Here is a 57,671-nt window from a genome sequence, read left to right on the forward strand (position 1 = left end):
ATAAAAATTATTGGGAAATGGTAAATGGTGATGTAAATATATTTTATATGCTTAGACATACATGGACAAAAGCATTTATTGAAAATTCTAATGAGGAATATACTTATAATTTTGTTAAAGGTTTAGAATATAATGGTATAATCGGAGTGAATCAAATTATAAGAAAGTAAATATACTTAGAGACATAATAACTAATGGTTATTACGATGTCCATGGAATAGGAGGAAATTTAATGGAACCTAAATATGCTGTACTTCAAAAAGTAAGAGATGGGAAAAGAACTTATGGTGTAACGCCTCATATTCCAGGGGGATTTATAACCTCAAAACAGCTTTCAAAAATAGCTGAAGTAGCTGAAAAATATAAAGGAATCTTAAAAATGACATCAGGGCAGAGAATTGCAATATTAGGACTAGAATCTGAAGATGTTGTAAAAGTGTGGGAAGAATTAGGTATGCAACCAGGCGTTAAATCCCTAAACTCTGTAAAAAATGTTCACATGTGTCCCGCAGCATTTTGCAAAAGAGGGAAACAAAATTCTTTGAAAATTGGAATGCTTTTAGACAAGCGTTACCATGGAATGGAGATGCCTTGTAGAACAAAGATCGGAGTAGCTGGTTGTAGGAATGCTTGCACTAGTGTTTACGCTAGGGATTTAGGCGTAATAGGTGACAAAGAAGGATACATGATAGTCGCAGGTGGTAGTGGAGGATTTACCCCTAGGGTAGCTGATATTATTGAAGATAAATTAACAGAAGAAAAGGTATTGATTGTGGTTGATACTTTAATGGAATATTACAAGGCTAATGGAAATATGGGAGAAAAACTAGGCGATTTCATTCAGCGAATAGGGCTAGAGAAATTCAAAGATGATATACTTAATAAATCCATTCAATAAAAACGCTTAATTAGCGTTTTTATTTTTCTTGAAAAATAAAAGCATCTCTGTTTATTAAAAATATTGTTCAGCAAATAAAATATTTTTAGAAATTATGAAGTATATAAGCATTTGCATATGGATAGCATAATATTTGAAAGGAGAGATGAAATGTGGGGAGTATGAAGACAAGAGAACTAGGTAATGAAGAATATGAAAAATCTAAAGATGGATTAGAAAGGTATGTTAAAATTGAAGGCACAGACATCAAGTTAGTAAATATACCTACAATAGTTACAGGAATTAATGAGAATGGAAGCATAAGACAAGAAAAAATTGAATCCTACGCATATGAGGTAGTTGAGCAAAATAAAAGATTTATAGATTAGTATTTCAGGGACTCACAGAGCATATAACTAGAGCTAAAATTTATAATGGTTAGTTGTATGCTTTATTTTAGATGCCTAATATATCAGTGGTTTTCATTTAAAAGTTAGTTGCTTTTATTTTGGTGTAAACTTACAACAAGATATGCCAGTCGATTGCTTTACTAGTATGTAAGGCAAATTCAAAGATTTGAAACCATAAAACTTACAACCTTTAGGGAATACGGGATCCCACGTAATATAGTAATACTTACATTTATAACAATTTATTTTTTGATTAACCATAAAAGACTCCTTTAAAAATAATTTTATGGGGATATAAAGCATAGGCTTTTAAAGCTCAGCATGAGATGATTTTATTTAATAATAGCATATTTTAGCATATAAAAAAATAGATATGGTTTATTAAAAAACTTATATCTATTTCAAAATAGGTAACTTAGTTATTTTTTTATACACATCAACCGCCAAGTGTTACATCTTGATCATCATACCAATTTAAAGCATTTGATAAATGATCCGGTTTAAAGTCAGGCCAAAAGTCATCTATAACATAAAAGTCAGAATATATGGATTGTAAAGGCAAAAATCCACTAAGACGCCTTCTTCCACCCCAACGAATAATTAAATCTACTCTAGAGATATCATTAGTTTTTATGCAATTAAATATATTACTTCTTTTGCTACTTTTGTTTTGATCTAGATTACTTAGGTCCCATTCCCAGCCATAGTTTACGAGAAAGTTTAGCTTTATACCACCTTTACCAAAGGTTCTACGCGAGGTGAAAGGAAGTAGTTCTTTAGGAAACATAGGTGAGTCACTATTTCCTACTACTAATAAATCAGCGTCCTGTGTACTTAAAAGTTTTACTGCATCTACACAGGCTTTAACAAAAGCTTCTCTCTGCAAGGGCGGTCTTTTTGTATTATCAGTAGTAAACCCATAATAAGTTATTTCTTTTACACCCACAGCTTTGCAAAGTTTATACAAAGACAAACCAGGATCTAGTCCAAAGGAATACCCTTTGTCTTTTGATAAACCATTATCTACCGACCATCTTCTATTTCCATCGGGAATTACTCCGATGTGATTTGGTATTCTCATATTATCACCCTTTAATTGTGAATTTTTATAACTTATAAATGATAGTATATCCATTATTACTACATTAATCCATTATATTTATAAAATTATTAATTCGGTAGCATTATATAGTATAATTAATCTGATTTATTGGAGTTTTAAATTAATATTTGAATTTAACATAGATATATATTACATAAAGGTATAAAATAGGAATAAACGGTTAACGACAGTTCAGAAGGAAAGTCACCCAACTTCTATAAGTGGGGGTAGCTACTATAGCAAAGAATAAAATTTCAGTGGAACTATAAATCTCCTTCTGAAATCGTCGAAATTGCAGCTTCGTAGAAGATGATTTAAGAATATACTGTATATTTTAATATTCTAGGAAACCTAAAAATTAAAAATATAATTTTAGATAATGTATAAGAATACTTTCAATTTATAGGGATATAGTATAACATTATTGAAATATAGGGTACGGCATTTTAAATAATGTTTTATTTTTATGTGCCTTAAGATTAAAATAGCAGCATAGGATAAATTTATTGATAAGTTGAGGTGAGTTAATGAATAAAACAAAAAGAGCTATATTTCAGTCTGCAATTAAGATTTTTTCCACTAATGGATATGATGGAGCTACTATGGATGAGATTTCAGCAGATGCTGGAGTAGCTAAAGGTACGGTTTACTATTATTTTAAAAGTAAGGATGAGGTTTTTAAATACATAATTACTGAGGGAGTAAGCTTACTTAGGAAACAAATAGAAAAAATTACTACAGGACAGGAAGATTATACCTATAAATTAAGAGAATTAACCAAGGATCAGTTAAGATTGGCATATGAAAATAGGGATTTATTTAAGGTTATAATGAGTCAAGCATGGGGTGGGAAAATAAGACATTCTGAACTTAGAGAAATGCTAAAGGCATACATGCAAGATATTGAAAAATTTATGATCAAAGCTATGGAGAATGGAACTATAAAAAAATGTGAATCTTCTTTTTTAACATATATGTATTTTGGAAACTTAATATCAGTAGCCGTTTATAATGTTATTAAAAATGATAGTATGAAATTAGATGAAATTACAGATAATTTTATGGAGCACCTACTAAATGGAATAAAGTAAAAATACACAGTAAGATAATTCTAGAGAATAGAATATCTTGCTGTTTTTTATTTCATATAAAATTATAAAATTAATGAGCACGTTTACTTTTTTTATTCACAAAAAAATACATTGACTTTATAAAAAAAAAATGTAAAATATATATATGACTGACCAGTCAGTTGGCGAGTTAATGTTGTTAAAACGGTTGTAGAAAATAATTATATATATAAAGGATGAGGTGATAATATGAACTTTTTAAAGGTAGCTTGGAGAGATATTTCAAGCATATTTAAAAATAGATTCATACGAGTATCGGTAGTAGCAATTATTATAGTTCCACTTTTGTATAGTTCACTTTTTCTTGATGCTTTTTGGGACCCATATGCTAGGATTAAGGATATGCCTGTAGCTGTGGTAAACCAAGATATAGGAAGCACAAAGGATGGTAAAAAAGTTAACTACGGTCAAGATTTAGTAGGAAATCTTAAAGAAAAGGAAGCGGTAGGTTGGAGGTTTGTTTCAAAGGAACAAGCTGAAGATGGACTTAAGGGAAAGGATTATTATGCCATGTTCGTAATTCCAGAAAATTTTTCGCAGAATGCTTTAAGCTCGACTAAAGGTAAACCAGAGCAAGCTAAAATTTTATATAGTGCAAATGAAAAGAGAAATTTTTTAGCAGCACAGATTAATGGTAAAGTTTTAGATCAGCTTAAATCAGAATTAACCAAAAGTATGTCAAAAGAATACACAACAGCAGTATTTGATAGTTTATATGAACTTAAAGATGGTATGAAAAAAGCTTCTGATGGAAGCAAAAAACTCGCTGACGGTGTGGTTACCGCAAAAGATGGTACACATCAGTTAAAGGATGGAACGGAGAAACTTAAAGGCAGTGTTCCAGCAATGACGGATGGAGTAGGAAAATTATTAGTAGGTTCTAATACATTAACTAGTAAACTAGGGGAGCTTAAATCTCAAGTACCTACAATGGTAAGTGGGGTAAATAAACTTCATGATGGTGCAGATAAGCTTCATGATGGTGCAGATAAGCTAAATAATGGAGTATCTCAGCTTGATAATGGATTATCAGAGCTTAACAAGCAAGTTCCAGCTATGGGAACAGGGGTAAATCAGCTTCATGGTGGTGCAGGTAAGCTTAATAATGGTTTATTGGAGCTTAATAAGCAAGTATCAACTATGGCAGGGGGGGTACAACAGCTTAATGAGAAATATACAACTGAAATGGTACCTCCAACTAAAGAACTTAGAGACGGAGCAGCAACGCTTGCTTCAGGGCTTGCAAAAACTAAAGATGGATCAGCGCAGTTAAACGGTGCATCAGCTAAGTTAAATGATGGATCAGGAAAACTTAGTGCGGGATATGGTCAAATGGAACCAAGTATGAGTAAGCTTAAAGACGCAAGTGCAGGAGTTGCTGACGGAGTAGATGATTTAGTAGATAATAGTAAAAAATCTCAAGAGGCATTGCAACAAGCAAACGAAAAGCTAGAAGCATTTTTACAAGCTAATCCAGACGTGAAGAAAGATGCAAATATGCAAGTCGTTTCAGCTACATTAACTGCATTAAATAAAAATGCTACAGATGAAAATAACGTAGCAATGATGAATAAACTTCAAGAGGGAGCTCATGGAGTAGCAGAAGGATCTAAGCAATTAAAGGATGGATCCTCAGAGTTTGTAAAGGGTTCGCAAGACTTTGCACAAGGTGCAGATGAGTTTTCAAAAGGAGCTGGAAAGTTCGCAGAAAAAACAGGTGAAGCAGCGGGCGGTGCAGCTAAAATTAGTGGAGGTCTAAATCAGCTATATGCTGGTATGAATGGTAAATTTGGAAATGGACTTTCGGAGCTTAATGGTAAAATGCCAGCTTTAACTGGAGGAGTGCAGGAGTTAGTTGCGGGTTCAGGAGCTTTATCAGGAGGACTTTCAGAGCTTAACGGTAAAATTCCAGCTTTAACTGGAGGAGTGCAGAAGTTAGCTGTAGGTTCAGGAGCTTTATCAGGAGGTTCAGGAGCTTTATCAGGAGGTTTAGGAGATTTATCAGGAGGGCTAGCACAATTTAGTCAAAAGATGCCAGCTTTAGCAGATGGAACATCGAAACTAAATGCAGGTTCAGCAGAGCTTACAAAAGGAATTAGTACTTTGAATGGCAAATTACCTGAGTTAAAAGATGGGGTAAATAAGTTAGCTGATGGTACTAATAAATTAGATGGTGGCATGACAGAATTAGCAGATGGTTCTAAAGAACTTAATAAAAAGCTTGCAGATGGTCATAAGGACCTTAGTAGTAGCTTGAAAAATGACAGTAAAACTATGGGAGATACATTTTCGCAGCCAGTAGTTATGGATCAAAAACCAATAAATCCAATTAAAACTTATGGTGAAGGATTTACTCCATATTTCATTCCATTATCCTTATGGGTAGGAGCTTTAATGATGTTCTTCGTAATTACAGATAAGGTAGATGAAGACATTACGGCAGGCCCAGCGTCTGTAGTAGCAGGTAAGTTCTTATCATATGGAGTTATAGGAGCTATGCAAGCAACACTTGCGAGTGGAGCTGTAATGTTATTAGGTCTTAGGCCAAGTAATATATTACTATATTTCTTGTTTAATATTTTCTTATCAAATGTGTTTATAGCGATTATTCAATGTATGGTATTCTTACTTGGGCAAGCAGGAAGATTAATATCAATTGTATTATTAATTCTTCAACTTACTTCTTGTGCAGGTACATTCCCAATAGAAGTTGTACCTAATTTGTTTAAGGTTTTAAATCCATTTATGCCATTTACGTATGCAGTATCTGGATTAAGAGAAATAATATCAGGGATTGATCATGGGGTATTTGCAAAAGATGTAATAGTCCTTGGGGCAATGTTAGTTGTATTCTTATTCATATCTATATCAATGAAGGGACATGCAGATAAAGTGCAAAAATTGATACAAGATAAAAAAGATGAAGCAACAAATATAACTGCATAGTATAAATTAAGAACGTATTAAAAAATGAGCTATTTGTAAACCACATTCCTATATTTATTAGGAGTGTGGTTTTTTAATATAATCATCAATGATTATTATTAAATTAACATTTAAGATCTATTCTAAACACCAATTCATAAACATTTAAAAGGGCAGATATTATATATGACTGAATTATTATCATTAGACAGGTCTCTGCAATTCTAGGAAGCCACAAAACCATAAAACCTACACTAGAAAGCCCTGGTATAAATAATATTAGAAAATAAGTGTTAATAGATGAAATTACAATTGCAGGCAATCCTATTGCTAAAATCATTTTAATGTAGTTATCATATAGTTTATTTTCACTATTGTTTCTTTTAATCATATTATTAACAAACAAAACTACAAAACCAAGCAGGGCTATAATCTCGAGTCCAATACCAATAAACTGAGTTTTCTTTCCAAGCGAAAATATCAGGTTACCTAAATTTGATTTTGGAAATATAAATATTACAATAGTATTAACAATTCCTATTAATCCTAAAGTTGCAAAACAAGTAATATAGTATTTCACTAATTTATTAGTATCAGTAATTTTTGTGTATTTCCATATTAGCCCTGGAATAAAGCCAGCAAGCATTGTTGTTAAAGTAAATAGTGGAATATAAGGTCCCATAGGTCTTATAATATATGCAAGAATATCCACAATGCCAGCAGCAAGTGCCCCATAAATTGGTCCGAAAATAATCCCGGGAAGAATATAGAAAATCCCATCAATGCTAATTCTCATAGCCCCTGCACCACCAATTGGGATCATTATACTAATTGACCTTAGAATTACTGCAATTGCAATGAAAACGGAAGTTGAAACCAAAATTTTTGTACTCATTTTTTCTTTCATTTAAAACCTCCGATAAATTATTTTAAAAAAATGCTTCATTGAATTTGGTAAACTCAACGCTAATGCGCATATCAACCATCTATATAAATAAATTATTTATTTCACAAAGTGTATTGATAACAGAAAAAATCAATACAGCTGCTAAGTTTGCTGTAACATCGTCTTGGTCAAATCTTGGGGAAACTTCAGCTATATCAAAGCTTACTACTTTATTTGATCTTAAAATGTATTTAAGAAACTTTAACACACGTTCAGGATCGAGCCCAAGTGGCTGTGACGAACTTACTCCTGGAGCAAAAGCTGTAGAAAATACATCGGAACATATAGTTACATATATATGTTCTCTTAGTTTTATGAAATTATCGATTTCCTCCATAAAATGCCAATTATCGCTATCTATAATATCTTTCGCAAGAATGTAGTTAACTCCAAGTCTATCAGCTGTTTTAAAAAGATCTATGGTGTTACTGTGCTTTTGAACACCGATGCAGAGATAAGAATATTGAAGATTTCTATCACTGCAAATATCTGCTATCTGTCTAAACATTGTTCCGGAACTGGTTACTTTTGTATAAGGTCTTAAATCAAAATGAGCATCAAAATTTATTATCCCAATATTAGGTTCTTGGCTTTTTTGTGATAAGTAATTCAATGTACCCATATAACTTCCAAAAGCAACTTCGTGACCACCGCCCAAAATAATAGGAAAAAGATTTAAACTTAAAATCTTTTCGATTGCGTTTGATAGAAGAGCTTGGCTTTCCTCAAGAGTGCAGTCTTCACATAATATATCTCCTACATCAAAAAGTTTAACTTCTTGTGAAAAATTGCATGGAAGGTTAGATAATTCTTTTCTTATACTTTTAGGACCCTTTGATGCGCCTATTCTGCCACTATTAAGCCTTACACCTTCATCACAACAAAAACCAATAAAAGCAAATCCCAGTTTACCGGTGTAGGAAATTAAATCATCTCTTTTTAAATCTATTATCTTTACACATTGATGCCATCTAAAAGCATCATAATTGGTTTCACTATCAGTTCGTCCCTGCCAAACTGTTTTATCTGTTAATTTGTAATTTTTATCAAACATCGTATTTGGCCTCCTAAATTATTTACGTATTTATAATTACAGTGCTATCATTATTTTTATTTTAAATATAGTTTTCAGTATGCTTAATCATATTAAATATGCTTAGCATATTAAGTATGATTAAGCATATTAAAAAACAACCTAAGGCAAATTATGATTTACCTTAGGTTGGTGGCTATGGGGTTTAACGACATTTCAGAAGGAAGTCTCCCACTTCTATAAGTGAGAGTATAAATCTCATTCTGAAGTCGTTAATACTTCAGCTCCACAGGAGATGATTTAACCCTATTATAAAACTACTTTGCTAAGTAGTTGTTTTTCTCTTTCAACTACATTTTTTTCAAGAGCAGATACTTTTTTTTCAAATGCAGCTACAAACTCACTATCATTGATTGAGGATAGATTTATTTTTACATTGTAAAGAGCTGATAGAACTGCACTTCTTGCCATCATAGCTGATACAGCACCATCAGTTACTGCATTTTTATTTCCGTGTTTTATTGCCTTTTCTGAGTAATCCATAAGTTTATACGCATCTTCTGCTATCTTGTATGGAGTCTCTGATGCATGCTTTAATGCATTTTGAATAGTTGCTTTTCTTGCGGATTTTTCTTCATCATTGTTTTTTGGTAATTTGAAGGCATCCATTACCCCATGAAAAGCCTCTGAGTCTGCATCGATATACTCTATAAACCTTTCTTTATATTTGTTGGCTTGTTCATAAACTTCTTTCATCGTGATTTCGCAATCTTCATAACCTTTTTTGCCAATGGTTAAACTTGCAACCATTGAAACAAGTGCTGCTGCAGATGCAGCTGATAATGCTGCAATGCTTCCACCTCCTGGTACAGGACAGTTTTGGGATGTTTGGTCAATGAATTCTCTAACACTTTTATCAACTAATAACATAATAATTTGCTCCTTTCTCTATCTTTTCAACATAATATACGCATATGTCTAAAATAATCCTGTTATAACTCCATTTTCATCTATATCCATCTTCTCTGCAGCACTAACCTTAGGAAGTCCTGGCATAGTCATTATATTGCCAGCTTCGCATACAATAAATCCTGCACCTGCAGATACTCTTACAGTTTTTATTGTAATCTTAAAGCCTTTTGGACCTCCAATAAGCTTACTGTCATCAGATAGGGAATATTGAGTTTTAGCAATGCATAGGGGCATCTTATCAAGACCTAATTCTTCAAGCTTTTTCATCTGCTTTTTAGCAGTTGCTTCAAACACTACTGTATCTCCACCGTATATTTCCCTAACAATTGTGTTGATTTTTTCGCTTATAGAACTACTTACATCATAAATAGGTTTAAAGTTTGACTCCTCTGTTTCCACAAGGGTTATAAGCTTTTGGGCCATATCAACTCCGCCTTCGGAGCCCTTAGACCATACTTCATTAAGGGCTATTTCAACTCCGAACTCTTTACATTTTGATATAAGAAGTGCTATTTCTTTTTCTGTATCGTTACTGAATCTATTTACAGCAACCATTACAGGTACATTAAACTTTCTTATATTTTCAACTTGCTTTTTTAGGTTCTCAAATCCACTATCAAGAGCTTCAAGATTTTCTATTCCTAAATCTGATTTAGCTACTCCACCATGCATTTTCAGTGCTCTTATAGTGGCAACTATAACTGTAGCGGATGGTTTTAACTCTCCATATCTACATTTTATATCAAAGAACTTTTCTCCACCAAGGTCAGCACCGAAACCTGCTTCAGTTACTAAGTAATCACAAAGTTTAAGACCAAGCTTTGTAGCTATAAGGCTATTACAACCATGAGCTATATTAGCAAATGGTCCGCCATGAATTATTGCTGGTGAATTTTCTAATGTCTGAACTATGTTTGGCTTTATAGCATCCTTCATCAAAAGGGTCATCGCTCCATTAATTTTAAGATCTTTTGCAGTTACTGGATTACCATCCATGTTATAAGCTACTATTATTTTACCGAGCCTATCTTTAAGATCCATTAAATCTTTAGAAAGACAAAGAATAGCCATAACCTCTGATGCAACAGTAATCATGAAACCATCTTCTCGTGGGAATCCACACACCTTTCCACCAAGACCAACAACTATATTTCTAAGAGATCTGTCATTCATATCCATAACTCTTTTAAATGCAATCTGCCTAATGTCTATCTTAAGGCTATTACCTTGATGAACATGATTATCGATTGCTGCAGCAAGTAAATTATTTGATGCAGTTATAGCATGCATATCTCCTGTAAAGTGGAGGTTAATATCTTCCATAGGAACTACTTGGGCATATCCGCCACCGGCTGCTCCTCCCTTCATCCCAAATACGGGACCCAAAGATGGCTCTCTTAATGCTATACATGTCTTCTTACCTATTCTATTTAAAGCATCTCCAAGACCAATAGCAGTAGTTGATTTTCCTTCACCTGCTGGAGTTGGAGTAATTGCTGTTACAAGGATTAGTTTTCCATCCTTTTTATCCTTTAATCTATCAAAAATACTTAAAGAAACTTTTGCCTTGTACTTACCATAAGATTCTAATTCGTCATCTTTAATTCCTAATTTTTCAGCAATGTTTGCAATGGGTAGCATTTTACACTTTTGAGCTATTTCAATATCACTTGGAACAATATTCATATAATTCAGCTCCTCACCGTATTTGATTTGATTTTTGAGTCCTTATTCTGAAAGTTTCTTTTCAAGTATTTGATTTATATCAAAATTTTCTATTTGAAGATAATATTCAGCACAGTCTATTAATGCTTTCATAGGAACCAATCCAATAACTTCACTACCAACAACTGGTACTCCATATCTCAAAGCTTCCATTTTAACCATTTCATGGGCCCTATACACAGCGGTTTTTTCATAATTTACAAGATTCATAGAAATTTGAACTATATTTCTTTCGCAAAGCTTAACTCCCATGGCCTTTACAAATCTAAGTCCTCCGCCTATAAATCTTATCTTTTTAGCAATAGCAGTTGCTATTTCCATATTGTCTGTGCCTAAGTTTACATTGTATGCTACAAGTGGAAATCTTGCACCTATAACTGTACAACCACTTTTTTCATTCATTTCACAGGGACCAAAATCAGGCTTCCATTCTGGAAGTTTTATTTTTTCAAAGAATCCTTCGTACTGACCTTTTCTAATATTAGCAAGATTTGTTCGTGCCTTGCAAGTAGCTGCATCTTCATAAAGATAAACAGGAATATTTAATTCTTCTCCAACCTCCTTTGCAAGCTCTTTAGCCATTTGAACGCATTCTTCTGTAGTAACATCCTGAATTGGAATAAATGGCACAACATCTGTAGCTCCCATCCTTGGATGAGCACCTTTTTGAGTTCTCATATCTATAAGTTCTGATGCTCTTTTAATTAGCTGGAAAGCCGCCTTTTTAGCGTCTTCAGGGGTAGCAACAAATGTAACGACTGTCCTGTTATGGTCTTTATCTGAAGAGTAGTCAAGTAATTTTACATTTTCTGTATTTCTTACCTCGTCAACTATGCTTTCAATTATTTGCTTATTTCTGCCCTCGCTAAAATTTGGAACACATTCAACTAATTTTACCATAATATTATCTCCTTTACTATTTAAGATTAATTATACATTAACAACTACATTCCCATTTTTAATTACTGTCTCTACAAGGTTTATGCCTGTATTATATGGTATAAAATTATAAGAAGGATATTTTAAAATAACAATATCGCCATTTTTACCAGGGTCGAGGCTTCCAATAGAATCTGCTCTACCGATTGCAGCTGCACCGTTTATTGTAAGTGCTGTTATAGCCTCTTCAATACTCATATTCATATATATAGCTGCCACTGCAAATACCAAAGGTATTGAGTATGTAAAGCAGCTCCCTGGATTAAAATCTGATGCCAGTGATACTGCGCAGCCGCTATCAATCATTTCCCTTGCCCTTGCATATGGCTCTTTTAAGCAAAAGGCAGTACATGGAAGGAGAGTAGAAATTACTTTTTTCTCTGCCATGGCTTTTATTCCATCATCTGACGCATGCAATAGATGGTCGGCTGATATTGCTCCAACTTCTGCTGCAAGCTCAGAACCCCCAAGGGTGACTATTTCATCCGCATGAAGTTTAAGTTTAAAACCCATTTCCTTTGCTTTTAAAAGAAGTTTTCTTGATTCATCTACAGAAAAAACTTTGTCTTCACAAAAAACATCGCAAAACTCTGCAAGATTTTCTGCTTTAACCACAGGGAGTACCTTCTTTATAATGAAGTCAATATACTCATTATTTTTCCCTTTGTATTCAAGTGGAACTGAATGTGCGCCTAAAAATGTAATTGCGAGGTCCATAGCATGAGCTACATTAAGTCTCTTCATAACCTTAAGCTGCTTTATTTCTGTGTCGAAATCAAGGCCATAACCGCTTTTACCTTCTACAGTTGTTACTCCAAGCTTAAGCATGTCATTAAGCCTTTCAAACCCCACATTATAAAGTTCTTCTTCAGAGGCATTCCTTGTTGCGTTTACTGTGTTTTGTATTCCGCCGCCTCTCTCCATTATATCCATATAGCTGTCTCCATGGAGTCTCCAAGCAAATTCATCTGCTCTGTAGCCACCAAATATAAAATGAGTGTGAGAATCTACAAATCCTGGAAGTACACATTTGTTAGATGCGTCTATAACTTCATAATCTTCTTCATTGTAAATTTTCAATATTTCTTCTGTAGTATTAACAGCTTTAATTATACCACCTTCAATTACAACGGCTCCATTTTTAATGGTATGAATATTTTTCATTTCTTCACCGTATTTTGCCTTGCTGCCGCTGCATGTAACAAGCTCCGCGGCATTTTTTATAAGTAAGTTATTTTTTTTCATAAATGCATCCCTCTCGAATATATTACTTATCAAAATATTTGCTAACTGTATCCTGTATAAGTTTTTCATTTGTTAAATAAGGAATAGTAACATGGTCCGTGCCTTTATGTGTATTGTTAAATTCTATAACTGTTTCTATAGAATGTTCATTTCTTGCCCATGAACGTCTTGCAACTCCACCCATAACATCCCATGAAAGCGCAGATTTGATTATTTCATCTACTCTATAACTTCCATCAAGTACAAGCCCGAATCCTCCATTTATTGATTTCCCAATTCCTACACCACCACCGTTATGAAGCGCTATAAGACTCATACCTCTTGCTGCATTTCCAGCATAGCACTGTACAGCCATATCTGCCATAACGTTACTTCCATCTTTTATATTGGAAGTTTCTCTAAATGGTGAATCAGTACCACTTACATCATGATGATCTCTACCCATCATAACAGGTCCTATCTCTCCATTCCTTACCATCTCATTAAATTTAAGAGCTATTTTTATTCTTCCGGTAGCATCTTGATAAAGTATTCTTGCTTTGGTACCAACCACAAGATTGTTCTTTTCTGCATCTCTAATCCAGTTGTAGTTATCTCTATCCTGATATCTTCTATTTGGGTCTATGCATTCCATTGCAGCATGATCAGTTTTTGTTAAATCTTCATTCTTTCCACTTAAGCATACCCATCTAAATGGTCCATAACCATAGTCAAATAGTTGAGGTCCCATTATATCTTCTACGTAAGATGGGAATATAAAGCCATCTTTTTCATCTATTCCATTTTTAGATATTTCCTTAACTCCAGCATCATAAATTGCTTTCATAAATGAATTGCCATAATCAAAGAAGTAGGTTCCCTTTTCAACTAATGTTTTTATAAGTTCAAAATGACGTCTTAAACTCTTGTCAACCAATTCACAAAAAGTAGTTCTGTCTTTTGCAAGAAGATTTGTTCTTTCCTCGAAGGTTACTCCCTTAGGGCAATATCCACCTTCATATGCTGCATGGCAAGATGTTTGGTCAGATAATAAATCAATCTTTTTGTTGTTTTTCACTGCATACTCCAGCAAATCAACTATATTTCCGTGATATGCAATTGACATTGGCTCTTTCTTTTCCAAATATTCTTCAGAAATTTTGAATACCTCATCAAGGTCTGAAGATTGCTTCATAACCCATCCTTGCTCAAGCCTTGTACTAATTCTTGATTCATCAACCTCAGCTACGATGCCTACACTGTTTGCTATTTCGATTGCTTTTGGCTGAGCACCACTCATACCGCCCAAACCTGATGTTACAAATATATGTCCTCTTAAATCACCATCATTTGGAATTCCGAGCTTCATTCTACCTGCATTTAATAAAGTATTGTAAGTACCGTGAACTATGCCTTGAGGTCCTATATACATCCAGCCACCCGCAGTCATTTGTCCATAATTTGCAACACCCATTTCTTCTGCTATTTCCCAATCCTTTTGATTATCGAACATGCCTATCATTAGTGCATTTGTAATTATTACTCTTGGTGCTTCAGGTTTTGATTTGAAAAGTCCAAGAGGATGTCCTGATTCTAAAACCAATGTTTGGTCTTGAGTCATTATTTCTAGATATTTTTTTATAAGTCTATATTGCATCCAATTTGGACATACACTTCCTGTTTCGCCGTAAGTAACAAGCTCATAAGGATATAAAGCTACTTCAAAATCAAGATTATTATCAATCATAACTTGAAAAGCTTTACCCTCAGTACATCTTCCTTCATATTCATCTATTGGTTTTCCATATATTCTACCTTCGGGACGAAACCTGTATCCATATATTCTGCCTCTTGTAGTAAGCTCGTCCATAAACTCCGGTATAAGCTCCTCATGATACTTTTCTGGAACATAACGAAGTGCGTTTTTAAGTGATATTTCTGTTTGTGATTTTGAAAGGTGGAAGCCTCTATCTGGAGCTCTCCTTATTCCCTTAATAAATTCAGGCATATTAGGTAAACAATCATCTAAAGAAACTGTCATTGCATTTTTTATATCAATATTATTAATCATTACTGATCACTCCCCTCTTTATTATCATAGCTTAATACTAAATCGTCATTAAAATGTCTATTTTTTTACTTTATTACTTTTCTTTCATTAAGGCGTTTAGTAAATCTATTTCATAATTATCCTTTGAGGCAGTTAAAAATTTAATACTATTTTCACAATAGGATTGCAAATTTTCATTCAAGTATATATTAAAAACTTTATTTAACTTATCATTAGTTTTCATTTCACTTTTAATTTGAGCTTTTACCATATATACTAGTCCCATTTCATGAGGATTCTTTAACAATTTTGAATGCAAATCTGAATTTTTTAAATATTTTAAGGCACTTTCATAATTTCCTTCACTAATTATTATTTTAGACATAAAGGCCTCTACAATAGACTTTTCCCACATTAAATCGAATTGTTTATATATATCCATGGCCCTTTGGAAATATTTTTTCGCCTCAGGATACGCACCCATATTGAAACATGTTTCACCAGCGTTTATATTAAAAATAGAAAGACTGGTAAATACATTTTTTTCTTCGCATATTTTTATTGCTCTACTGAAAAATGCTAAAGCCTCTTTAAATTTCATGTTTTGTCTTCTTATATCTCCTATGTAGTTGTAAGCGGCTGCTATACTCAAGGCATATTTATCAGCTACATTTTTAGTTACATTAAAGATATTTATAGATTCATTAAAGAGTTCTTCTGCTTCACTATATTTTCCCTGCATTTTTTTATATAATGCTTTAAATCGTAGAAATACGCCTATTTCCATATGATAATTACAATCTGCTGCTTTATCTAAACCGAGATTTACATATTTTATCATATCATCAATATTATTGGTCTGTATACAATAATATATCATCTGCTTATACCCTTCTATAGAGTAATCTGAATCATCAATTTCATTAGCTTTTTCTATCATTTCACTTATGAACTCAACGCCTTTTTCATAATTACCTTCTCTTATAAGATATCTTCCTTTAATGTGTAAAAATTCTATCTCTAATTTCAGAACTTCTTTAGAATTTTTACAGTCATTTTTTACTTTTAATAGTAGAATTTCTATCTTCTTTATGCTTTTAATGGTTTTATTATTGCTAAAATATAAGTTATTATAAAAATTAACGTCCTTATAATATAGTACTGGATAAAGTTCATGACTAAAATTCAAATATACATTTAAACTTTTTATACTATATTTCAATGTTGATAAATTATTATCTGCATTTGAAAAATGATAAACAAGTTTATTATAAATGTTTATATCGGTTCTATTATTTGCTAAGGTTTTTTCTATAATATAGCCTATTTTATTATGAAGAATTCTTCTTCTTGCCAAGGATTGATTAATATAAATGAATTCTCTTAACTTTTGATGAGTAAACATGAAGCTTATTACATTATTGTTAGTAACTTCTTTTAATATGAATTTATTTTCAAGCTCTTCTATTTCATCAATTATCTTAAGTTCATCTTCTCCTGTAAGTTCATGTAAAATATATAAAGGGATTTCATCAAAAAATAAAGATGAGATTCTTAAAATGTTTTTGCATTCTTCTGAAATATCTAAAAGCCTGCTTTTCATTATATCCTGCATTTTAGAAGACATAATATTTATATTACTATTAAATTTTATAGTATTAATATATTCTGTTAAAAAAAATGCATTTCCTTCAGTTTCGCTGTATATTTTATTTAATATATCTTTATTGAAATGATTTTTTGGAAGACCAATTTTAATGAAATTTTCAACTTCATCATTATTAAATCTTAATAAATCCATCATTAAAATCTTATTACGTTTATTTGCTGAAACTAAGAATTTATCTATTTCGATATTGTATTCATTTCTATATGTCATGAAACACAAAATGTTAGCATGACCATGTAAAATTATACTGCTTAAAAATGTTAAACTACCATAATCAATCCACTGTATATCTTCAAAAATAAGTATTATTTTCTTTTTGTGTGCGATTTTAGTAAGTATATTAGTTATTATATTTCCAATGACTTCATATTTTAATGTATATTTACTATCTAAAACCTTAATGCTTTGTTCCTTATTATCTAATTCATCAATCTCCGAAAGACAATTTTCTAAAATGTTTTCCCATAAAGTTGGGATTTTTATATTTTTATTTTTCATAATTTCAGAAAGTTTGGACAATATAACAGTCCATGGTTTTAAAATGCAACCATTTTCAAACTGAAAACAATAAGTTTCTAAAATATAGGTTGTATCCTCATCTACTATTTCTATAAATTTATCTTTCAGTCTTGTTTTTCCTATCCCAGCTTCGCCTACCAAAAATACGGATTTCGAAGGTTCATTTTTCATGAAATTTTTGTAATTATTTTGTAATATCCTCAATTCATTATATCTTCCATAGAAAAATTCATCGGTGGTTTTATTACTTTTAATTGTATTCATAATATCTATTACTTCATTAACTATATGTAATATTTTATCATTAAGAGAAATGGATAATTCATCTTTAAATAATTTCTTAACATTATTATATGTTTCAATTGCTAGGTTATACTTACCTTTATTTTTATAACTTTCCAGTAAGTATATATAAGCATTTTCATTGAATTCATCTATTTTTATCAATAGCTTTGAATATTTTTCAACAATATCATAATTATTATTTTGTAATTCCTTTTTTATCTTTTTATTCAATTTATCAATATACATACATTCCAAATTTTCACGCATTTCTAGCAGCCAAATTTCAAAATTTTCTGCATTTTTAGGGCAAAATCCCTGTAGAAATTCTCCCTTAAAAACATCTATTTCATTTTCATCACTCATAAAGGTATATATATCTACGTCTATTTTTATATCTGGATTGAGCATAATTATTGATTTTTGAGGGGATACCAATACCGGAACATTAGAGCATTTATTTATTTTATAGATGGCATTTCTTAGATTCTTTTTAGCATTACCTTCTTCTTGATTAGCCCAAAAAAGTTCTGAGAGATGTTCTCTGTTATCTTGTTTATTTAGTAGTAAATAACAAAATAGGCCTTGAGCTTTACTGTAGGGTAAGAATATTTCTTTTTTATTGACAGTTACGCAAAAATTACCAAACATTTTACAATATATATAATCCATCGAATCACTCCCGTATAATGCCATAAACTTTCTTATACAAATTATACTACAATATAAATAAAATGCCAAAATAAGATTACGGGTGAGATTTTTATGTGGAATTTCTGGATTAATAGATGTAATATAGACGTAAATAGTAAAATCCATATAAATGAAAGTGTAAAAAGGTAAAACATGACTATGACAAGGGGTAGAATGTAGTTATATGGTAAAAACTTTAGTGAGCTAATAATGTGCAGTATATACTTAAAATTTTTATCAAATTTAATTAATAATTTATAATAGACACTTATTTGACGCTTGGATGTTATTATATGATTTATAATAAAAATAAAAAAGGAAGTGATAACGATAAAGTTGCATTTCATTAAAGTAAATCCAGTAGAAAATATGACCGTTTTTATTTTAGATCCTGTACGGAGACAATTTCATATCAATGTTGCTAATAAAATTATGGATTATGGAAGCATTCATGCTGAACAGGTTGGATTTATAGAAACTCCTTGTACAGAAGAAGGAAAGAGTAGGAACTGTATTAGACTTCAGATGATGGGAGGCGAGTTTTGTGGAAATGCGGTAAGGTCATTAGCAGTAGTTTTGGTGGACAAGGAGTATCCTTGTGTGGAAAAGGAAAATGAAAAATTTATTGTTCCTTTAGAAGTATCGGGATTTAACGGAGTAATAAATTGTGAGGTAGAGCGTTTAAAAAACAACAATGAATATAATTCTAAAATTAGTATGCCTTTGGTTAAAGAGACTAAAGATTTTTATATTAACTATGATGGAACCGTTTACAAGTGCGTAATCGTAGAGTTTCCAGGGATAATTCATTTAATAGTAGATTGTAAAGGGATATCTGATAAAGAAGGTTTTTTTTATAAAGTAAAAAGTAAACTGGAATACACAGGGTTTGATGCATTAGGGGTTATGTTTTACGATTATGAAAAATCTTACATGGATCCATTAGTATATGTTAAGGGAACAGATAGTTTATTTTGGGAAAGAAGTTGTGCTTCAGGTACTGCCGCTTTAGCGGTAGCATTAACTCAAAAACAAGAAAGAAGCTTAGATATTTTAGTTAAGCAGCCGGGGGGAGAGCTTCAAGTAACAACTGAATGGTATAATGAATGTATAAAAAAAATTTACTTAAATGGTAAGGTAAAAATTGTTGCTGAAGGTGAAGTTTATCTATAACAATTAACCACGAGGAGGAAATATATGTTATTATTTAACCCAGTTGTTGTATCAGTTATTGTAATGATAGTTTTATGTCTTTTTAAACTTAATGTGCTGCTGTCTATATTAATCGCAGCTATGACAGCAGGCTTAGTTTCCGGTATGTCTTTGGGAGATACTATGGGGATACTCATTGGAGGAATGGGTGGAAATGCTGAAACTGCATTAAGCTATATATTACTTGGTGCATTAGCAGTTGCAGTAAATAAAACTGGACTAGCAGGAATCTTGGCTAAGAAAATATCAAAAATTGTTGGACAAAAGAAGTATGTATTTATATTATTATTAGCTTTTTTAGGATGTTTTTCTCAAAATCTTATACCGGTTCATATAGCATATATTCCAATATTAATACCACCGCTACTTTTATTAATGAATAAACTTAAAATAGACAGAAGAGCAGTAGCTTGTGCTCTTACATTTGGATTAAAGGCTCCATATATTGTTTTACCAGTAGGATTTGGTCTAATATTCCATGGTATTATAAGTGCCGAAATGACTAAAAATGGTATGCCTGTAATGACAGCTGATGTAGCTAAAGTACTATGGCTTCCAGGTATTGGAATGCTTATAGGTCTTCTTGTAGCTGTGTTTTATACTTATAGAAAACCAAGAGAATATAAGGATATTGAAATAGAAGGCATGGAGGCAATTGAAGATGGAGACCTTAAAATGAATTCAAAACATTGGCGTGTTCTAATTGGAGCTGTGTCTGCATTTGTAATTCAAGTTCTTACAGGATCTCTTCCTCTTGGAGCATTGGGGGCATTAATTATAATATTTGTTTCAGGAGCAGTTAAGTTCGATGATGTTAATGGATTACTTGATGGTGGAATTAAAATAATGGGTTTAATAGCATTTATAATGCTTGTGGCATCAGGTTATGGGGATGTTCTAAGAAAAACTGGAGCGGTAGAAGCTTTAGTTGCATCTCTTGCAGGCATGGTTAATGGAAGTAAACTGGCAGGTGCAGTTTTAATGTTACTTGTTGGTTTATTAGTAACATTGGGTATAGGAAGTTCATTTGGTACTATTCCTATAATAGCTGCAATTTACTGTCCATTATCAATTAAACTTGGATTTTCTCCACTAGCTACTATAGTTCTAATAGGTGTTGCAGCAGCACTTGGAGATGCAGGTTCACCAGCATCAGATAGTACACTTGGACCAACATCAGGGCTTAGTGTAGATGGTCAACATGATCACATTTGGGATACGTGTGTACCGACGTTCTTACATTATAATATACCACTTATGATATTTGGTGTTATAGGAGCTATGATATTCTAATTTAAATAATGGCAGTTTTAGTTCAAATAAATTTATAATAAATTTTTAGGAGGAATAAAAATGAAAGAAATACTTTTGACAGGAAATGATTTAACTTTAGAGGAAATGGTATCTATAGCTAGAGAAGGTTGCGCGGTTTCGATAAAAGAAAGTGCTATAGCAAGAGTTATAAAATCAAGAGCAATAATTGATGATATAGTTGAAAATGAAAGGGCGGTTTATGGTGTAACTACAGGATTTGGTGAATTTTGTAATGTGAGTATTTCTAAAGAAGATTGTAAAACACTTCAAAGAAATTTGATTTGTTCACATGCTTGTGGATATGGTCCTAAATTTTCAAATGATGTTGTACGAGCTATAATGCTTTTAAGAGCTAATGCACTATCAAAAGGATTTTCAGGAATAAGACCTGAAACTTTACAAACACTGATTGAAATGATTAATAAAGGAGTTTATCCAATAATTCCTGAAAAAGGATCTTTAGGAGCATCAGGAGATTTAGCACCACTTGCACATATGGTTTTACCTATGATTGGTGAAGGTGAAGCAGAGTATAAAGGAGAAATATTACCAGGCAGGGTCGCTATGGGAAAAGCAGGAATTCCTATAATAGAACTTGATGCTAAAGAAGGTTTAGCGCTTATAAATGGTACTCAAGTTTTAACTGCAACAGGGGCTTTAGCTACTTATGATGCTATAAAGTTATTAAAAACTAGTGATATATCAGCGGCTTTATCAATGGAAGCTTTAAGAGGAATTACAGATGCTTTTGATCCAAGAATTCATATGCTAAGACCACAGCCAGGACAATTAGCAACAGCAAGAAACATATTAAAACTAGTTGAAGGTAGTACCTATGTAACAAGACAAGGTGAAGTAAGAGTGCAGGATGCTTACTCACTAAGGTGTGTACCTCAAATTCATGGTGCAAGTAAGGATGCTATAAACTATGTAAAAGCGCAAGTTGAAAGAGAAATAAATTCAGTTACAGATAATCCTATAGTAACAGAAGAGGGAGATGTAATTTCAGGAGGTAATTTCCACGGAGAACCTATGGCATTAAGCTTTGATTTCTTAGGAATTGGATCAGCTGAAATTGCGAATGTATCTGAGCGAAGATTAGAAAGATTGATTAATCCTCAATTAAACGATTTACCAGCATTTTTAGCTAAACATGGTGGATTAAACTCAGGATTTATGATTACACAATATGCAGCAGCAGCTTTAGTATCTGAGAATAAAATATTAGCTCATCCTGCATCAGTAGACTCAATACCTTCTTCAGCTAATCAAGAAGACTTAGTTAGTATGGGAACAATAGCAGCAAGAAAGGCTAGGGATATAGTTGATAATGCATCTAGAGTAGTTTCAACAGAAATATTAGCTGCATGTCAAGCTATAGATTTCAGAAAAGAATCTGGATTCAAACTTGGTAAAGCAACTCAAGAAGCTTACAATTTAGTTAGAAAAACTGTAGACTTTATAGAGTATGATATAGTTATGTATAAAGATTTAGATAAAGTTACTGAACTTGTTAAAAGCGGAAAATTATTAGAAGCAGTAGAAAAAGTAGTTGAAATAGAATATTAATATAAACTAGATCAAAAAAGGGGATGTCCCAAAGTAGAAAGTAATTTCTATTTTGGGACATCTCTTTTTTGCAAAAATAAAAATGGATTCCTAAGAATCCGCTTTTCGTGTATAATTTATTCATGGAAACAAATTGAATCTTTTTCTGTATCCGCACTTTCTGCATAATTCTTCAACCACTATCCTTCTGGAAAAGCCATTAAAAATGCCGGTTGACCGAGGGCTTTCAACTATTTCAGAAAAATGAGTTTTATGAATATTGCCTAGGTTAAGTACACCTTCTCCATCAAGGCAGCAGGGTACTACTGTTCCATCTACTAATATGCCTACTTGGTTACGAAGCCCAAAACAAAAACCAGGGCTATTGTCTTCCTCTACTTTTAAATCTGGCCACTGAAATTCATGATCTTGATTTAAATATACTTTATCACAAATTTTAATACCCCTATCTGGGCTTATTTTTTCTTCAATTTTATAAGATAAATCGAAGGCATTTTCAATTACGGAAAGTAAGGCGCAATTTTTTTTAGCTCTGAGATTTGTAGTATTATCATTACCTAGATTCCAGAACCTTAGAGAAAATAAAGTATCAGTTGTATCTATTGCTTTCTTAACAAAGGAAATAATATCATTAATATATTCATCTTTATTAGAATCACATTCATTCCCATCGAAGCTATGTAGGGAAAAATTAATCTGTCTTAGTGCAGGTTTCAGTATTATTTTTTCTCGAACTTTGCTTATCAGAGTTCCATTAGTGGTTATATTAACCTTAAACCCTTTTTTATAGCTTAAATCTAAGAATTTATCTAATTTAGGATGTAGAAGTGGCTCTCCTTTAACATGAAAATATATATAATCCGTATGAGGTTTTATTTGGTCTAATATTTTGATAAAGGTTTCTATGCTCATAAATTCAGGAGCCCTTAATGTCTGTGGGCAAAAAATGCAGGAAAGATTACATACATTTGTAATTTCTATATAAAGTTTTTTAAACTTTTTCATTTGATATACTCCAATCATAGCTAGACTTTAGGTGAGTTATATGTAAATAGCAACAATATATAAATATATATATATATTTATATTTATTTATATATATTTATATTTATTTATTTATATATATTGTAGCATATAAAAATTTTAAACTGGGATAGCACACCTTTTCCTTTTAACGATAGTTCAGAAGGAAAGGCTCCCTCTTCTATAAGAGGGGGGTATATACTATAACAAAGAGAAAACTTCAGTGAAAGTATAAATCCTTCTGAAGTCGTTAATGTATCTTCTTCGAAGATAAGCAGCTTCGAAGAAGATGATTTAACCTCGTGTATCATTTATAAATGAATAATAATTCAGTATGATGCTAAAAATACATTTGACGACATTTCAGAAGGGAAATCCCCCAACTTCTATAAGGGAGGGGCTAAATCTCCTCCTGAAGTCATTGATGTTGCAGCTTCGCAGAAGATAATTTAAGCTTGAAAAGGAGGAAGAAATTATGGCGTTATTAGGAAATCCATTCATTGCAAATGTACCAAGACAAATGTCAAATGAAGAGCTTGCGCAAGCAATTCGTGTTGACATTTCTGGTGAAATTGAAGCTATCATGGGTTATGAAGCTCATTCAATGTCTACAACCGATGAAAGAGTTAAAAAGGTTTTGAATCACATTGCAGATGAAGAAAGAAGGCACGTTGGGGAACTCGAAGAAGTTTTGTATATGTTATCTCCAAAGGATTCTCAATTTATGGAGGAGGGCAAACAGAAAATTAAAGATCAGCAGTCTCAAAATTTCCAGCAACCAATGTAGTGATTTTTGCCACCATTTTGGGTGGCATTTTCAATTTTTATTAGAAGGTGAAAGTTCATGGCCACTTGAACCTGCCTTATAGCTTTTTAAAAATAGATTGTAAAATTTATTTACTACTTGTGCATTTTCAATTTCTCTATTTAATTTTAATACTTCGATTGCAGCTTCTATTGTACATAAATTACCATCAACCGCGCCTCGTCTTAAATCATACTTAGATTTAAAACTTGGCTTCAATGAAATAATTGGTAGCTTTTCTAGATAGGCGCTTCTCCTGACTATTTTTCGTGCTTCCTTCCACGTACCGTCTATGATAATAAATACAGGGATTTTACCTGTATTTTTATATTCAACTTTTCGGATCTCAGCTTCACAATTTTCTATAGGGAAAAGTAAGAATGGCTCATATATTTTATTATTTAGGTTTGATACTAATTTTTCAGGTATCTTTGTTCTTTCCCAAAGGAAAATTTCTGTTGAATGTGGATTAACTACTTTTAATATTCTTGCAGTATTAGAGGGTCTGTGAAATTCTTTTTCCGTAGATAGAATCCAAATATTTGCATCAGTTTTTATTTTAGGCGCTTTATCACAAAGACAATTTATAATTGGCAACCCACATTTATTGCAGCTATCATATAGACTTGTTATTTGTTTTACTTTATAAATTGAATTCATATGTCCGTTACGTAAACTTTATAATGGTTCTTTCAAGTTTTACAATATTGCTTGTTTTAACGTAACTTCCTCCTTTTTTATTTAATTTTTATTTTATTATCAACATTATTCTAATTATAGCCACTGTATCTATATGTTAATTTTATTTATTCCATCTTTTTAATTTATAAGTATTTCTTGTTAAAAATTTTGCCACAAATTTAGGAAATTTCATTTCTATTATTTTATTAGTTACTTTTTCTTGCATTTCATTGACGGTGATATTAGGCAAAGTAAATTCACCATTTTTAAAACAATGGCTGCAATACATTTCGCTTAATTTTCCATCTGTTTCAGTTCCGGAAGTTGTTCGATCCTTATTCAAAGGCATTCCACAACTTTGACAAGTGCTATATTTTTTCTTCATAATTCACACTCCCTTTCTAACCTTATTATTGATATACATAAAACCAGCATTTACGTTTAAACCATAAAAACATATCTATTGCAATAATAGCCATAATTAATAAAATTACAAAATAACCATACTTTGAGTTAAGTTCAGGCATGTTTTGACTTTATATTTATAATACAACAATTTAATTATAATACAATCGATACTAATGGCAATCAAAATATTAAATTAATAAATAATTTTCAAAAGATAGTAAATACTAATAAATATTGGAATGTAAAAGTATATTATCAAAAAATATTCAAAACAGTTATAAGATACTTTTGTCTTGACATAGAATATAAAAAAATATATACTTTGACTATCAAACTAATTTGAAATCAAAGTAAAGGGAGCGGATAATTATGAAGTTACCTCCTTTAAAAATTGGAGAATTAATAGCAAGTACTCCTATAATCCAAGGCGGTATGGGAGTGGGAGTGTCTCTTTCGGGTCTAGCATCAGCTGTTGCAAATGAAGGCGGGATTGGGATAATATCTACTGCTCAAATTGGATATAATGAAAAAGATTTTGGAACCAATGCAAAGGAAGCAAACATAAGAGCATTAAGAAATGAAATCAGAAGAGCTAGAGAATTAAGTCCCAAGGGTATTATCGGGATAAATATTATGGTAGCTATGAATAACTATGAAGAGCTTACAAGAACTGCTCTAGAAGAAGGAATAGATTTAATAATATCTGGTGCAGGACTTGCACTTAATTTACCTAAAATAGCTGAAGGTTTCAATACAAAGCTTGCACCAATAGTATCATCAGCAAAGGCAGTTACAGTTATATCAAAAATGTGGGATAGAAAAAATAATTGTGCCGCAGATTTAATTGTTGTTGAGGGTTCTGAAGCTGGTGGACATCTTGGTTTCTCTATGGAATCATTACTAGAAAAGAAAACCCAAGACTTAAAGGATATAGTTAAAGAAGTTATTGAGGCAATCAAGCCTTTTGAAGAAAAGTATAATAAAAAAATTCCTGTAGTAGCTGCTGGTGGAATTTATACTGGAGCAGACATTGCAGAAATTATGAAACTTGGAGCAGCAGGGGTACAAATGGCTACTAGATTTGTGGCTACGCAGGAATGTGATGCTAGTTTAGCTTTTAAAATGGCTTATATTAATTCAAAAGAAGAAGATATAAAGATAGTAAAAAGTCCTGTAGGTATGCCAGGCAGAGCTATTAACAATAAGTTTATGAAGCTTACCCAGGAAAATGGTTGCAAAGTAGATAAATGTTATTTATGTATAAAGGACTGTAATCCTCAAAAAACTCCTTATTGTATTACGGAAGCGTTAATACAAGCAGTAAAAGGTAATTTAGATAGGGGACTTATCTTTGTGGGAAGTAATGCTTATAAAGTAGATAAAATTATATCGGTTAAAGAACTTATGAGTGAACTAGTGAAAGAGGCAGAAGAACTTTTTTAATTTTATGGAAAATATAAATGAAATATGAATTGTTGTATATTTATGGGAAAATCATTGACAAATAATCATTCCATAGATATACTTTGATTGTCAAAGCATATGAAAATTAAAGTACGGGAAATGGTGATAAATATGAGCAAATCTGTTGGCGTTGTAAATGAATTGTTAGTAGAGACATTTAGCGATATATTACAGATAGAACAGAGGGCACTTAAAGAAGGGATACTTAAAGACATATCTATAACGGAAATACACACTATTGATGCAATAGGCATGTATGAGTACAGAACTATGTCAGAGGTAGCTCAAGACCTTAAAATTACTGTTGGTACTCTTACAACGGCTATCAACAAACTTTTAAAAAAAGGGTATGTAGATAGAAAAAGAGGAGAAGAAGACAGAAGATCAGTAATGATTGCGCTTACTAGAAAAGGAAAGCTCGCCTATAGAATACATGAAAAATTTCATTCTCATATGGTGCACGCAACTATAGATGGTCTAAACGCAGAAGAAGAAGACATACTAATAAAATCTCTTGAAAAATTAAATGCTTTCTTCAAAGAAAAATACAAACTAGAAAGTTAATACTATCTTTAGAAAAAACAAAGATTAGAAGGTTAATGAAAGGAGCAGTTAAGCAATGAAAGAGGTACAAATAATTGGTACAGGAAGTTATGCTCCTCTAAACATAATGACTAATCATCAATTAGCAGAAATTGTAGATACATCTGATGAATGGATAACTTCTATGACAGGTATTAAAGAGAGACATATATCACAAGGTGAAAATACTTCAGACTTAGCTACAAAAGCAGCCTTCGAGGCATTAAAGGATGCGAAGGTTAAAGCTTGCGATATAGATTTGATTATTCTTGCGAGTACATCACCGGATCAATTTGTTCCAGCCACTGCATGCATAGTTCAAGGAAATATTGGAGCAGTTAATGCTATGGCCTTTGACATATCAGCAGCATGTACAGGGTTTATATTTGCCCTTAATATAGCAATGCAATTTCTTAAAACAGGAGAACGTAAACGAGCCTTAATAATAGGTGCAGAGGTTCTATCAAAAATCGTTGATTGGACAGATAGAAAAACTTGCATACTATTTGGAGATGGAGCAGGGGCAGCAGTTCTTGAGGCAGGTAGTAAAAAAGGAATTATTTCTGTGGATTCAGCTTCAGAAGGTCAAAAGGGTCAATTTTTAACTTGTCCCACTGTAGATCTAAAAAACACATTTACAAAAGGAAATGAAAATTTTAAAACTACAATAAGTATGGATGGCAAAGAGATTTTTAAGTTTGCAGTAAAAACTATTGAAAGTAGCATAGATAAAATTTTAGATGAAAATAATTATACACTTGATGATATTAAGTATGTAGTTTGCCATCAAGCAAACTACAGAATAATAGAGTTTGTTGTTAAAAGATTGAAGGCTGACAAAGATAAATTTTTTGTAAATTTAGATAAGTATGGAAATACTTCGGCAGCAAGTATAGCCATAGCAATAGATGAAATGAATAAAAAGAATTTATTGAAAGCTGGAGATAAAATTATACTTGTAGGCTTTGGTGGGGGATTAACCTACGGAGCTTCATTAATAGAATGGACAATTAATAAATAAAATATTAGGAGGAATTAGTAATGGTATTTGAAAAAGTTAAAAATGTAATAGTTGAACAATTAGGGTTAGACGAAGCAGAGGTTAAAATGGAGGCAAATTTCACAGATGATTTAGGAATAGATTCTCTTGAAATATTTGAAATTGTAATGTCACTCGAAGAAGCCTTTGAAATTGAAATACCGAATGAAGATATAGAAAACATTAAAGATGTAAAGGGAATTGTTAACTATATAGAAGAAAAACTTAAACAATAGTAATTAATGGGTTAGATGATTAGAGAGCTGAACTACTAAGCGTATTATATTTAGTTTAATTCAGTATGAAAAAAAAGTATATATTACATGAAATTTAGTACACGTAATATATGCTTTTTTCTATAATTATCTGACTCTAACTATATGCTTTTAAGGAATAAAGGAGGGGTAAAATGTTTAATTCCGTATTTTTTGAAGATTTAGGTGTGAAATATCCAATAATACAAGGTGGTATGGCTTGGGTTGCAGACAGTAGCTTAGCGTCCGCAGTATCTAATGCAGGGGGATTAGGGATTATAGCAGCAGCTAATGCACCAGTTGATTATATAAGAGATGAAATTAGAAAAGCAAAGAAGTTAACAGATAAACCATTTGGCGTTAATATAATGCTTTTAAGTGATAATGTAGAAGAAATTGCACATCTTGTATGCGAAGAAGGTATTAAAGTTGTTACTACAGGAGCAGGCAACCCAGGTAAATATATGGAACTTTGGAAGTCACACGGAATTAAAGTGATACCAGTGGTACCGTCAGTGGCGCTGGCTAAACGCATGGAGAGAGCGGGAGCAGATGCAGTTATTGCAGAAGGTTGTGAATCTGGAGGACATATCGGTGAACTTACAACTATGACCCTGGTTCCTCAAGTTGTTGATGGAGTTAATATTCCAGTGATTGCAGCAGGGGGCGTAGGTGATGGTCGTGGTATTGCGGCAGCATTTATGCTTGGAGCCCAGGGAGTTCAAGTAGGAACAAGATTTTTAGTAGCGAATGAATGTACAATACATGAAAAGTACAAAAAGAAGGTATTGGCTGCAAAGGATATAGATTCTGTAGTTACAGGAAGACCTACAGGGCACCCTGTTAGGGCTTTAAAAAATAAGTTATCAAGACAATTTCAAAAGCTTGAAAAGGAAAATGCTCCAGTAGAGGAGCTAGAGGAACTCGGACGAGGATGTCTACAAAGAGCAGTAAAAGAAGGCGATATTGAGATGGGTTCTGTTGTGGCAGGTCAAATCGCAGGTCTTGTAAAGAAAGAACAAAGCTGCAAAGAAATTATAGAAGAAATGTTTGCAGAGGCAGAAGAAGCTATTATAAAATTTAGATAAAAAGAATATTATTATTTAAGGAGGGAAATATGAGTAAAATTGCTTTTATTTTTCCTGGACAGGGAGCCCAATATATTGGTATGGGCAAGGAATTATTTGAAAATATAGAGGTTTGCAAAAATATATTTAATATAGCAGATGAAGAACTTAATTTTGAGCTAAGCAAACTTTGTTTTGAGGGTACAGAAGATGAGCTAAATATCACAGAGAATACTCAACCAGCTATTTTAACTACTAGTATAGCAGCTCTTATGGCGTTAAAAGAACATGGCATAAAATGTGATGTAACTGCAGGACTTAGTCTTGGAGAGTACTCAGCACTGGTTTGTAGTGGAGCTATGGATTTCAAAGATGCGATAAAGCTTGTTAAAAAGCGTGGAAGATTTATGCAGGAGGCAGTGCCTGTCGGAATAGGAACTATGGCAGCTATTTTAGGTCTTGCAGATAATTTAGTTGAAGAAGCTTGTAGCGAGGCTAGAACCTCTGGGATAGTAGAGATCGCTAATTTAAACTGTCCAGGACAAATAGTAATTGCCGGGGAAATAGCGGCGGTAGAACTTGCCTGCGAAAAAGCTACGGAAAAAGGCGCAAAACGAGCGATACTTTTATCTGTAAGCGCACCCTTCCATACCTCCATGTTAAAACCAGCAGCAGAGAAGTTAGAAATTGAACTTGAAAATATAGACCTTAAAGATATTACTATTCCAGTAATGACAAACGTGAATGGTGATTATGTAAAGAGCAAAGATGATATTAAAGGCAATTTAAAACTTCAAGTTATGAGTTCTGTTTTATGGGAAACAATTATAAGAAATATGATAAAAGACGGTGTTGATACTTTCGTAGAGATAGGTCCAGGTAAGGTCCTGTGTGGATTTGTCAAGAAAATAGATAGAAAACTTACAGTAGTGAATGTAGAAGACTTAGCATCTTTAAATAAAGCGATAGAATTGCTTAAATAATGGAATTGATTAATAAACATAGTTGATTAAGAAGCGGGATCCTATGAAAGATGTAAAGGAGCATGAATTTATGTTAAAAGGGAAAATAGCAGTAGTTACAGGAGCTAGTCGAGGTATTGGAAGAGCAATAGCCGTAAAGCTAGCAAAGCTTGGAGCAAATGTAGTTGTTAACTATAGAAATAGTGAAGACGCAGTGCGCGAAGTAGTTAAAGAAATAGAAGATTTAGGAGTTAAGGTGTTAGCAATTCAATGTGATATTAGTAATTATAGTGATGTGGAAAATATGATGAAAAAAAGTGTTGAAGAGTTTGGAAGCTTAGATATTCTAGTTAATAATGCGGGTATAACAAAAGATGGTCTTTTAATGAGAATGAAGGAAGCTGATTTTGATAGCGTTATAGATATTAACCTGAAGGGTGCTTTTAATTGCACAAAACATGTATCAGCCATAATGCTTAAACAGAGAAGTGGTAGAGTAATAAATATATCTTCAGTGTCTGGGCTTACAGGAAATGCAGGCCAAGTAAATTATTCCTCTGCAAAGGCAGGTATAATAGGCATGACTAAGGCTGTGGCTAGAGAATTTGGGGGCCGTGGAGTTACTTGTAATGCAATAGCACCAGGATATGTTCAAACAGATATGACTGATGCTTTGCCTGAAAAGGTAAAGGATACTATAATGAGCACTATCCCACTAAGGAGACTTGGAACGCCAGAAGATGTGGCAAATGTAGTAGCATTTTTAGCTTCAGAGGAAGCTTCATACATAACGGGTCAAGTTATAAATGTAGATGGCGGAATGGTAATGTAGCACCTTTACGTGATTTAGCATATAAATATGATGATTAAAGGAGGGTTTACTTTATGAAGAATAGAGTTGTTATAACAGGTATGGGAGCAGTTACTCCTATAGGAAATGATGTAAATAGCTTTTGGTATAATATAAAAGAGGGTACTTGCGGCATAGATGTAATTAAATCTTTTGATATTTCGGGTTTTAAATGTAAACTGGCCGCAGAGGTTAAGAATTTTGATGAAACTGTTGCACTTGACAAAAGAGAAGCTAGAAAAATGGATAAATATTGTCAGTATGCAATGGTTGCAGCAGATGAAGCAGTTAAAAATTCAGGACTAGATTTAAAAGCTATAGATAGTGAAAGATTAGCAGTAATAGTTGGTTCAGGAATAGGTGGAATCGGTACTATTGAGAAAGAACATGCAAAGCTTATGGAAAAGGGACCAAGCAGAGTTACGCCTTACTTAATACCTATGATAATAGGTAATATGGCAGCCGGTAATATTGCAATAAAGTATGGTACTAAAGGTATGTGCTCGAGCGTTGTTACGGCTTGTGCTACAGGAACTAATGCAATAGGAGATGCTTTTCACATGATTCAAGATGGAAGAGCGGACATAATAATAGCTGGAGGTGCAGAGGCTTCAATTAGTCCACTAGCTTTAGCAGGGTTTGCACAACTAACAGCTTTAAGCAAAAGTGAAGATCCTCTAAGAGCATCAATTCCTTTTGATAAAGAGAGGGATGGGTTTATTATGGGAGATGGTGCAGGTATAGTTATACTTGAATCTTTAGAGCATGCAGAAAAAAGAAATGCAAAAATATATTCAGAGGTTAAGGGTTATGGATCAACTTGTGATGCCTATCATATAACTTCGCCATCTCCAGATGGAGAAGGAGCAGCAAGGTCGATGGTAATGGCGCTTAAAGATGCAGATATTAAGCCATCAGAAGTATCTTACATTAATGCACATGGAACAAGTACTCCATATAATGATAAGTTTGAAACTATAGCTATAAAATCTGCTTTTGGAGAATACGCATATAAAATACCTGTAAGTTCAACAAAGTCCATGACAGGTCATCTTTTAGGGGCATCAGGGGCTATAGAAGCTATAGTATGTGCAAAAGCATTAGAAGAAGGTTTTGTGCCAGCAACTATAGGATATAAAGTGCCAGATGAAGATTGTGATTTAGATTACGTTCCAAACGTAGGAAGAAAACAGAAAATTAAATATGCAATGTCAAATTCATTAGGCTTTGGTGGTCATAATGCTACTATTATATTAAAAAAATGGGATGGTAGATAATTATGGATTATAAAAATATTCAAGAGTTAATAAAAACGGTTAGTGAATCGCTTCTTACTTCTTTTGAAATTGAGACAGAAGGTATCAGAATAAAGATGGAGAAAAAAGAGCAGCAAGTGGTAGTAGAAAGAATACCAATAAATGATACACCTGTAGAACGAGTTGCTAAGGAAAGCCTTACTAGGCAAGAGATAGCTTCTAAAGAAGTATATTTAGAAAAACTAGAAAATGCAGAAAAGACAATACCCAAGGAAAATCTATTTGTAGTTAAATCACCTATCGTTGGAACTATGTATTCTTCTCCAAGTGCTGAATCAAAGAATTTTGTAAAAGTTGGTACTAAGGTTAAAGTTGGAGACACACTTTGTATTTTAGAAGCTATGAAGCTTATGAATGAAATTGAAAGCGAAGTAGATGGAGAAGTTGTAGAAGTATTAGTTTCAAATGAAGAGATGGTAGAGTACGGACAGCCATTGTTCAAAATAATTGAAAATTAGTGGCGAAAAGATAGCTTAAAACTATCATATGTCTACTGGTGTAATTGAGTGAAAGGTGGAATCATTAATGGAAGATATAAAAGGTACTGCTTTAGATATAAAACAAATACAAGAAATTATTCCTCATAGATATCCATTTTTATTTGTGGATAAAGTAGAGGAACTAGAACCAGGCAAAAGAGCTGTTGGGTATAAGAATGTTACTATGAATGAGTATTTCTTTCAGGGCCATTTCCCAGAAGAACCTATACTTCCAGGAGTAATAATTATTGAGGCTTTAGCGCAGGTTGGAGCGGTGGCACTTTTAAGTATGGAGAGCTATAAAGGTAAAATAGCTTACTTTGGTGGTATTAATAAAGCTAAATTTAGAAAGAAAGTTGTTCCGGGAGATGTGTTAAAGCTTGAGGTAGAAATAATCAAAATGAAGGGACCTGTTGGGATAGGTCTAGGTATAGCTACAGTAAATGGAGTTAAAGTGGCACAAGCTGAACTTACATTTGTGGTAGGAAAATAAACATTAAAAACACTTTAGTTAATAATTTTAAGTGTGGGGAAGGTAAACAATATGTTTAAAAAGATATTAATTGCTAATAGAGGCGAGATAGCGGTAAGAATAATCAGGGCATGTAATGAAATGGGTATTCAAACTGTTGCAGTATATTCTGAGGTAGATAAAGATGCTCTTCATACTCAAATGGCAGATGAGGCTGTATGCATTGGACCTGCTAAATCTAAGGATAGTTATTTAAATATGCAAAACATTTTAAGTGCCACAGTGCTTACGGGCGCAGAGGCAATTCATCCTGGTTATGGGTTCTTATCTGAAAATAGTAAGTTTGCACAGATGTGTGAGGAGTGTAATATAAAATATATAGGTCCAAATTCACAAAACATTGATAATATGGGAAATAAATTAAAGGCAAGAGAAATTATGATAAATGCTGGGGTACCAGTAGTCCCTGGTTCAGGCGGAGCGATTGACTCTGAAACAGATGCTTTAGTGGAAGCTGAAAAAATAGGATACCCTGTAATGATAAAGGCTTCAGCAGGAGGCGGGGGACGAGGAATTAGAGTTGTTAGTAAAGTAGAAGATCTTATACCTGCGTACAACACTGCAAAAGCTGAGGCGAAAACTGCTTTCGGTGATGATACGATGTATATGGAAAAATTCATAGAAGAGCCAAGACATATAGAGTTTCAAATACTTGCAGATGAGCATGGAAATGTTGTTCATCTTGGCGAGAGAGACTGTTCTATTCAAAGGCGTAATCAGAAGGTAATAGAAGAGGCACCAGGAGCTGTAATGACAGGAGAACTTAGAAAACAGATGGGTGAGGCTGCAGTTAAAGCGGCTAAGTCTATTAATTATAAAAATGCTGGAACTATAGAGTTTTTATTAGATAAATATGAAAAATATTACTTTATGGAGATGAATACACGTATACAGGTGGAGCATCCAATAACAGAAATGATTACTAGAGTAGACTTAGTTAAAGCTCAGATAAGAATTGCTGCAGGGCAAGTTCTTCCTTATAAACAGGAGGATATAAAAATTGAGGGTCATGCTATTGAATGTAGAATAAATGCAGAAAATCCTTCTAAAAATTTTATACCTTGTCCAGGTGAAATAAAATCACTACATATTCCTGGAGGATATGGAGTAAGGATTGATAGTGCGGCATATCAAGGATACAAAATCCCACCCACATATGACTCCATGATAGGAAAACTCATTGTACACGGAAAAGATAGAGATGAAGCAATACGTAAAATGAGAAGGGCATTAGGAGAGTTTATAATAGAAGGTGTGGATACTAATATAGATTTTCAATTTAAAATAATAAATAATGTTAATTTTATAAAAGGAAAATTTGATACTAGTTTTATTAGTAAAGAATTTAACAAGTAGCTAAACGCATACTGGAATTTATTACATAAAAGTTTTATACTATGAGTGTGGTATCTATTTGGGATGCTATAAATTATGGTGTAGGTATGTTTTTAGGAAGGGGTAGCTATATGTTTGAGTTTGAACGTATATTTAAAAAGAGTAAATATATTGAGGTTAAAAATTTAGAAAATGAATATGGTGAGAAAAAACCTAATATACCTTCAGGAATGTGGGTTAAATGCGAAAAATGTGGCAAAATCCTTTATAATAAGGATTTAGAGAGTAGCATAATGACATGTGATAACTGTAGAACCCATTTCAGAATTGGGTCTAGAGAAAGAATAAATTATACTATAGATAAAGGTACTTTTATAGAATACGATAAAAATATGATCTCAGATGACCCTATAGATTTTGAGGGATATAAAGATAAACTCCAAAGTTTGCGTGATAAAAATTTATTAAATGAAGCTGTAATAACTGGAGAAGGAAAGATAAATGGACAGGATACGTTAATTGCGGTTATGGATAGCAATTTTATGATGGGAAGCATGGGCTGCGTTGTTGGAGAGAAAATTACAAGAGTCATTGAAAGAGCAACAGAAGCTAAAAAACCTATTATTATATTTACTGCCTCAGGGGGAGCTAGGATGCAGGAAGGCATATTTTCGCTAATGCAAATGGCTAAAACTAGTGCTGCTATTGCAAGGCATAATGAAAAAGGTTGTCTTTATATAGCTGTTCTTACAGACCCAACTACAGGTGGAGTTACAGCAAGTTTTGCTATGCTCGGAGATATAATACTTGCTGAACCTAATGCATTAATAGGGTTTGCAGGTAAAAGAGTTATTGAACAAACATTAAAGCAACAATTACCTGATGGTTTTCAAAGGGCTGAATTTTTGCTCCAAAAGGGTTTTATAGATAAAGTTGTGGATAGAAAAACTATGAAGGATACTTTAACGCAAATATTAAAAATTCATTCATAGCATTAAGAGAAAGACAAAAGTAACACATAGGGAGTGGAATTTTATGGTAACTTTACCTTTTGAAAAGCACATGTATGAACTTAAAAGTAAAATAGATGAACTAAAGAATTTAGCAGCAGATCAAAATATGGATTTAGAAAAAGAAATAAGACAGATGGAAATTAAGCTCTACAATATGCAAAAGGAAGCCTATAAAAACTTAACTGCTTGGGATAAAGTAAGCATTGCGAGGCTTGTGGAACGTCCTACTGCTCTTGATTATATAAATCTAATTTTTGATTCCTTTATGGAGCTACATGGTGATAGGTATTATGGAGATGATTCTGCTGTTGTAGGTGGGATAGCAGAGTTTAATGGTATTCCTATAACTGTTATAGCTCAGCAAAAGGGAAATAACACCAAGGAAAACATAAAGAGAAATTTTGGTATGCCAAATCCAGAGGGATATAGAAAAGTTTTAAGACTCATGAAACAGGCAGAAAAATTTAAAAGGCCTATTATTTGTCTTGTAGATACTCCGGGAGCATATTGTGGAATAGGTGCAGAAGAAAGAGGCCAAGGCGAGGCAATTGCTAGAAATCTTATGGAGATGTCAACTTTAAAAACACCAGTAATTTCAATAGTTATAGGAGAAGGCGGAAGTGGTGGAGCTTTAGCTATGGCAGTAGCAGATGAGGTTTGGATGCTAGAACATGCAATTTATTCTATTTTATCACCAGAAGGTTTTGCTAGCATATTATATAAAGATGCAAGTCTTGCTAAAGAAGCGGCTACTGCAATGAAAATAACAGCCCAGGATTTAATTGATTTTGGAATAATAGATAGAATTATAAAAGAGCCTTTAGGTGGGGCGCACACTAATTTAGATGAGATGGCAGCGAGTATTAAACGTAATTTAGAGGAGTCAATTGGTAGATTAATGCGGGAACCTATAGAATCCTTACTTACTAAGAGATATTATAAATTTAGGAAGATTGGTAAGGTAGTGGAATAATTTTAATTTTAGTGAGGTTAAGAAAAGTATATATACTTTTCTTTTTTTTTGTATTGAAGTGTTTGTATAAATCATACATAATAGAAGGTGAGAATAATATTTAGGATAATGGCAAAGGGGAATTAAGTTATGAGTAAAACACATAGTGGGACAATTTTAGTAATAGATTCAGGATGCGATTTACCTTTAGAGTATATTGGACAAGACAATATAGTACCATTAGGTATAATATGTAATTTTAAAGGCGAAGCAATAGAGGATGATTTCGGAAAAAAAATTATTCGTAAGAATTTTTATAATGCATTAAGGCAGGGAGAGATGCCTACTACATCACAAATAAATAGTCAAAAGTATGTAGAGGTTTTTAGAAAGTATGTGAAGGAAGAAAAATCTATAATATATATTGCGTTGTCTTCTGCATTAACAGGAACTATAAATAGTGCAAATATAGCAATAGAAGCTGTACTTGAAGAGTTCCCAGAGGCGGATATAAGTATAGTTGATAGTAAATGCGCAAGTCTTGGACAAGGGCTGTTAGTGCATTATGCTTATGAAATGTTAAAAAAAGGAAGTTCTAAAAAGGAAATAGTGACATGGATTGAGGAAAATAAACTTAAAATTAATCACTGGTTTACAGTTAATGATTTAAACCACTTAAAAAGAGGTGGAAGAATATCAAGTTCTGCTGCAACCGTTGGTACCTTGTTAAATATAAAACCAGTTTTGTTTGTGGACAATGAAGGACGACTTACTCCTTTTTCTAAGTGTAGAGGTAGAAAAAAGGCAATAAATACTTTAGCCCAAAAATTCAAGGAAAGAACAGATCCAAATAAAGAACAAGTTATTGCTATAAGTCATGGAGATTGTATTGAAGATGCATTAGCTTTAGAGGCGTTGGTTAGAGAGCATGGAAATGTTAAAGACGTCATTTTAAATTATGTAGGTACAGCAATAGGGTCCCATACAGGACCAGAAATATTAGGATTATATTTTATAGCTGACGAAAGATAAGGAGTAAGATATATTATGGGAAATGAAATCGCAATTATTATATAATATCATAAATTAAAAAATTACTTTATAAAGTAAAAGAAAGATATCATAAGATATCTTTCTTTTACTAATATGGGTAAAAACTATTCTGTTTCATTTCCTAATTTTTTAGATTCTTTAGAAACGCCTATTTCATTGGCAGTTTCCATTCTCATTTTATCTAATTCTTTTTTTGTTTTTGGATTAGCCTTTTTATTATCTTTACTATTTTTGTTGTTTTTATGTGACATCGTAAGCTCCTCCTTATATTACTTAAGAGTACAAAACAATTATTAATTGCTTTGCTCCTTTATAATAAATATTTCAATATTAATATAACCAAGTTCATGAAATGTATGTGATATAATTAGTATTATTAAGAAAATTTACATAGGAGGAAATAATTATATGAATAAAAAAATTGGATTTATAGGCTGTGGTAATATGGCAAAGGCTATGATAAGTGGAATAATAAAATCAAATTTAGTTTCTAGTGAACAAGTAATGGCAAGTAATCCAACAGATAAAAGTTTAAATAAGGTAAAAGAACAATATAATATTTTAGTAACTAATGATAATAAGGAAGTTGCTCGATTTTCTGATATATTAATTTTAGCTGTAAAACCTTATAAGTACTCTGAAGTTATTGATGAAATAAAATCTTCTTTAAAGAAGACGGTAGTTATAGTAACTATAGCTGCAGGGGTAACTTTAGAATATATGAGTAATACACTCGGAGGCGCTGAAAAGGTTGTAAGAACTATGCCAAATACTCCAGCGCTTGTTGGCGCGGGTATGAGTGCACTTTGTGCTAATAGAAATATAACTAAAGAAGAATTGCAAGACGTAGTAAATATTTTTGAAAGTTTTGGTAAGATAGAGATATTAGAGGAAAAGCTTATTGATATAGTTCCAGCGGTAAGCGGCTCATCTCCTGCTTATGTGTATATGTTTATTGAAGCTTTAGGTGATGGTGCGGTGCTTCAAGGAATGCCAAGAGAAAAGGCTTATAAAATGGCAGCGCAAGCAGTGCTAGGAGCAGCTAAAATGGTGCTTGAAACAGGAGAACACCCAGGAAAACTTAAAGATGATGTATGCTCACCAGGGGGAACTACTATAGCGGCAGTATACACCTTAGAAAAGAATAATTTTAGGGGATCAGTAATTTCAGCTATGGAGAGTTGTACAGAAAAGGCAATTAAAATGGGTGAAAAATAAGATTTTCAAAAAACAGAGGCAGTTACATATGAATCTCAATAGAATGAAACTGTTTGGTGACTAGGTACAGGATTAGGGTATAAAATATGCTCTAATCCTGTACCTTTTTTATTGTGCAACAAAGAATTATCCCTAAAAATATTTGTGATAAAATTACATAAAAAACATATATATTTATTAAGAGTTTGAAATATATATAAATTATTGATTTTCGAACATATGTTTGATAAAAATGTGAATATGGCATATTAAGAAAAAATACTGTAAAGTATTTAAAAATATACTTTAGTAGATAATTAAACTGGAGGGAAAATAAATGGAAACAAAGGGTTTATTGGTTAAGATTAATTATTCGCAAGAGGGTAATGACAGTTTAGCAATAACTTATACTAATAATATAAATAAGGATAATCATTCTTCTAAGTATTTAATTTGTGGAGGAATGTATAATAGAAATGGCGGAACTATAATGTTTAAGGCTAAAAATATAGAAGAAGCTTCAGAAATAGCTAATAATAATCTAGTGGCCAAAGCAGGAGTTAATAAATATGAGTATTTTAAACTATCAACATCTGAAATAGGGTTAACATAATTGCGTATTAATACCACTATGTATTTTGACTTTTCAATGAACACATTGTCACAATTCAAAAAAAGTTTTCCCGAAACGGTTGAATACTTACAATTATGAACTATAATTAAAGATGGAATCATCAATATAGAATATAATTACAACTAAATTGTAGGTGTAATTGATGATTTGAATAATTTCAATTGGGAGGAAATATAATGGATAAACTATCACGAAATGATATTTGTTGGTGTGGCAGTGGTAAAAAATATAAAAAATGTCACATGAATCAGGATATATTTATAGGCAATATAGAGGAAAAAGTAGGTTATAAAATACCTAGAGATATAATGAAAACAGAGGAACAAATAGAGGGTATAAGGAAAAGTTGTAAGTTAACTCATGATATACTCGATATTGTTGGGCAGAGAATAAAAGTTGGAGTAACCACAAATGAAATTAATACTTGGGTACATGAATATACTGTGCAGCATAATGCATATCCAGCACCACTCGGCTATGGTGACTTTCCTAAGAGCGTATGTACATCAGTAAATGATGTAATATGCCATGGTATACCCGATGGTACAGTTCTAAAAGATGGTGATATAATTAATGTAGATGTGTCTTGCATATTAGAGGGATATTATGGTGATGCCAGTAGAATGTATACAATTGGAGAAATGTCTAAGGAAGCGTTAGATTTGGTGCGTGTATCGAAAGAGTGTTTAGAAAGGGGTATAGAGCAGGTGAAACCCTTCAATACCCTCGGAGATATAGGGTGTGCTATTCAAGAGCATGCAGAAGGTTTTGGATATTCAGTGGTATACGATTATGGTGGTCATGGCGTTGGATTGGAGTTTCATGAAGAACCATTTGTACCTCATATAGGCAAAAAAGGAGAGGGGTCAATATTACTACCTAATATGATCTTTACTATTGAGCCTATGATTAATATCGGTAGTCCTGAAACAGATGTACTTGAAGATGATTGGACAGCAGTTACAGTGGACGGTTCATTGTCATCTCAGTGGGAACATACAATACTTGTTACTCAAACCGGATATGAGATACTAACATAATGTGACATAACTTATAACTTATATTTAAAATGTATTACCTATTTATGCGCAAAAAAAGTATATATTACGTATAATGCATTGAAGCGAGCTTTAGAACGTCTTATTTTATTTTTAATTAAGATGCGTTACGAAAAACATATGTTTGAGCGACAGTAATCTGTACCCTTTGTCAAGGACAATTAGAAAAAACTATATTGAATTATAAAGATGATTTCTGTATTGAACAGGAGTCATCTTTTTCAAATCCCATTGATATCTATATCTATTATAATAGATCATATATTTTTTAATTTCTTTCTTTAACTCTACTAATGTTTGACACTCTTTTATGTTTGCCTCATCTTTGAAATGACCGAAGAATGATTCCTGTGGAGCGTTATCCCAACAGTTTCCACGTCTTGACATAGATTGTCCTAGTCCACAACTTTTAACGAGATTTTGAAGGATTGGACTTGTATAATGACAACCTTGATCTGAGTGAATAAATGCATCTTTAGATATTTTAATATTTCTATTCTTTTTTAGCTTTAGTATAGTATCAGTGACTATATCCATCTTAATATTAGCTGACACATTATATGCCAGTATTTCATTTGTAGAGGAATCCTTAATCGTTGATAAATACGCCCTATGACCCTTTCCATAAAACAAATAAGTTATATCTGTAAGCAATACCTTGCCAGGTATATTTTGCTTGAAGTTTCTATTTAATAGATTTGGTAAAACAGCATGTTCGAGGGTGGCTTTCATCATCCTTTTATAAGGATTTGCTTTTCTAATAGGACATACAATTTGGTATTTCTTCATTATCCTACGGATACGTTTCAAATTGTAAACGATACCAAATTCGCCTTCTAACGTCATTTTAATTTGTCTAGCTCCTTTTTTGCGGCCTTTAAAGTTATATGCTTTTAAGATAGTATCTCGCACTATTTGATCATGATCGTCACGTTGATTCCTAACTCCTTGTGAACTAACTGAGAAATAGTTGTAGTAGCCTGAACGGGATACCCCCGACACACTGCATAAATGGCTAAGCATATTTCTGAGTTTATATTTTTTAATTTGTGAATTGATAAGAATATATTTTTCTTCTGCTACTAATATTATTTTTTCTTTACCAGCCTTCTTTCTAGGATGTCGATTTTTTTTAGTAATTCATTCTCAGCTTTAAGTAAATTAACTTGGACCTTAAGACGTTTATATCTTTCTTCTATGGGAAGATCTTTCCCTCTTGATCTTCCGCACATTGATTTCCTTGTATCATTCAGTCCTATTACACCTTTTTTTCTATATGCAGTCCGCCATCTGTAAGCTGCTGATCTAATTCGATCATTTCCAAGAACGTCTATATCAAAACCATATTCTTTAAATATTTCTTTTATAGATTTGCCCTTTTCATTCTCTGTTACAAAAATGCGTTTATATTCATCAGTGTAAGTTATACCTTTAATACTAACATTTGTTACATATTTATTTTTGGATAACACTTTCACTTCTTTTTCTGTAAAATTCTTAATGCTCATTTATTCACCCCTAATCATTTATTCCATTATACATAGAAAAACCCCATAGGGTAGTTTTTTTTAAATCGTCTACTCTATAGGGTACATTTTACAGCGAGTTTATGTTTTTTAGCAGATTAATTAAAAAGAAAATTAGTAGTTCTTAGCTAAGTGGATGCATTAATAGTGATATATACTTTTTTTATTTATGTAGCAATAGTATTGTAAATGTCGTTTTAGTAGGGATATTTGATATTTCACAATAAAAAAGGTGAATTTTATATTATTTTGATATAATTATATCAAAATAAAAGTTTTATAAAATTACAATAATTAGATGAATTAACAATATTCAATTGAAACAATGAAATCAAACAAAAAATATGTTATATTTATACTATATTACATTTTAAAGGTAACTTTTAAAATTAAGACACCAAAATGATGATTTAACGACATTTTAGAAGGGAAGTCTCCATCTTCTATAAGAGGGGTTACGGACTATAACAAAGAAAAAACTTCAGTGGGAGTATAAATTTCCTTCTGAAGTCGTTAATGCATCTTCGTAGAAGATGAGCAGCACCGCAGGTGATGATTTAATTGATATTTGAGGAAGTGATTGGATTGGAGATTATTAATAATAGATATAGAATAGTTAGATGTATAAAACAAAATAGAGTAGTTTCCAGTTATGTAGTAAATGACATAATAAAAAATTATGATACAGTGCAATTAAATATTCTTAATTCAGAATACATACAAAAGGAACTAATAGAATTTTATACTAAGGAGTTTATTAGTTTAACTAATTTAGAATGTGAAAATATAATTTCAGTATATGATTTCGCTTTAGTTAATATAATAGATAATAAAAAATTAAATGATAAAGTGTATTTTTACACAAATGAATATGTTCAAAATAACTCTAGTATTTTAGAAATTGTACGGGATATGGGAACTTATGCGCTATTAGATTTGTTTATAGAAATCTGCCAAAGCATAAACTATCTCCATTTAAAAGGAGTTATTTATAGTGATATAGATTTATCTAATATTATAGCTTCAAATATACTATATAAGAAAAAAAACTGTGTTAAATTTAAAGATATTGCAACGGTTGAACTTGAGAAACAAGGATTCTGGAAGGATAAAAGTAGCCAAAATTATTTTAAGGCACCAGAAATATTAGAAGGAGAAAAATGTAGTGTTCTTAGTGACATATATTCTTTAGGGATACTATTATTTATTATATATATAAAAAGTAAGGATTATGATTTTGATGTTTTTGAAGAAATTAAAGAACTTAATGAGTGTAAACTCCAGGAAATGTTTAACGATAATATAGATTTTAATATGAACTTTAAAAATATTATAAAAAAAATGATCAATAGTGATCCTTCTAAAAGGTACGAAAACATTTCAGAATTGGTAACTGATATAAATACTTATTTTCATAAGCAATATGTACCATATAGAAAAGAGGAATTAGAAAAATTAAATTTTAATTTCAAAATGATAGGTAGAGAGGAAGAAGTTTATAAAATTACTAATATCTATGAATCTATTAAAAATAAAAACAATTATAATTCTACTATTTTAATTCATGGAGAATCAGGTATTGGTAAAACACGCTTTCTTAAGGCATTAAAATATCTTTTTTCTTTGAAAAGAGTAAATGTTTATAATAGTTTTGTATTGGATGCTTCTACTATAAATAGTAATAAGGCTTTTGTAGACATATTAAAACAAATTATTTCTGGATGTGAATTAGATGTATTAGAAAGATATGAATCAGAACTTGTAAAATTCATACCAGAATTAGGCGATAAAAAGAACATAATACATTCAAAGCCGTTAAGTGGTGACAAAGAAAAATTCAGGCTTATACATTTCGCAGCGGGGTTCATTGAAGAATGTATAAATAAAATACCTATAGTTATAATTATTGATAATTTTCACTTAGCAGATGATTTTACAATAGAATTAATGGAGTATCTTATAAGAAATAAACTACCCAATAAAAACATTATGATTATAATGTCCTACTGTGATGGAGAATGCTTATTAAATAAGAAATTTACAGAATTTACTAAAAATATATCCCAAGGTAATGGCTTAACCAATATTTTTTTAAAAGAACTAAGCGAAACGGAAGTTGGAAGAATGATTCAAGATATTCTAATAACTCCTAATATACCCTATAAATTTGCAGGTAATATATATGAAAAGACAAAGGGTAATCCATTATTTGTTAAGGAAATTATAAAAAGTTTTTTCAATAAAAAATATATTTATCTAGATAAAGAGAAAGGTTATTGGGCCAAAGATTATGATTACTCTAAATTTATAGTGCCTTCAGATATGCATCAAGTACTACTGAATAAAGTTAAAGAAATGAGAGAAATAAATTATAAAATTTTACAAACAATATCAATATTTAAAAGTGCCGTTTCTATAGAAATAATTAGAAGGTTTATTAAAAATGACAATGAAGATTTAGAGCAAGCATTTGAAGAGCTTATTTCCTCGGGAATATTATGCAAAAAAATTGAGGATAGGGGCTTTGTATTTGATTTTTATAATAAATTTCTTAAAAGCCTTATGTATGAAAAAATCCCTGATGAAGATAGAAAAGCCGCACACAGGTTGGCGGCAGTATTACTTGAAAATCTATATTCAGAGGGTGGTACAGAATATATTGAGGAATTAATTTATCATTTAGAAAAATCAAATCAAGATGAAAAAATTATTGATTATTGTATTGAAAATGCTGAAAAAATGAAGCTTCTAAAAAATAGAAGTGATGCAATAAAAAATTTAACTAAAGCGGTATCTATAATGGACTATTCATGGAATCCGGTTAAAAATATAAAGCTTATTATGGATCTTGCTAACTTGCATGAACAAGAAGGAAATATTGATTTATCTATAAATTACTATTTGTCATTGCAGAAGTATAATGAAAATACTGAGTTGTACAAATATATAATAGATAGCTTAATTAAGGTAGCTGAAGTATATTTAAGCAAGAATAATATAGATAAAAGTGTTCATTATATTGAGGAGATTGAAGCTCTGCTTGGCAAGGTAGACTATGTTTGCGGAATGCTTAAATGTAAATCGATTTTAGCTTCTGTATATGACATAAGGCAAGAGTATGAAAGAGTACAGGCTATATGCAGCAGTTGCATGGAATCGTGCACGGGAGAATATGAAGAACTGAAAATCATATTTTACAATCATAAGGGATTAGCTTATTTAAGATGTGGTAGAGAACAAGAAGCATTAGTAATTTTTGAAAAAAACATAGAAGTATGTAATAAATATAATAATATTAATGGGTTAATAAAATCCTTAAATAATATAGGAGTTATTTATAGAGATTATTATCAGGATGACAATAAAGCCATAAAATATTTCTTTGAAATGAACAAAATATGTGAAAAGAATAATATGCCTAGTATCAAATTAGATGCATTAATAAATATTGCCACTATATATTTTTCAAAGCAGCAGTATGAAATAGCTTTACAATGTTTTATTGAAATATTAGAAAAGTATAAAAAATATGAATACGAATTTCATATTTTCTATTGTTATTGTTCCATCGCTAGTGTATATCTAAAATTAAATGATTATGATAATGCATATAAGTATTATGAACTTTGTAATAAAGAGCTAGAAAACTATCCTAATCAAGGAAAAGACATAGGTGAATTTTACCTTTTGGCATCTAGAATCAACTATAAATTGGGAAATTTACAAAAGGCACAGTTTTATATTAATAAGGCATTAAATTTATATTATAGTGACGAATCAATACTTACATGGAAGGCTCAGGTTTTAAATGAATATATAAAAATTCATTTGAGAGAAAATAATGAAAACATAAATGAAAATCTTGAAAGGATTATAAATATTGCTAGGAAAATATCCTCGATGAGTAACAGACTTAATATATTTTATGATGTAATAATTTTTTTATATGAAAATGGAAAACAAGAATATGTGACTACTATGCTTAGGGAAATTAACAAGATTGATATCGATATAAAAGACAATAGCGTATATGTTAAAAAATTATATGTAGATGGATTAATTGCAAAAAAGAATAGTATTAAATTTTTTAATGAAGCATTAATACATTCAAAAAAATATAAAGAAATAGATATATCTTGGAAGATATATACTGAAATCGGAGATCATTACTTTGAAAAAAAAGACTATTTATATGCGGTGATTTACTATTTTGAGGCATGTGGTATATTGAAGGATATAAATCTTAAATTACCAATACAATACAGATTAACATATATTAAACTAAATAATGCATTGAAGCCTTTTAATAAATTCCTAGGTATTAATAATTATTATAAGAGTAATAAAGATACTTCAATGCTTAAATTTGAGGCTGTTAATGTTAGTGATGAAGAAGGGTTATTGAATTTATTAGAGCAAGTAAATCATAAAGAAATTTTAAAGAATAAGACATTTATAAAGTCTATAAAAAAAATATATTCATCTTCTCTTCGTGAAGATATTCATGACATAAGTGATGTATTAGAAAACCTGCAAACAGATAATGCAAAAAACTTAGAACTTATAATTGATTATTTGTCCTATATAACTTTAGCAACTAGGGGAACTATTATTATTAGTGATAATGATAAAGAGTATAAAGTTATTGCGTCTAGTGATAGAAAATATGAATTGCCTCAAAACCAAGAAGTATTATCTAAAATTTTAAGTGCAGAGAGACCAGTTTTACTAACAGATGCATCTCAAGAACAAAATTTAAATGGAGATATTAATAGTATCCATAATAATTTAAAGGCGTCAATTTGTATTCCTATTATTATGGAAAATAGTAATGAAAAAGGCTTTATGAAAAATGAGCGAAGAAAAAGTATACAAGGTAGCAAACATGTGATTGGATATGTATATATTGAATCGCAAAGGGTACTAAATAATCTTAATGAGGATAGTATGAAGAAGTGTATGGAGCTCAGTAAAGTTGTAGGCATAATAATTGAAAAGTACAAGCTTAGGTTAAGCGCTTCTATTGATAAGTTGACAGAAACCATTACCAGAAAATATTTAGAAGAAGCCTTAGAGGAACAAATTGAAGAAGCAAGCCAAACCGGCAGTGAATTTTCTCTTATTATGTATGATTTAGATCACTTTAAAATGATAAATGATAAGTTTGGACACCGGACAGGGGATTATGTCTTAAAAAAGGTTTGCGATGTTGTGATGAACAATTTAAGAGAAACAGATATTGTAGGTAGATATGGTGGGGAAGAATTTATTATTATTCTCCCAGATACCAATATTTGCGATGCTGAGATTGTGGCTGAAAAACTTAGAAATAAAATAGAAGGAGAAAAAATATTAGACAATAGATGTGATGTTACAGTAAGTCTAGGTGTTACAGCATACCCACTTCATGGGGAGTGGCAAGATGAATTAGTTGAGCGGGTGGACCAAGCATTATATGTGGCAAAGGAGCAGGGGCGAAATAGATATGCTATTTGGAATAGTGAATTCTCTAAAAAGGCTAAAAGAACAGATAAACTTACTGGGATAATATCTGGTAATGCAATACAAGACCATAGAAATGTGCTTGCCATGATAGAATTAATTGAGATTATAAACATAAATGGAGCAAGGGAAGATAAAATATATAGTTTATTAGGTAGAATTATTGAAATTACAGAATCGCAAAAGGGTATTTTATTTATTATGGAGGATAAGAATATTACTTATAAATATTCAAGAAAGATTTTCAAAAATGAATGGATAGATATCGATACGTATAATAATAATATAATAAAATCTGTAATTGATAGTAAGCAGGGAGTATTCAAGATAGATTGGGATACAATAACTGAGTATGATGCGATTACTGGTGTTCCAAACTGGCAGTCTGTTATGGCTATTCCACTGATTAAGGGGGATGTAGTGAAAGGAGTGTTATACTTAACTGAATCTACTCAGAGAAAAGAGTTTGGCTTTGATGATTTTAACTTTGTAAATACTCTAGGGAAGATAATAGTTACAATACTATAGCATTATATGATTTTGTTCTTTATGTGTAGTATAGACAAAATAAGAATGAGGAAAGGTAAATCTATAATTTATGTTGTTGGTAGCGCGGAATAAAATGTTGTATAATGAATATAATAGGTAAATATTGATATTGACAGGTGTAATGCATATTACATGGGGTAAGTTTGTAGGATATGAAAAACTTAATAAGTATTTTAAACTTTCAAAGAAAGTAAGAGGAGGACAGAAATGAAGTTTACGATTGGCGGTATATATCATGGATTTAAGTTAATTGACGAGAAAGATATAGGAGAGTTAAATTCTGTGACAAGGTTATTTGAACACGTGAAAAGTGGAGCTAGACTGTTGCATTTAGAAAATGATGATGATAACAAGGTGTTTTCTATAGGGTTTAGAACACCACCTAAAAGTAGTAATGGGCTTCCACATATACTGGAGCATTCAGTGCTTTGTGGCTCTAGAAAGTTTCCAACAAAGGAGCCTTTTGTTGAATTAATAAAGGGATCTTTAAATACATTTTTAAATGCTATGACTTTTTCTGACAAAACAATATATCCTCTAGCTAGTAAAAATGATAAAGATTTTTTTAACCTTATGGATGTGTATTTAGATGCAGTTTTCTATCCGAATATATACTCACAACCTGAAATATTAATGCAAGAGGGTTGGCATTATGAATTAGAAAACAAGGAAGATAAACTAACTTATAAAGGTGTAGTTTATAATGAAATGAAGGGTGCATTTTCGTCTCCGGAAGGGTGCCTCATGCGCAAGGTTCAAGAGTCCTTATTCCCGGACACGTCATATGGCGTAGAATCTGGTGGAGATCCAGAATGTATACCAGATTTATCGCAGAAGGAATTTATAGAGTTTCATAAAAAATATTATCATCCATCAAATAGTTATATATTCCTATATGGAGATGGAAATATTGATAAACAGTTACAATTTATTAGCGAAGAGTATTTAAATAATTTTGATAAAATTACAGTAGAGTCATCTATTAACTTGCAGAAACCATTTAGCAAAATGGAAGAAGTTAAGATGGATTATCCTATTTCATGTGATGATGATGAGAATGGCAAAACATTCTTAAGCATGAACTTTGTATCAGGCGATAATATTAGCCAGCCAGAAATGCATTTAGCCTTTGAAATTTTAGAGTATTTATTGCTAGAAAGTGCCGCAGCACCTTTGAAGAAAGCACTTATAGACGCCGAGATAGGTAAAGATGTATTTGGAGGTTTTGATAATAGCATATTACAACCAGTGTTTAGTATAGTAGTAAAAAACTCTAATGAAAGTGAAAAAGAAAAATTTAAGGAAGTTGTATTTACAACTTTAAAGAAGTTAGTTAAAGAAGGAATAGATAAAAAATTAATAGAAGCTTGTATAAATAGTACTGAATTTAAATTAAGAGAAGCTGATTTAGGTGGTTTTCCAAAGGGATTATATTACTATATAACTAGTATGGACAGCTGGCTTTATGACAAAGATCCAACTATGCATTTAGAGTATGAAAGTTATTTGACCAAAATAAAAGCTGCATTAACTACTAATTATTTTGAAAAACTTATAGAAAAGTACCTAATAAATAATACGCATAGCTCTATGGTTATATTGAATGGTAAAAAGGGCTTAGCAGAACAAAAGTCCAAGGCAGTAGAAGAAAAACTAGCTAAGTATAAGGAAAGTCTTTCAGAAAAACAAATAGAGGAAATAGTGCAACAGGGGAAAGCGCTTAAAGAAAGACAGATGACGCCAGATGCTGTGGAAGTGCTAGAAACTATTCCTTTGCTTGAACTAAAGGACATTGAGAATAAAGTAGAACATTTACCTTTGAAGGAAAAGGATGAGCAAGGAGTGAAGGTATTATCTCATAATATATTCACTAATAAAATTGCCTATATAAATATATTATTTGATTCTAAAAAAGTAGATATGAAGTTACTACCTTATGTAACATTACTATCAACTATCTTAGGAAGGGTAAGTACGCAGAATACTAGTTATTCTGATTTATCTAATGAAGTTAATATTCATACAGGTGGAATTCATTTTACTACAGAGGTATATGGCGAAAGTGGAAATTTTGAAAAATATAGCCCTAGGTTAGTAGTAAAGACTAAAGCTTTAACTGCGAAGCTTCCTAAATTATTTGATATTATGGTAGAGATAATTAGTAATACTAAATTTGATGAAAAGAAACGTTTGAGGGAACTAATTCAACAATTAAAATCAAGGCATGAAATGAAGATTCTTGATAGAGGACATATGGTAGCAGCTGGAAGACTTACATCTTACTTCTCGCCAGCTTCAGCTTATATAGAAAAAACTACAGGAATAACTTTTTATAAATTTATTGATGAAATTGAAAGAGATTTTGATAACAAAGCAGAAGAAATCATTGAAAACTTAAAAAAGGTATCAAAGCTTATATTTAACAAGAACAATCTTATAATAAGTGTTACAGGAGAAGAAGACATATATACTGCCTTTGCTACGCAGCTACCTAAGATTATAAGCATCTTAGGAGAAGAAAAATTGCCAGATGCATTGTATAATTTTGAGCTAAATAAAAATAATGAAGGATTATTAACCTCATCAGATGTTCAGTATGTAGCTAAAGGATATAACTTCATTAAGAAGGGATATTCATATTCAGGTAAAATGCTAGTACTTAAAACTATAGCAAGTCTCGACTACCTATGGAATAGAGTGCGTGTGCAAGGTGGCGCCTATGGTGGGTTTGCAAATATAGCTAGAAGTGGGAATATAGTCTTTGTATCTTATCGTGATCCTAATGTCCAAGAGACTTTAAAAGCTTACGACGGAATATGTGATTATATAGGAAGCTTTGAAGCCTCTGAAAGAGAAATGACAAAATACATTATTGGAACAATCAGTGAGCTTGATTCACCATTAACACCTTCTATGAAAGGTGAGCGGGCGACAGCATATTATATAAGAGGTATTACTGAGGCACAAAGACAAAAGGAAAGAGAAGAAGTATTAAGTACAAATCCTGCGGACATTAAGTCTTTTAAAGCACTATTAAATGATGTTATAAAGGAAAACTACTTTTGTGTACTGGGAAATGAAACTAAACTTAAAGATAATAAAAAAATATTTACTAATTTATTAAATGTATTTAAATAAGGTGCCTTATGGCACCTTTTTTTCAAAGGAGGATTAGAATGGCTATTAAAGCACTCTTTACATACAACTATGGTGGAGAAAAAATGAAAGGTATAGAAGATTTTGGGTATAATATAAAGGTAACTAAAGAGCAAGATTTAATTTATAGTGAAAAGCTTGAGGACGTAGAAGTTTTAATTTGTTATGATCCCTTTAAAACACTCGCCATAAAGAAAATGAAAAAGCTAAAATGGATTCAATTATCTAGCATAGGTATTGACCAATTGCCAACAGAGTATGTTAAAAACACTTCTATTATAATTACGAATAATAAAGGTGGCTATAGTATACCAATGGGGGAATGGATTGTATTAAAAACTCTAGAGCTCTTTAAGAATAGTAAGGGGCTATACGAAAATCAAGCTAATAAAAAATGGAAAACGGATACGAGTATTCGGGAAATATTTGGTAAAACTATAGGATTTATAGGGACAGGCACAATAGCTGCGGAGGCAGCTAAACGACTTCAAGGGTTCGGCGTGAACTTAATAGGTGTAAATACAGATGGTAGAGATGTTGAATATTTTAATGCATGCTATGCTATGAGTGAATTAGACCGAATACTTAAGTTATGTGATGTGATTGTGTGTACAGTTCCATATACCAAATCTACTCATCATTTAATAAATGAAGATAGATTTATTGCAATGAAGAATGGAACTTTCTTCATAAATGTAGCTAGAGGGAGTATTGTGGATGAAGCTTCTTTAATTAAAAATTTGAAAAATGGTAAACTAGCAGGAGCTGCAATAGACGTATATGAAGAAGAACCTTTAAAAGCGGATAATCCATTATGGGATCTAAATAATGTTATATTAACTTCTCATAATTCCTGGATTTCAGAGATGAGAAACCAGCGAAGATTTAACCTTATATATGTGAATATGAAAAAATATGTACAAGGGGAAGAGCTAGTAAATGTAGTAGATTTAAAAAAAGGGTATTAGATTACTTATAAAAAGGAGTTAGTGATTTTTAAGGGGGATAAGGCACGTGGACAAGGATAAAAAATTTAGCAACTTATTTATAACGAGCATGGTTATGGCTGCAATCATAACTTACATAACAATTATTTTAGGAAAAAATGCAAAAGAAATATATTTTTGGGGAATTATTATCTCTTTAGTCTTAGTGATGCTAGGTCTAGTAGCAAGAAGCAAAGCAATATTTTACAAGAAATTAAAAGAAGTTAGAGAAAACTATGGTGTTGAAAATAAGCGAGAGAGGAAATTTGAAGATATTAAATTATTATTTGATGTATTAAAATATAAAAATCCGCAGGAAATATATGTTGATGATCAAACTTACTTAGATTTAAATATGAACCAGGTTTTTGAAAAGGTAGACAGAACATTGTCATCTCCAGGTGAACAGTATTTATACCATATTTTAAGAAATCCAATTTTAAAAAAAGAAAAACTAATTAATAGAAATAAGACTATAAGTTTTTTTCAAAAAAACAAGGAGACAAGAGAAAAAATACAAGTTAGTTTATTAAAGCTGGGAAGACAGCGTAATAATACTGTAACATCGTTTTTATGGAATGAGATTTTATATAAAACTTCAATGAAACCATTGCTATATATTTTAACGGTACTAGCTTATGGTTCTTTAGTTTCAATAGCTTTTATTGGAATATCTAAAGCCTTTTATTTTTTATTTATAATGTTTTTAGCTAATGGGTTTATTAATGTTAAGATTAAAAAACAGGTTGGGGCAGAAATTGAAGCTATGGGATATTTAGGAAAGATAATTACGTTAGCTGAAGTTATGGGAAGAGTAGAGGATGAAGAGATAAAAGAATATACCTTAAAGCTTAAAGAAAAAGCAAAGGGTTGCAAGGTGATAATGAAAAAAGCTACCTCCATTGGAATAGGAAGAATAGAAGGTGCAGATGTTATTTTTGAGTACTTTAATATGTTCTTTTTAAAAGAAGCTAGAGGCTTTTATAGAATAATAGATGAGGTTAAAGCACATATTGAAGAAATAAGAGATATTTATTTAATTTTAGGAGAAATTGATGCATTAATATCTGTAGCTTCCTATAGGGATGGGCTTTTAGAATATACGGAGCCTAAATTAACAAAAGGACTTAAAGAGATAAAAGGTGAGAATATAAAACATCCATTAATAGAAGCTGCTGTAGGTAATTCTCTAACTATAGAAAAGGGTGTTATTATAACGGGTTCAAACATGTCAGGTAAATCTACTTTTTTAAGGGCTGTGGGCTTAAATGCACTATTTGCACAAACTATTTTTACCTGCCTTGCTACAAGCTATGAAGGTGGATATTTCAATATAGTATCTTCGATGACTGTAAGTGATAATATAACTGGTGGAAAAAGTTATTATTTAAGTGAGGCAGAGGCAATATTTAGAATAATTAATGTTTGCAATGAGGAAGTAACAAACCTATGTCTTATTGATGAAATTTTTAGGGGAACTAACCCTATTGAGAGGGTTAATGCTTCGGCTGAGATTTTAGCTTATTTGTCTATTCACAATTCTTTGGTGGCAGTAGCTACACATGATCTTGAAATAACTAAAATGGTAGGAGACTTATATGAATGCTATTATTTTACTGAGAGTGTAGGGGAGCATGGATTAGAGTTTGATTATAAAATAAGAAAAGGAGTATCTTCTACCAGAAATGCAATAAAAGTACTTGAATTTATGGGATATCCAGAAGAAATTATTCATAGAACCAATGAAAGAATTATAAAGAATCAAATTTAAGTGAAATTACTCTTTAATGTAAATATGTAAATACCACTTGCTACGTGAGTGGCATCTAAGGGAGGAAATTATTATGAAAGCAGAAATATTATCAGTAGGTACGGAAATATTACTCGGCGATATAGTCAATACAAATGCACAATATATCGCTAGGAGACTTGCAGATTTAGGTATATCAGTTTATCATCAGTGCGTAGTTGGAGATAATCCAGAAAGACTTTTAGAATCATATAGATTAGCATTTAGTAGAGCTGATTTAGTTATAACTAGTGGGGGACTTGGACCTACAAAAGATGATTTAACTAAGGAAGTAGCTTTTGAATATTTTGGCAAGCATAGCGTTGTTCATGAAGCTTCTTTAAAAATTATTGAGGATTATTTTAAAGATATGAACAGACCAATGACGAAAAGCAATAAGAAACAAGCGTATTTTCCAGTAGATGCGGTAGTGCTTCCTAATAATAATGGCACAGCACCTGGATGTATAATAGAGGAAAATGAAAAGATAATTGCACTTTTACCTGGTCCACCTTGGGAAATGAAACCTATGTTTGAGGAGGCTGTTGTTCCTTATCTTCAAAAGTTTGCGCGAGGTGTGTTAGTTTCAAAGGTGCTCAGAGTTATTGGAGTGGGAGAGAGCAGCGCGGAAGAAATAATAGGAGATATATTGAACAATCAAACTAATCCAACTGTGGCACCTTATGCTAAAGCAGGGGAAATGACATTTAGAATTACAGCAAAGGCTAATACACAGGAAGAAGGCATAAGAATGATTGCGCCTATGGAAGATGAAATACGTAGCAGACTAGGAGATAACATTTATGGCGAAGGGAATATAACCTTAGAAAATGTACTTGGAAAAATGCTCATAAATAAGAAGTTAACGATAGCCACAGCGGAATCTTGCACAGGAGGAATGGTAGCTGCAAAGCTTATAAATTACCCAGGGATATCCTCTGTGTTTATAGAGGGGGCAATTACATATAGCAATGAGGCTAAAATTAATAGGTTAGGAGTTGCGAGAGAAACATTAGATAAGTATGGTGCAGTAAGTAGTGAAGTGGCAGCAGAAATGGCGCAAGGTATAGCAAAAACTGCAGGCACTAGTATTGGAATTTCAACTACGGGCATTGCGGGCCCTGATGGTGGAAGTGCAGAAAAACCAGTGGGACTTGTATATGTTGGTTTATATATGAATGGTGAAGTTAAAACTAAGATGCTTAAATTATCCGGTAACAGGCAGAAAATACGCGAAAGCGCAACTATGGAGTTACTTGATTTAGTTAGGAGAGAGCTATCGTAGGTAGCTCCCACTTATAGCAATGGGAGACGTTCCTTCTGAAATGTAATTAAATATAAAAAAGGTGGGGTATTATTGAATAAGAAGGTAATAAGTATATGCTTAGTAGGATTTGGGAATGCGGCGCAGGAATTTTGTAGAATGTTAATAATTAAGAATTCAGAGATTAAGGCTAATACTGGATATGACATTAAAGTGACAGCTATTGCTGGAAGGTCTAAGGGTGCAATGATTAACTCTAAGGGCATAAATCTCACGAAAGCATTAATAGATGTAAAGAACACTGGAAGTTTTGATAGTAGCGCACAAGATGTTGTGAATATGGAAACGCTGCAGGTTATTAGGAGTTGTAATGCTAATGTATTAGTGGAGCTAAGTACTCTATCTATTTATGATGGAGAACCAGCAATAACGCATATAGAAACTGCTTTTGACATAGGTATGCATGTTATAACAGGAAATAAAGGCCCAATAGCTTGGAAGTATCAGAAGCTTCGTGACAACTCAGTAGAGAGAGGTCTTCAATTTTTATATGAAACTACTGTAATGGACGGCACTCCTATTTTTAATTTCGTTAAATACACACTTCCAGGATGCAAGGTTGTATCATTTAGAGGAATATTAAATTCTACGACTAATTTTGTTTTAGAGGAAATGGAAAAAGGAAATAGTTATGAAAATGCTATTAAAGAGGCTAAAAGAAGAGGATTTGCTGAAGATGATCCTTCAATGGATATTGATGGATGGGATGCTGCTGCAAAAACTGCAGCATTACTAAATGTGTTAATGGATACAAATATAAATCCTACAGAAATAGACAGACAAGGATTAGTACATATTACGTTAGAAGATATAGAAAAGGCTAAAGACAAACAGTGCAAAATTAAGTTGTTATGTGAAGGATATATTGAAGATAACAAGGCAAAAGGTAAGGTGCATCCAGTTTATATAAGTAATAATGATACATTAAGCAATATAGATGCTACATCTTCTATATTATGTATAACAACAGATTTAATGGGAGAAGTGCAAATAGTAGAAAAGAATCCTGAAATTCAACAAACTGCTTATGGTATATATAGTGATTTACTTACACTTATAAAAAATTTATAGTATTGTATAATGGAAGCAATAAAGGCGCATATCAATATTGATATGTGCCTTTAAAAAATCTATTTTAAATATAGATGTTAATTCTATGAATTTATGAGCGTTATTTAGTAACAGGTGGTACAAAAACTCTTGTTGCGAGCTCGTTATCCAGCATATAAATACTTGTAGGATCATCATTGATTCTTGCAAGCCTTTTTATAAGGCCATTAAAATTAGATTCTTCCTCAACTTGCTCATCAATAAACCACTTAAGTAGGCTTATAGTAGCATGTTCTTTTTCTTCTGTAGCAATGTCAGTAAGATTATAAATTTTACTAGTTACAACTTTTTCATGAGCATATGCTACGTTAAAAACATCAAGAAGTGTTTCATAATTATTTTGAGGTTCATGCATTCCTTCTAAAGTTAAGCGTCCGTTCATTTCATTTATGTAATTATAAAATTTCATAGCATGGAAATTTTCTTCTTCAGCT

Annotated in this window: 48 protein-coding genes (2 of these 48 only partly in view); 32 read left to right on the forward strand and 16 right to left on the reverse strand. The window is 31.9% G+C overall.

The window, feature by feature from the left end:
• The 3 genes from ACWJJ7_RS12150 to ACWJJ7_RS12160 form a co-directional block, all read left to right on the forward strand.
• Nucleotides 1–170: the 3' end of a hypothetical protein gene (locus tag ACWJJ7_RS12150; RefSeq protein WP_462962331.1), read on the forward strand. 493 nt of this gene lie to the left of the window's left edge; the window shows 170 of its 663 coding nt (coding positions 494–663); its start codon lies off the left edge, out of view; its stop codon occupies nucleotides 168–170.
• A gap of 62 nt (nucleotides 171–232) precedes the next feature.
• Nucleotides 233–898, forward strand: coding sequence for a nitrite/sulfite reductase domain-containing protein (locus ACWJJ7_RS12155; RefSeq protein ID WP_462962332.1), 666 nt, complete (start codon nucleotides 233–235; stop codon nucleotides 896–898).
• A gap of 152 nt (nucleotides 899–1,050) precedes the next feature.
• Nucleotides 1,051–1,266, forward strand: a complete 216-nt coding sequence (locus ACWJJ7_RS12160) for a hypothetical protein (RefSeq protein ID WP_462962333.1) — start codon at nucleotides 1,051–1,053, stop codon at nucleotides 1,264–1,266.
• A gap of 457 nt (nucleotides 1,267–1,723) precedes the next feature.
• On the opposite strand, the gene ACWJJ7_RS12165 is transcribed toward ACWJJ7_RS12160, so the two are convergent.
• Complete coding sequence (locus tag ACWJJ7_RS12165) at nucleotides 1,724–2,368, reverse strand: undecaprenyl diphosphate synthase family protein (RefSeq protein WP_462964986.1); 645 nt, start codon at nucleotides 2,366–2,368, stop codon at nucleotides 1,724–1,726.
• Nucleotides 2,369–2,916: 548 nt separating this feature from the next.
• Between ACWJJ7_RS12165 and ACWJJ7_RS12170 the strand changes: the two genes are divergently transcribed.
• Both ACWJJ7_RS12170 and ACWJJ7_RS12175 read left to right on the forward strand, forming a co-directional pair.
• Nucleotides 2,917–3,480, forward strand: coding sequence for a TetR/AcrR family transcriptional regulator (locus tag ACWJJ7_RS12170; RefSeq protein ID WP_462962334.1), 564 nt, complete (start codon nucleotides 2,917–2,919; stop codon nucleotides 3,478–3,480).
• Between the two features lie 228 nt (nucleotides 3,481–3,708).
• Nucleotides 3,709–6,465, forward strand: a complete 2,757-nt coding sequence (locus tag ACWJJ7_RS12175; RefSeq protein ID WP_462962335.1) for a YhgE/Pip family protein — start codon at nucleotides 3,709–3,711, stop codon at nucleotides 6,463–6,465.
• Between the two features lie 103 nt (nucleotides 6,466–6,568).
• Here ACWJJ7_RS12175 and ACWJJ7_RS12180 read toward each other — a convergent pair whose 3' ends face one another.
• The 8 genes from ACWJJ7_RS12180 to ACWJJ7_RS12215 all read right to left on the reverse strand — a co-directional run bounded on the left by ACWJJ7_RS12180 (nucleotide 6,569) and on the right by ACWJJ7_RS12215 (nucleotide 18,475).
• Entirely contained in the window at nucleotides 6,569–7,351 is a 783-nt protein-coding gene (locus ACWJJ7_RS12180; protein ID WP_462962336.1) for a folate family ECF transporter S component, read from the reverse strand.
• Between the two features lie 79 nt (nucleotides 7,352–7,430).
• A complete protein-coding gene (gene hutG, locus ACWJJ7_RS12185; protein ID WP_462962337.1) occupies nucleotides 7,431–8,444 on the reverse strand; it encodes a formimidoylglutamase in 1,014 nt (337 codons plus the stop codon).
• A 288-nt stretch (nucleotides 8,445–8,732) separates the two neighbouring features.
• Nucleotides 8,733–9,353, reverse strand: coding sequence for a cyclodeaminase/cyclohydrolase family protein (locus ACWJJ7_RS12190; protein ID WP_462962338.1), 621 nt, complete (start codon nucleotides 9,351–9,353; stop codon nucleotides 8,733–8,735).
• 48 nt (nucleotides 9,354–9,401) lie between these two features.
• The gene (locus tag ACWJJ7_RS12195) at nucleotides 9,402–11,081 is read right to left on the reverse strand and encodes a formate--tetrahydrofolate ligase (RefSeq protein ID WP_462962339.1); all 1,680 of its coding nucleotides are present in this window, start codon (nucleotides 11,079–11,081) and stop codon (nucleotides 9,402–9,404) included.
• Nucleotides 11,082–11,123: 42 nt separating this feature from the next.
• Complete coding sequence (ftcD, locus tag ACWJJ7_RS12200) at nucleotides 11,124–12,020, reverse strand: glutamate formimidoyltransferase (protein WP_462962340.1); 897 nt, start codon at nucleotides 12,018–12,020, stop codon at nucleotides 11,124–11,126.
• 30 nt (nucleotides 12,021–12,050) lie between these two features.
• A complete protein-coding gene (hutI, locus tag ACWJJ7_RS12205) occupies nucleotides 12,051–13,304 on the reverse strand; it encodes an imidazolonepropionase (protein ID WP_462962341.1) in 1,254 nt (417 codons plus the stop codon).
• A gap of 22 nt (nucleotides 13,305–13,326) precedes the next feature.
• Complete coding sequence (locus tag ACWJJ7_RS12210; RefSeq protein WP_462962342.1) at nucleotides 13,327–15,354, reverse strand: urocanate hydratase; 2,028 nt, start codon at nucleotides 15,352–15,354, stop codon at nucleotides 13,327–13,329.
• Nucleotides 15,355–15,427: 73 nt separating this feature from the next.
• The gene (locus ACWJJ7_RS12215; RefSeq protein ID WP_462962343.1) at nucleotides 15,428–18,475 is read right to left on the reverse strand and encodes an AAA family ATPase; all 3,048 of its coding nucleotides are present in this window, start codon (nucleotides 18,473–18,475) and stop codon (nucleotides 15,428–15,430) included.
• A gap of 342 nt (nucleotides 18,476–18,817) precedes the next feature.
• Here ACWJJ7_RS12215 and ACWJJ7_RS12220 point away from each other — a divergent pair, with 342 nt between their 5' ends.
• Genes ACWJJ7_RS12220 through hutH form a run of 3 tightly spaced genes read left to right on the forward strand, consistent with a single transcriptional unit; the run spans nucleotide 18,818 to nucleotide 22,591 of the window.
• On the forward strand, nucleotides 18,818–19,669 hold the full coding sequence (locus tag ACWJJ7_RS12220; RefSeq protein ID WP_462962344.1) for a hypothetical protein: 852 nt from the start codon (nucleotides 18,818–18,820) through the stop codon (nucleotides 19,667–19,669).
• A 24-nt stretch (nucleotides 19,670–19,693) separates the two neighbouring features.
• Nucleotides 19,694–21,001, forward strand: coding sequence for a Na+/H+ antiporter family protein (locus tag ACWJJ7_RS12225; RefSeq protein WP_462962345.1), 1,308 nt, complete (start codon nucleotides 19,694–19,696; stop codon nucleotides 20,999–21,001).
• Nucleotides 21,002–21,061: 60 nt separating this feature from the next.
• Complete coding sequence (gene hutH, locus ACWJJ7_RS12230) at nucleotides 21,062–22,591, forward strand: histidine ammonia-lyase (protein WP_462962346.1); 1,530 nt, start codon at nucleotides 21,062–21,064, stop codon at nucleotides 22,589–22,591.
• Between the two features lie 120 nt (nucleotides 22,592–22,711).
• On the opposite strand, the gene ACWJJ7_RS12235 is transcribed toward hutH, so the two are convergent.
• A complete protein-coding gene (locus tag ACWJJ7_RS12235; protein WP_462962347.1) occupies nucleotides 22,712–23,596 on the reverse strand; it encodes a radical SAM/SPASM domain-containing protein in 885 nt (294 codons plus the stop codon).
• Nucleotides 23,597–24,089: 493 nt separating this feature from the next.
• On the opposite strand from ACWJJ7_RS12235, the gene ACWJJ7_RS12240 reads away from it, so the two are divergent.
• Nucleotides 24,090–24,401, forward strand: a complete 312-nt coding sequence (locus tag ACWJJ7_RS12240; protein ID WP_462962348.1) for a demethoxyubiquinone hydroxylase family protein — start codon at nucleotides 24,090–24,092, stop codon at nucleotides 24,399–24,401.
• 30 nt (nucleotides 24,402–24,431) lie between these two features.
• On the opposite strand, the gene ACWJJ7_RS12245 is transcribed toward ACWJJ7_RS12240, so the two are convergent.
• The 3 genes from ACWJJ7_RS12245 to ACWJJ7_RS12255 all read right to left on the reverse strand — a co-directional run bounded on the left by ACWJJ7_RS12245 (nucleotide 24,432) and on the right by ACWJJ7_RS12255 (nucleotide 25,627).
• Nucleotides 24,432–25,079 (reverse strand): tRNA-uridine aminocarboxypropyltransferase, encoded by a 648-nt coding sequence (locus ACWJJ7_RS12245; RefSeq protein WP_462962349.1) that lies wholly within the window; start codon nucleotides 25,077–25,079, stop codon nucleotides 24,432–24,434.
• A 142-nt stretch (nucleotides 25,080–25,221) separates the two neighbouring features.
• The gene (locus tag ACWJJ7_RS12250) at nucleotides 25,222–25,485 is read right to left on the reverse strand and encodes a zinc ribbon domain-containing protein (protein ID WP_462962350.1); all 264 of its coding nucleotides are present in this window, start codon (nucleotides 25,483–25,485) and stop codon (nucleotides 25,222–25,224) included.
• 25 nt (nucleotides 25,486–25,510) lie between these two features.
• The gene (locus ACWJJ7_RS12255; RefSeq protein WP_462962351.1) at nucleotides 25,511–25,627 is read right to left on the reverse strand and encodes a hypothetical protein; all 117 of its coding nucleotides are present in this window, start codon (nucleotides 25,625–25,627) and stop codon (nucleotides 25,511–25,513) included.
• Nucleotides 25,628–25,877: 250 nt separating this feature from the next.
• Between ACWJJ7_RS12255 and ACWJJ7_RS12260 the strand changes: the two genes are divergently transcribed.
• From ACWJJ7_RS12260 to ACWJJ7_RS12325, 14 genes are all read left to right on the forward strand, one after another.
• Entirely contained in the window at nucleotides 25,878–26,951 is a 1,074-nt protein-coding gene (locus ACWJJ7_RS12260) for an NAD(P)H-dependent flavin oxidoreductase (RefSeq protein ID WP_462962352.1), read from the forward strand.
• A 132-nt stretch (nucleotides 26,952–27,083) separates the two neighbouring features.
• The gene (locus ACWJJ7_RS12265; protein WP_462962353.1) at nucleotides 27,084–27,536 is read left to right on the forward strand and encodes a MarR family winged helix-turn-helix transcriptional regulator; all 453 of its coding nucleotides are present in this window, start codon (nucleotides 27,084–27,086) and stop codon (nucleotides 27,534–27,536) included.
• A 55-nt stretch (nucleotides 27,537–27,591) separates the two neighbouring features.
• Nucleotides 27,592–28,575: a beta-ketoacyl-ACP synthase III gene (locus tag ACWJJ7_RS12270; protein WP_462962354.1), complete on the forward strand. Its 984-nt coding sequence runs from the start codon at nucleotides 27,592–27,594 to the stop codon at nucleotides 28,573–28,575.
• 20 nt (nucleotides 28,576–28,595) lie between these two features.
• On the forward strand, nucleotides 28,596–28,829 hold the full coding sequence (gene acpP / locus ACWJJ7_RS12275; RefSeq protein ID WP_462962355.1) for an acyl carrier protein: 234 nt from the start codon (nucleotides 28,596–28,598) through the stop codon (nucleotides 28,827–28,829).
• Nucleotides 28,830–29,002: 173 nt separating this feature from the next.
• Complete coding sequence (fabK, locus tag ACWJJ7_RS12280; protein WP_462962356.1) at nucleotides 29,003–29,935, forward strand: enoyl-[acyl-carrier-protein] reductase FabK; 933 nt, start codon at nucleotides 29,003–29,005, stop codon at nucleotides 29,933–29,935.
• A 29-nt stretch (nucleotides 29,936–29,964) separates the two neighbouring features.
• A complete protein-coding gene (gene fabD, locus ACWJJ7_RS12285) occupies nucleotides 29,965–30,897 on the forward strand; it encodes an ACP S-malonyltransferase (RefSeq protein ID WP_462962357.1) in 933 nt (310 codons plus the stop codon).
• Nucleotides 30,898–30,967: 70 nt separating this feature from the next.
• The gene (gene fabG, locus ACWJJ7_RS12290; protein ID WP_462964987.1) at nucleotides 30,968–31,708 is read left to right on the forward strand and encodes a 3-oxoacyl-[acyl-carrier-protein] reductase; all 741 of its coding nucleotides are present in this window, start codon (nucleotides 30,968–30,970) and stop codon (nucleotides 31,706–31,708) included.
• A gap of 53 nt (nucleotides 31,709–31,761) precedes the next feature.
• Nucleotides 31,762–33,003 (forward strand): beta-ketoacyl-ACP synthase II, encoded by a 1,242-nt coding sequence (fabF, locus tag ACWJJ7_RS12295; RefSeq protein ID WP_462962358.1) that lies wholly within the window; start codon nucleotides 31,762–31,764, stop codon nucleotides 33,001–33,003.
• A 2-nt stretch (nucleotides 33,004–33,005) separates the two neighbouring features.
• The gene (gene accB, locus ACWJJ7_RS12300) at nucleotides 33,006–33,500 is read left to right on the forward strand and encodes an acetyl-CoA carboxylase biotin carboxyl carrier protein (protein ID WP_462962359.1); all 495 of its coding nucleotides are present in this window, start codon (nucleotides 33,006–33,008) and stop codon (nucleotides 33,498–33,500) included.
• 67 nt (nucleotides 33,501–33,567) lie between these two features.
• Nucleotides 33,568–34,014, forward strand: a complete 447-nt coding sequence (gene fabZ, locus ACWJJ7_RS12305; RefSeq protein ID WP_462962360.1) for a 3-hydroxyacyl-ACP dehydratase FabZ — start codon at nucleotides 33,568–33,570, stop codon at nucleotides 34,012–34,014.
• 51 nt (nucleotides 34,015–34,065) lie between these two features.
• Complete coding sequence (locus ACWJJ7_RS12310) at nucleotides 34,066–35,409, forward strand: acetyl-CoA carboxylase biotin carboxylase subunit (protein ID WP_462962361.1); 1,344 nt, start codon at nucleotides 34,066–34,068, stop codon at nucleotides 35,407–35,409.
• A 110-nt stretch (nucleotides 35,410–35,519) separates the two neighbouring features.
• Nucleotides 35,520–36,380, forward strand: a complete 861-nt coding sequence (gene accD, locus ACWJJ7_RS12315) for an acetyl-CoA carboxylase, carboxyltransferase subunit beta (RefSeq protein ID WP_462962362.1) — start codon at nucleotides 35,520–35,522, stop codon at nucleotides 36,378–36,380.
• A 43-nt stretch (nucleotides 36,381–36,423) separates the two neighbouring features.
• A complete protein-coding gene (locus tag ACWJJ7_RS12320) occupies nucleotides 36,424–37,374 on the forward strand; it encodes an acetyl-CoA carboxylase carboxyltransferase subunit alpha (protein ID WP_462962363.1) in 951 nt (316 codons plus the stop codon).
• 129 nt (nucleotides 37,375–37,503) lie between these two features.
• Nucleotides 37,504–38,385 (forward strand): DegV family protein, encoded by an 882-nt coding sequence (locus ACWJJ7_RS12325; RefSeq protein WP_462962364.1) that lies wholly within the window; start codon nucleotides 37,504–37,506, stop codon nucleotides 38,383–38,385.
• 125 nt (nucleotides 38,386–38,510) lie between these two features.
• On the opposite strand, the gene ACWJJ7_RS12330 is transcribed toward ACWJJ7_RS12325, so the two are convergent.
• Nucleotides 38,511–38,657, reverse strand: coding sequence for a small, acid-soluble spore protein, alpha/beta type (locus ACWJJ7_RS12330; protein ID WP_165411774.1), 147 nt, complete (start codon nucleotides 38,655–38,657; stop codon nucleotides 38,511–38,513).
• 157 nt (nucleotides 38,658–38,814) lie between these two features.
• On the opposite strand from ACWJJ7_RS12330, the gene proC reads away from it, so the two are divergent.
• The 3 genes from proC to ACWJJ7_RS12345 all read left to right on the forward strand — a co-directional run bounded on the left by proC (nucleotide 38,815) and on the right by ACWJJ7_RS12345 (nucleotide 41,277).
• On the forward strand, nucleotides 38,815–39,624 hold the full coding sequence (gene proC, locus ACWJJ7_RS12335; RefSeq protein WP_462962365.1) for a pyrroline-5-carboxylate reductase: 810 nt from the start codon (nucleotides 38,815–38,817) through the stop codon (nucleotides 39,622–39,624).
• Between the two features lie 316 nt (nucleotides 39,625–39,940).
• Nucleotides 39,941–40,216, forward strand: a complete 276-nt coding sequence (locus tag ACWJJ7_RS12340) for a hypothetical protein (RefSeq protein WP_462962366.1) — start codon at nucleotides 39,941–39,943, stop codon at nucleotides 40,214–40,216.
• A 197-nt stretch (nucleotides 40,217–40,413) separates the two neighbouring features.
• Nucleotides 40,414–41,277 (forward strand): methionyl aminopeptidase, encoded by an 864-nt coding sequence (locus tag ACWJJ7_RS12345; protein ID WP_462962367.1) that lies wholly within the window; start codon nucleotides 40,414–40,416, stop codon nucleotides 41,275–41,277.
• A 189-nt stretch (nucleotides 41,278–41,466) separates the two neighbouring features.
• Here ACWJJ7_RS12345 and ACWJJ7_RS12350 read toward each other — a convergent pair.
• Nucleotides 41,467–42,803 (reverse strand): IS3 family transposase gene (locus ACWJJ7_RS12350; protein WP_462962368.1). Its coding sequence is split into 2 segments (ribosomal slippage): nucleotides 41,467–42,422 and nucleotides 42,422–42,803, totalling 1,338 coding nucleotides; the frame shifts between segments, so codons are not numbered across the junction.
• Between the two features lie 603 nt (nucleotides 42,804–43,406).
• Between ACWJJ7_RS12350 and ACWJJ7_RS12355 the strand changes: the two genes are divergently transcribed.
• The 6 genes from ACWJJ7_RS12355 to ACWJJ7_RS12380 all read left to right on the forward strand — a co-directional run bounded on the left by ACWJJ7_RS12355 (nucleotide 43,407) and on the right by ACWJJ7_RS12380 (nucleotide 57,198).
• Nucleotides 43,407–48,851, forward strand: coding sequence for a diguanylate cyclase (locus tag ACWJJ7_RS12355; protein ID WP_462962369.1), 5,445 nt, complete (start codon nucleotides 43,407–43,409; stop codon nucleotides 48,849–48,851).
• A gap of 228 nt (nucleotides 48,852–49,079) precedes the next feature.
• The gene (locus ACWJJ7_RS12360; protein WP_462962370.1) at nucleotides 49,080–52,010 is read left to right on the forward strand and encodes an insulinase family protein; all 2,931 of its coding nucleotides are present in this window, start codon (nucleotides 49,080–49,082) and stop codon (nucleotides 52,008–52,010) included.
• Nucleotides 52,011–52,048: 38 nt separating this feature from the next.
• Nucleotides 52,049–52,996: a phosphoglycerate dehydrogenase gene (locus ACWJJ7_RS12365; protein ID WP_462962371.1), complete on the forward strand. Its 948-nt coding sequence runs from the start codon at nucleotides 52,049–52,051 to the stop codon at nucleotides 52,994–52,996.
• A gap of 46 nt (nucleotides 52,997–53,042) precedes the next feature.
• Nucleotides 53,043–54,785: a MutS-related protein gene (locus ACWJJ7_RS12370; protein WP_462962372.1), complete on the forward strand. Its 1,743-nt coding sequence runs from the start codon at nucleotides 53,043–53,045 to the stop codon at nucleotides 54,783–54,785.
• Between the two features lie 73 nt (nucleotides 54,786–54,858).
• On the forward strand, nucleotides 54,859–56,088 hold the full coding sequence (locus ACWJJ7_RS12375; protein WP_462962373.1) for a competence/damage-inducible protein A: 1,230 nt from the start codon (nucleotides 54,859–54,861) through the stop codon (nucleotides 56,086–56,088).
• Nucleotides 56,089–56,160: 72 nt separating this feature from the next.
• The gene (locus ACWJJ7_RS12380; RefSeq protein ID WP_462962374.1) at nucleotides 56,161–57,198 is read left to right on the forward strand and encodes a hypothetical protein; all 1,038 of its coding nucleotides are present in this window, start codon (nucleotides 56,161–56,163) and stop codon (nucleotides 57,196–57,198) included.
• Between the two features lie 100 nt (nucleotides 57,199–57,298).
• Here the strand turns inward: ACWJJ7_RS12380 and ACWJJ7_RS12385 are convergent, their stop codons facing one another.
• Nucleotides 57,299–57,671: the 3' portion of a ferritin gene (locus ACWJJ7_RS12385; protein ID WP_462962375.1), read on the reverse strand. Its footprint extends 137 nt past the window's final position; the window shows 373 of its 510 coding nt (coding positions 138–510); its start codon lies off the right edge, out of view; its stop codon occupies nucleotides 57,299–57,301.

This window comes from Clostridium sp. CM042 (genome assembly GCF_055080995.1).

Coding starts and splice junctions, on each gene's coding strand:
- ACWJJ7_RS12155 (WP_462962332.1), top strand. CDS start 233: ATGGAACCTAAATATGCTGTACTTCAAAAAGTAAGAGATGGGAAAAGA.
- ACWJJ7_RS12165 (WP_462964986.1), bottom strand. CDS start 2,368: ATGAGAATACCAAATCACATCGGAGTAATTCCCGATGGAAATAGAAGA.
- ACWJJ7_RS12170 (WP_462962334.1), top strand. CDS start 2,917: ATGAATAAAACAAAAAGAGCTATATTTCAGTCTGCAATTAAGATTTTT.
- ACWJJ7_RS12175 (WP_462962335.1), top strand. CDS start 3,709: ATGAACTTTTTAAAGGTAGCTTGGAGAGATATTTCAAGCATATTTAAA.
- ACWJJ7_RS12180 (WP_462962336.1), bottom strand. CDS start 7,351: ATGAAAGAAAAAATGAGTACAAAAATTTTGGTTTCAACTTCCGTTTTC.
- hutG (WP_462962337.1), bottom strand. CDS start 8,444: ATGTTTGATAAAAATTACAAATTAACAGATAAAACAGTTTGGCAGGGA.
- ACWJJ7_RS12190 (WP_462962338.1), bottom strand. CDS start 9,353: ATGTTATTAGTTGATAAAAGTGTTAGAGAATTCATTGACCAAACATCC.
- ACWJJ7_RS12195 (WP_462962339.1), bottom strand. CDS start 11,081: ATGAATATTGTTCCAAGTGATATTGAAATAGCTCAAAAGTGTAAAATG.
- ftcD (WP_462962340.1), bottom strand. CDS start 12,020: ATGGTAAAATTAGTTGAATGTGTTCCAAATTTTAGCGAGGGCAGAAAT.
- hutI (WP_462962341.1), bottom strand. CDS start 13,304: ATGAAAAAAAATAACTTACTTATAAAAAATGCCGCGGAGCTTGTTACA.
- ACWJJ7_RS12210 (WP_462962342.1), bottom strand. CDS start 15,354: ATGATTAATAATATTGATATAAAAAATGCAATGACAGTTTCTTTAGAT.
- ACWJJ7_RS12215 (WP_462962343.1), bottom strand. CDS start 18,475: ATGGATTATATATATTGTAAAATGTTTGGTAATTTTTGCGTAACTGTC.
- ACWJJ7_RS12225 (WP_462962345.1), top strand. CDS start 19,694: ATGTTATTATTTAACCCAGTTGTTGTATCAGTTATTGTAATGATAGTT.
- hutH (WP_462962346.1), top strand. CDS start 21,062: ATGAAAGAAATACTTTTGACAGGAAATGATTTAACTTTAGAGGAAATG.
- ACWJJ7_RS12235 (WP_462962347.1), bottom strand. CDS start 23,596: ATGAAAAAGTTTAAAAAACTTTATATAGAAATTACAAATGTATGTAAT.
- ACWJJ7_RS12240 (WP_462962348.1), top strand. CDS start 24,090: ATGGCGTTATTAGGAAATCCATTCATTGCAAATGTACCAAGACAAATG.
- ACWJJ7_RS12245 (WP_462962349.1), bottom strand. CDS start 25,079: ATGAATTCAATTTATAAAGTAAAACAAATAACAAGTCTATATGATAGC.
- ACWJJ7_RS12250 (WP_462962350.1), bottom strand. CDS start 25,485: ATGAAGAAAAAATATAGCACTTGTCAAAGTTGTGGAATGCCTTTGAAT.
- ACWJJ7_RS12255 (WP_462962351.1), bottom strand. CDS start 25,627: ATGCCTGAACTTAACTCAAAGTATGGTTATTTTGTAATTTTATTAATT.
- ACWJJ7_RS12260 (WP_462962352.1), top strand. CDS start 25,878: ATGAAGTTACCTCCTTTAAAAATTGGAGAATTAATAGCAAGTACTCCT.
- ACWJJ7_RS12265 (WP_462962353.1), top strand. CDS start 27,084: ATGAGCAAATCTGTTGGCGTTGTAAATGAATTGTTAGTAGAGACATTT.
- ACWJJ7_RS12270 (WP_462962354.1), top strand. CDS start 27,592: ATGAAAGAGGTACAAATAATTGGTACAGGAAGTTATGCTCCTCTAAAC.
- acpP (WP_462962355.1), top strand. CDS start 28,596: ATGGTATTTGAAAAAGTTAAAAATGTAATAGTTGAACAATTAGGGTTA.
- fabK (WP_462962356.1), top strand. CDS start 29,003: ATGTTTAATTCCGTATTTTTTGAAGATTTAGGTGTGAAATATCCAATA.
- fabD (WP_462962357.1), top strand. CDS start 29,965: ATGAGTAAAATTGCTTTTATTTTTCCTGGACAGGGAGCCCAATATATT.
- fabG (WP_462964987.1), top strand. CDS start 30,968: ATGTTAAAAGGGAAAATAGCAGTAGTTACAGGAGCTAGTCGAGGTATT.
- fabF (WP_462962358.1), top strand. CDS start 31,762: ATGAAGAATAGAGTTGTTATAACAGGTATGGGAGCAGTTACTCCTATA.
- accB (WP_462962359.1), top strand. CDS start 33,006: ATGGATTATAAAAATATTCAAGAGTTAATAAAAACGGTTAGTGAATCG.
- fabZ (WP_462962360.1), top strand. CDS start 33,568: ATGGAAGATATAAAAGGTACTGCTTTAGATATAAAACAAATACAAGAA.
- ACWJJ7_RS12310 (WP_462962361.1), top strand. CDS start 34,066: ATGTTTAAAAAGATATTAATTGCTAATAGAGGCGAGATAGCGGTAAGA.
- accD (WP_462962362.1), top strand. CDS start 35,520: ATGTTTGAGTTTGAACGTATATTTAAAAAGAGTAAATATATTGAGGTT.
- ACWJJ7_RS12320 (WP_462962363.1), top strand. CDS start 36,424: ATGGTAACTTTACCTTTTGAAAAGCACATGTATGAACTTAAAAGTAAA.
- ACWJJ7_RS12325 (WP_462962364.1), top strand. CDS start 37,504: ATGAGTAAAACACATAGTGGGACAATTTTAGTAATAGATTCAGGATGC.
- ACWJJ7_RS12330 (WP_165411774.1), bottom strand. CDS start 38,657: ATGTCACATAAAAACAACAAAAATAGTAAAGATAATAAAAAGGCTAAT.
- proC (WP_462962365.1), top strand. CDS start 38,815: ATGAATAAAAAAATTGGATTTATAGGCTGTGGTAATATGGCAAAGGCT.
- ACWJJ7_RS12340 (WP_462962366.1), top strand. CDS start 39,941: ATGGAAACAAAGGGTTTATTGGTTAAGATTAATTATTCGCAAGAGGGT.
- ACWJJ7_RS12345 (WP_462962367.1), top strand. CDS start 40,414: ATGGATAAACTATCACGAAATGATATTTGTTGGTGTGGCAGTGGTAAA.
- ACWJJ7_RS12360 (WP_462962370.1), top strand. CDS start 49,080: ATGAAGTTTACGATTGGCGGTATATATCATGGATTTAAGTTAATTGAC.
- ACWJJ7_RS12365 (WP_462962371.1), top strand. CDS start 52,049: ATGGCTATTAAAGCACTCTTTACATACAACTATGGTGGAGAAAAAATG.
- ACWJJ7_RS12375 (WP_462962373.1), top strand. CDS start 54,859: ATGAAAGCAGAAATATTATCAGTAGGTACGGAAATATTACTCGGCGAT.